At 65.4% G+C, this 57519-nt stretch carries 49 protein-coding genes and 1 other RNA gene (2 of these 50 cut by a window edge); 34 read left to right on the plus strand and 16 right to left on the minus strand.

Annotation, left to right across the window (positions count from 1 at the left end; genetic code table 11):
• On the plus strand, positions 1–158 hold the 3' portion of the coding sequence (locus CEJ42_RS18965; RefSeq protein WP_088752143.1) for a hypothetical protein. 52 nt of this gene lie to the left of the window's left edge; the window shows 158 of its 210 coding nt (coding positions 53–210); its start codon lies beyond the left edge, outside the window; its stop codon occupies positions 156–158.
• 410 nt (positions 159–568) lie between these two features.
• Here CEJ42_RS18965 and ssrA read toward each other — a convergent pair.
• From ssrA to ompA, 5 genes are all read right to left on the minus strand, one after another.
• Positions 569–929: a transfer-messenger RNA gene (gene ssrA / locus CEJ42_RS18970) on the minus strand.
• Between the two features lie 90 nt (positions 930–1019).
• Positions 1020–4778, minus strand: coding sequence for a DUF748 domain-containing protein (locus CEJ42_RS18975; RefSeq protein ID WP_088752144.1), 3759 nt, complete (start codon positions 4776–4778; stop codon positions 1020–1022).
• 264 nt (positions 4779–5042) lie between these two features.
• A complete protein-coding gene (locus CEJ42_RS18980) occupies positions 5043–5699 on the minus strand; it encodes an HAD family hydrolase (protein WP_088752145.1) in 657 nt (218 codons plus the stop codon).
• Positions 5700–5766: 67 nt separating this feature from the next.
• Positions 5767–6471 carry a bifunctional 2-polyprenyl-6-hydroxyphenol methylase/3-demethylubiquinol 3-O-methyltransferase UbiG gene (gene ubiG, locus CEJ42_RS18985; protein ID WP_088752146.1) on the minus strand — a complete coding sequence of 235 codons (705 nt, stop codon included), beginning with the start codon at positions 6469–6471 and terminating at the stop codon, positions 5767–5769.
• A gap of 109 nt (positions 6472–6580) precedes the next feature.
• Positions 6581–7195 (minus strand): outer membrane protein OmpA, encoded by a 615-nt coding sequence (gene ompA / locus CEJ42_RS18990; protein WP_079218476.1) that lies wholly within the window; start codon positions 7193–7195, stop codon positions 6581–6583.
• Between the two features lie 63 nt (positions 7196–7258).
• Between ompA and CEJ42_RS24750 the strand changes: the two genes are divergently transcribed.
• The 24 genes from CEJ42_RS24750 to CEJ42_RS19105 all read left to right on the plus strand — a co-directional run bounded on the left by CEJ42_RS24750 (position 7259) and on the right by CEJ42_RS19105 (position 34170).
• Positions 7259–7684 carry a hypothetical protein gene (locus CEJ42_RS24750; protein ID WP_129587783.1) on the plus strand — a complete coding sequence of 142 codons (426 nt, stop codon included), beginning with the start codon at positions 7259–7261 and terminating at the stop codon, positions 7682–7684.
• Positions 7685–7906: 222 nt separating this feature from the next.
• Positions 7907–10558 carry a DNA gyrase subunit A gene (gyrA, locus tag CEJ42_RS18995; RefSeq protein ID WP_079218477.1) on the plus strand — a complete coding sequence of 884 codons (2652 nt, stop codon included), beginning with the start codon at positions 7907–7909 and terminating at the stop codon, positions 10556–10558.
• 63 nt (positions 10559–10621) lie between these two features.
• Positions 10622–11734, plus strand: coding sequence for a 3-phosphoserine/phosphohydroxythreonine transaminase (gene serC, locus CEJ42_RS19000; RefSeq protein ID WP_088752147.1), 1113 nt, complete (start codon positions 10622–10624; stop codon positions 11732–11734).
• A gap of 170 nt (positions 11735–11904) precedes the next feature.
• Positions 11905–12978 (plus strand): prephenate dehydratase, encoded by a 1074-nt coding sequence (gene pheA, locus CEJ42_RS19005; protein ID WP_079218479.1) that lies wholly within the window; start codon positions 11905–11907, stop codon positions 12976–12978.
• 73 nt (positions 12979–13051) lie between these two features.
• Complete coding sequence (gene hisC, locus CEJ42_RS19010) at positions 13052–14158, plus strand: histidinol-phosphate transaminase (RefSeq protein WP_088752148.1); 1107 nt, start codon at positions 13052–13054, stop codon at positions 14156–14158.
• Positions 14159–14165: 7 nt separating this feature from the next.
• Positions 14166–15053, plus strand: coding sequence for a prephenate dehydrogenase (locus tag CEJ42_RS19015; RefSeq protein WP_088752149.1), 888 nt, complete (start codon positions 14166–14168; stop codon positions 15051–15053).
• A gap of 72 nt (positions 15054–15125) precedes the next feature.
• Positions 15126–16457 carry a 3-phosphoshikimate 1-carboxyvinyltransferase gene (gene aroA, locus CEJ42_RS19020; RefSeq protein ID WP_079218482.1) on the plus strand — a complete coding sequence of 444 codons (1332 nt, stop codon included), beginning with the start codon at positions 15126–15128 and terminating at the stop codon, positions 16455–16457.
• 54 nt (positions 16458–16511) lie between these two features.
• Complete coding sequence (cmk, locus tag CEJ42_RS19025) at positions 16512–17180, plus strand: (d)CMP kinase (RefSeq protein WP_088752150.1); 669 nt, start codon at positions 16512–16514, stop codon at positions 17178–17180.
• A 321-nt stretch (positions 17181–17501) separates the two neighbouring features.
• A complete protein-coding gene (gene rpsA, locus CEJ42_RS19030; RefSeq protein WP_237772437.1) occupies positions 17502–19130 on the plus strand; it encodes a 30S ribosomal protein S1 in 1629 nt (542 codons plus the stop codon).
• Positions 19131–19144: 14 nt separating this feature from the next.
• Positions 19145–19450, plus strand: coding sequence for an integration host factor subunit beta (locus CEJ42_RS19035; RefSeq protein ID WP_006462119.1), 306 nt, complete (start codon positions 19145–19147; stop codon positions 19448–19450).
• A gap of 401 nt (positions 19451–19851) precedes the next feature.
• Positions 19852–20178 (plus strand): LapA family protein, encoded by a 327-nt coding sequence (locus CEJ42_RS19040; RefSeq protein ID WP_079218485.1) that lies wholly within the window; start codon positions 19852–19854, stop codon positions 20176–20178.
• 16 nt (positions 20179–20194) lie between these two features.
• Entirely contained in the window at positions 20195–21370 is a 1176-nt protein-coding gene (gene lapB, locus CEJ42_RS19045) for a lipopolysaccharide assembly protein LapB (protein WP_079218486.1), read from the plus strand.
• A gap of 36 nt (positions 21371–21406) precedes the next feature.
• A complete protein-coding gene (locus CEJ42_RS19050; protein WP_088752152.1) occupies positions 21407–22780 on the plus strand; it encodes a UDP-glucose dehydrogenase family protein in 1374 nt (457 codons plus the stop codon).
• A 4-nt stretch (positions 22781–22784) separates the two neighbouring features.
• Positions 22785–23720, plus strand: coding sequence for a D-glycero-beta-D-manno-heptose-7-phosphate kinase (gene rfaE1, locus CEJ42_RS19055; protein ID WP_088752153.1), 936 nt, complete (start codon positions 22785–22787; stop codon positions 23718–23720).
• A 138-nt stretch (positions 23721–23858) separates the two neighbouring features.
• Entirely contained in the window at positions 23859–24236 is a 378-nt protein-coding gene (locus CEJ42_RS19060; RefSeq protein ID WP_088752154.1) for a ComEA family DNA-binding protein, read from the plus strand.
• Between the two features lie 394 nt (positions 24237–24630).
• On the plus strand, positions 24631–25605 hold the full coding sequence (locus CEJ42_RS19065) for a sensor domain-containing diguanylate cyclase (RefSeq protein ID WP_088752155.1): 975 nt from the start codon (positions 24631–24633) through the stop codon (positions 25603–25605).
• 167 nt (positions 25606–25772) lie between these two features.
• The gene (locus tag CEJ42_RS19070; RefSeq protein ID WP_088752156.1) at positions 25773–27890 is read left to right on the plus strand and encodes a DNA polymerase III subunit gamma/tau; all 2118 of its coding nucleotides are present in this window, start codon (positions 25773–25775) and stop codon (positions 27888–27890) included.
• 109 nt (positions 27891–27999) lie between these two features.
• Positions 28000–28326 (plus strand): YbaB/EbfC family nucleoid-associated protein, encoded by a 327-nt coding sequence (locus CEJ42_RS19075; protein WP_079218492.1) that lies wholly within the window; start codon positions 28000–28002, stop codon positions 28324–28326.
• Positions 28327–28472: 146 nt separating this feature from the next.
• Positions 28473–28775 carry a YciI family protein gene (locus CEJ42_RS19080; protein WP_079218493.1) on the plus strand — a complete coding sequence of 101 codons (303 nt, stop codon included), beginning with the start codon at positions 28473–28475 and terminating at the stop codon, positions 28773–28775.
• Between the two features lie 146 nt (positions 28776–28921).
• Complete coding sequence (recR, locus tag CEJ42_RS19085; protein WP_079218494.1) at positions 28922–29518, plus strand: recombination mediator RecR; 597 nt, start codon at positions 28922–28924, stop codon at positions 29516–29518.
• 356 nt (positions 29519–29874) lie between these two features.
• A complete protein-coding gene (locus tag CEJ42_RS19090; RefSeq protein ID WP_088752157.1) occupies positions 29875–31122 on the plus strand; it encodes a CaiB/BaiF CoA transferase family protein in 1248 nt (415 codons plus the stop codon).
• 115 nt (positions 31123–31237) lie between these two features.
• Complete coding sequence (locus CEJ42_RS19095) at positions 31238–32275, plus strand: ABC transporter substrate-binding protein (protein ID WP_079218496.1); 1038 nt, start codon at positions 31238–31240, stop codon at positions 32273–32275.
• 210 nt (positions 32276–32485) lie between these two features.
• Positions 32486–33295, plus strand: a complete 810-nt coding sequence (locus CEJ42_RS19100; protein WP_079218497.1) for an ABC transporter ATP-binding protein — start codon at positions 32486–32488, stop codon at positions 33293–33295.
• A 23-nt stretch (positions 33296–33318) separates the two neighbouring features.
• Positions 33319–34170, plus strand: a complete 852-nt coding sequence (locus CEJ42_RS19105) for an ABC transporter permease (protein WP_079218498.1) — start codon at positions 33319–33321, stop codon at positions 34168–34170.
• 73 nt (positions 34171–34243) lie between these two features.
• Here CEJ42_RS19105 and CEJ42_RS19110 read toward each other — a convergent pair whose 3' ends face one another.
• Positions 34244–35371 (minus strand): mandelate racemase/muconate lactonizing enzyme family protein, encoded by a 1128-nt coding sequence (locus tag CEJ42_RS19110; protein WP_088752158.1) that lies wholly within the window; start codon positions 35369–35371, stop codon positions 34244–34246.
• Positions 35372–35531: 160 nt separating this feature from the next.
• On the opposite strand from CEJ42_RS19110, the gene CEJ42_RS19115 reads away from it, so the two are divergent.
• The 3 genes from CEJ42_RS19115 (at position 35532) to CEJ42_RS19125 (ending at position 38930) form a co-directional block, all read left to right on the plus strand.
• Positions 35532–36410 (plus strand): LysR family transcriptional regulator, encoded by an 879-nt coding sequence (locus tag CEJ42_RS19115; protein WP_088752159.1) that lies wholly within the window; start codon positions 35532–35534, stop codon positions 36408–36410.
• A 167-nt stretch (positions 36411–36577) separates the two neighbouring features.
• Positions 36578–37528, plus strand: a complete 951-nt coding sequence (locus CEJ42_RS19120) for a dihydrodipicolinate synthase family protein (protein WP_088752160.1) — start codon at positions 36578–36580, stop codon at positions 37526–37528.
• A 76-nt stretch (positions 37529–37604) separates the two neighbouring features.
• Positions 37605–38930, plus strand: coding sequence for an MFS transporter (locus CEJ42_RS19125; protein WP_079218502.1), 1326 nt, complete (start codon positions 37605–37607; stop codon positions 38928–38930).
• Positions 38931–39070: 140 nt separating this feature from the next.
• Here CEJ42_RS19125 and mctP read toward each other — a convergent pair whose 3' ends face one another.
• Both mctP and CEJ42_RS19135 read right to left on the minus strand, forming a co-directional pair.
• Entirely contained in the window at positions 39071–40564 is a 1494-nt protein-coding gene (gene mctP / locus CEJ42_RS19130) for a monocarboxylate uptake permease MctP (protein WP_079218503.1), read from the minus strand.
• On the minus strand, positions 40565–40744 hold the full coding sequence (locus tag CEJ42_RS19135; RefSeq protein WP_079218504.1) for a DUF3311 domain-containing protein: 180 nt from the start codon (positions 40742–40744) through the stop codon (positions 40565–40567).
• A gap of 446 nt (positions 40745–41190) precedes the next feature.
• Here CEJ42_RS19135 and CEJ42_RS19140 point away from each other — a divergent pair, with 446 nt between their 5' ends.
• Both CEJ42_RS19140 and CEJ42_RS19145 read left to right on the plus strand, forming a co-directional pair.
• Positions 41191–43287, plus strand: a complete 2097-nt coding sequence (locus CEJ42_RS19140) for a sensor domain-containing protein (RefSeq protein ID WP_088752161.1) — start codon at positions 41191–41193, stop codon at positions 43285–43287.
• A 109-nt stretch (positions 43288–43396) separates the two neighbouring features.
• On the plus strand, positions 43397–44281 hold the full coding sequence (locus CEJ42_RS19145; protein ID WP_079218506.1) for an NAD-dependent protein deacetylase: 885 nt from the start codon (positions 43397–43399) through the stop codon (positions 44279–44281).
• On the opposite strand, the gene CEJ42_RS19150 is transcribed toward CEJ42_RS19145, so the two are convergent.
• Entirely contained in the window at positions 44202–45773 is a 1572-nt protein-coding gene (locus CEJ42_RS19150; RefSeq protein WP_088752162.1) for an MFS transporter, read from the minus strand. The two genes, CEJ42_RS19145 and CEJ42_RS19150, sit on opposite strands and share 80 nt — an antisense overlap.
• Positions 45774–45807: 34 nt before the next feature.
• The gene (locus CEJ42_RS19155; protein ID WP_079218508.1) at positions 45808–46287 is read right to left on the minus strand and encodes a GlcG/HbpS family heme-binding protein; all 480 of its coding nucleotides are present in this window, start codon (positions 46285–46287) and stop codon (positions 45808–45810) included.
• A gap of 127 nt (positions 46288–46414) precedes the next feature.
• Here CEJ42_RS19155 and CEJ42_RS19160 point away from each other — a divergent pair, with 127 nt between their 5' ends.
• From CEJ42_RS19160 to CEJ42_RS19170, 3 genes are all read left to right on the plus strand, one after another.
• Complete coding sequence (locus tag CEJ42_RS19160; RefSeq protein ID WP_079218509.1) at positions 46415–47323, plus strand: LysR substrate-binding domain-containing protein; 909 nt, start codon at positions 46415–46417, stop codon at positions 47321–47323.
• Positions 47324–47337: 14 nt separating this feature from the next.
• The gene (locus CEJ42_RS19165; protein WP_420840784.1) at positions 47338–48621 is read left to right on the plus strand and encodes an acyl-CoA dehydrogenase family protein; all 1284 of its coding nucleotides are present in this window, start codon (positions 47338–47340) and stop codon (positions 48619–48621) included.
• 139 nt (positions 48622–48760) lie between these two features.
• Positions 48761–49588 carry a MetQ/NlpA family ABC transporter substrate-binding protein gene (locus CEJ42_RS19170; protein ID WP_088752164.1) on the plus strand — a complete coding sequence of 276 codons (828 nt, stop codon included), beginning with the start codon at positions 48761–48763 and terminating at the stop codon, positions 49586–49588.
• A 665-nt stretch (positions 49589–50253) separates the two neighbouring features.
• Here CEJ42_RS19170 and CEJ42_RS19175 read toward each other — a convergent pair.
• Together CEJ42_RS19175 and CEJ42_RS19180 are read right to left on the minus strand one after the other, a co-directional pair.
• On the minus strand, positions 50254–51600 hold the full coding sequence (locus tag CEJ42_RS19175; protein WP_088752165.1) for an LLM class flavin-dependent oxidoreductase: 1347 nt from the start codon (positions 51598–51600) through the stop codon (positions 50254–50256).
• A gap of 17 nt (positions 51601–51617) precedes the next feature.
• On the minus strand, positions 51618–51962 hold the full coding sequence (locus tag CEJ42_RS19180) for a DUF3088 domain-containing protein (protein ID WP_088752166.1): 345 nt from the start codon (positions 51960–51962) through the stop codon (positions 51618–51620).
• 172 nt (positions 51963–52134) lie between these two features.
• Between CEJ42_RS19180 and CEJ42_RS19185 the strand changes: the two genes are divergently transcribed.
• Positions 52135–53139 carry an Lnb N-terminal periplasmic domain-containing protein gene (locus CEJ42_RS19185; RefSeq protein WP_088752191.1) on the plus strand — a complete coding sequence of 335 codons (1005 nt, stop codon included), beginning with the start codon at positions 52135–52137 and terminating at the stop codon, positions 53137–53139.
• A 5-nt stretch (positions 53140–53144) separates the two neighbouring features.
• Here the strand turns inward: CEJ42_RS19185 and ypfH are convergent, their stop codons facing one another.
• The 4 genes from ypfH to CEJ42_RS19205 all read right to left on the minus strand — a co-directional run.
• Positions 53145–53765 (minus strand): esterase, encoded by a 621-nt coding sequence (gene ypfH / locus CEJ42_RS19190; RefSeq protein ID WP_088752167.1) that lies wholly within the window; start codon positions 53763–53765, stop codon positions 53145–53147.
• Between the two features lie 191 nt (positions 53766–53956).
• Positions 53957–55282 carry a gallate dioxygenase gene (locus CEJ42_RS19195; RefSeq protein ID WP_088752168.1) on the minus strand — a complete coding sequence of 442 codons (1326 nt, stop codon included), beginning with the start codon at positions 55280–55282 and terminating at the stop codon, positions 53957–53959.
• A 27-nt stretch (positions 55283–55309) separates the two neighbouring features.
• Positions 55310–56638, minus strand: coding sequence for an MFS transporter (locus CEJ42_RS19200; RefSeq protein ID WP_079218516.1), 1329 nt, complete (start codon positions 56636–56638; stop codon positions 55310–55312).
• A 234-nt stretch (positions 56639–56872) separates the two neighbouring features.
• On the minus strand, positions 56873–57519 hold the 3' portion of the coding sequence (locus CEJ42_RS19205; protein ID WP_088752169.1) for a LysR family transcriptional regulator. The gene runs 559 nt beyond the window's last position; 647 of the gene's 1206 nt are visible here — the last part of the coding sequence; the start codon falls outside the window, past its right edge; the stop codon is at positions 56873–56875.

Here is a 57519-nt window from a genome sequence, read left to right on the forward strand (position 1 = left end):
TCCGGCGTGTGGACAGCGGCTCGACGTATTATCGGCATCTTGAATCCTGGCGGATCTATTCCGAGGTCTATGCCGCCGAGCGGCGGGCCAGGGACAGGCGAGATTTGAAGGCTGGGTTGGGGTGGGTGTTGAGTTGGTGTGGAGATTTCAAAGAATGATTCTGGTTCGTTCCGCGCCTGGACCAGCGATGCAATTGAATCTGCAGCGGTAATAAAGCGGGAGGAAATGGCCCGATGGGGCCATGCGGCGGGAATCTCCCGGGATTGCGCTTGCAAGCGCAATCCGCTCGCCCGGCGCGACGCATGCGTCGCGAAACCCCGGACTCGCCCCGCGTCCGTGCCGGACGCGGGATCGATCTGCGGCGTCAAAAAACAAAAGGAAATGGCCCCGATGGGGCCATGCGGCGGGAATCTCCCGGGATTGCGCTTGCAAGCGCAATCCGCTCGTCCGGCGCGACGCATGCGTCGCGAAACCCCGGACTCGCCCCGCGTCCGTCCCGGACGCGGGATCGATCTGCGGCGTCAAAAAACAAAAGGAAATGGCCCCAACGGGGCCATTTCCTTTTGTTTGGTGGAGGCGGCGGGAATCGAACCCGCGTCCGCAAGCACTCTACAGACAGTTCTACATACTTAGTGCTGTCATTTGATTTAACCCGGCCGCCGCGGACGCACACGCTGCGGAAAGGCTAGTCACCTAAGATTTAACCCCGGTTCAAGTGACCCGTTCCGAGGCGATTCTCTGTAAATGACTCCACTGCTGTTGCCAGCCCACCCCAGAGACGAGATGGTGTGGAGCTAACCGCGATTAAGCGGCCAGTGCGTACGAGTTATCGTTAGCAGTTATTTACGTTCTGACTGTATTTACGAGGTAATCAGGCCTCGGTATGCCCTGCGCTGCTTTGCAACCCACGTCGAAACCAAGTCGCCCCCGCAGAAGAGGAATTATAACCTACTGTATGGGCATCCACGCCGTTATCAAGAGCCGGGCGCCATTTCCGTGCATTGCGGTGTTGCCGGGCGTCATTGGATGTTCAGGTCGACCCGCGCCCGCGGCTCCTTTTCGGGGATGCCGTCGCCGTTGAGCTTGGGGGCGATCAGGAAGATGCGTTCCGGCGGGATCACGCTTTGCTCCTGCAGATAGTTGCGGACCTGGTCGGCGCGCGCCTGGGCCAGCTTGCGCAGGTCGTCTTCGGTGACCTTGGTGTTGCCGACGATGAGCTTTTGCATCTCCTCCGGCGGCAGCGACTTGGCGAAGCCGATCACGTTGCGCGGCTTGTCGAACTTGCCATCCTTGTAGACGCGCTCCATGTACTTGGCGCGGTCGGCGTCGCTCAGCTGGACCGGGCCGGAGGGCTGGCCTTCCTTTTCGATCAGGTCGCGGCGCTTCAGGGCGCGCATCTGGCGGTTCAATGCTTCCTGGCGCAGGCCTTCGTCGTCGACCTGGGGATCGACGCGACCGGTGATGTCGAGCTTGATGCCGGGACGTTCATTGAGCACATAGCCCAGCGCATCGAGCTTCTTGCGGACCTCCGGCGTGATCTCCGAGGAGCCCGGCTGGAACTCGATATAGCGCAGTTCGCCGATGTTGTCGGAGCTGTGGAACATCGAGCCGATCAGCGCGAACGGCGAGGTCACGGCCTTGACGATCAGGTTCACGAACACGCGCACGATGATGCCGCCGACCGAGAATTCCGGGTCCGAGAGGGAGCCTGAAATCGGCAGGTTGAGGTTGATGTTGCCGTCGCGGTCCTTGAGCAGCGACACTGCCAGCATCACGGGCAGCTTGGTGGCGTCGGGGCTGTCGACGCGCTCGCCGAAGGTCAGCTGTTCGATGCGCACATCGTTTTGCGCCACCAGCTTGTCGTTCTCGATCTTGTATTGCACATCCATCGACAGCTTGCCCTTGGTGATCGGGTAGCCGGCGTACTTGGCCGAGTAGGGCGTCAGTCGCGGCAGCTGCACGCCGTTGGCGCTGGCCTTGATGTCCAGGAACATGGGCTTGAACAACGGATTGAGCGAGCCCGAGATCTGCAGCGGCGCGTCGTTGTCGATCTTGCCGCTGATGTTGACCGGCGCCGGCTGCGGTTTCTCCGAGGAGATTTCGCCGATGGTGCCGGCCAGGTTGGTCATGTTGGCGGTGTAGTTCGGCTTGACGAAGTTGTCGGTGTAATTGATGTTGCCGGCGGCCAGCACCACTTGCCCGACGCGGATCACCGGCGCATTGGCGTCGGCCGCGGGGGCGGTGACCGGGGCGGTCGAGGTGGTGGTCTTGCGCGAGGTGGAGGAGGGCTGGTCCTTGCCATCCTTGCCATCCTTGTCGCTCTTCTTGCTGTCGTCGGTGATCGAGCCCTGCGATTGCGCGTCCGAGACGACGATGTCGCGCAGGTTCAGGCGCCCCTGTTCGGACAGGATGGCGCGCGCATAGAAGTTGTTCAGCGAGACCTTGTCCAGCGACACCTGCGGGCGACCGCCCAGTTTGGCCTGGATGCCGGCGAGGTCGAGCGAGCGCCAGCGCAGGAAGTCGGTGGAGGTGACCTTGTCCTGCATGCGCAGGTTGTTGACCGCGGCGCTGCCGTTGTAGCTGAGCGCGAACTTCTGCTGCTCCAGCGGCGGCGTCACCGCCAGCTTGCCCTTGGCGCTCAGCAGGCCGCTGGTCAGCGTCACGTTGAGCACATTGGAGAAGTAGCCTTGGAACGGCGCGACCGGCAGCGAGCGGGCGTCGAGTTCGAGCTCCACGTTTTTGAACTGCGGCGCGGCCTGGCCCCTGATGTCCAGCTTGCCGCTCTTGTCGAATTGCGCCTGCAGGCTGATCTTGGTGTTCTGGTCCAGTTTGCTGGAGAGGTTTTGCACCTGCAGGTTGATGCCGCTGATCTGCAGCCTGGATTTGGCGGTGGCGGCGTCCTCGAAGTTGATGGTGCTGTCGGCCAGGCTGAAGGTGTTCAGGCGCGCCACCCACGGCGATTGCGCGGCGGACTTGCCCGATGGCTTGGCGGCGGCGGGCGCCGGCGCGGCTGGCGGGTGGTCGGCCCCTTGGGCGGTGCCGGCCTGCAGTTTCTGCACGCTGAAGACGCCGTCGTTTTCACGGCGGATGTCGCCCACCAGGCCGCTGATGCGGATGGCGTCGGCCTGCGCCTGGTGCGCGGCGAGATCCAGCGTCGCCTTTTGCAGCGCTATCGATTTCACGGTGATGGCGCTGGCGGTCTTGGCCTTGGGCGAGAGCTTGAGCGTGGCCAGCTCGAGGCCGGCGTCGTCCAGCTTCAGCTGGCCGTCCTGGAAGCGAACCGTGGCGGCGCCCGAAAGCTTGCCCGAGACGCTGGCGGCCAGCGAGCGGTTCAGGTAATTCTGGTAGCCGGCGATGTCGATGCCTTCCAGCGTCGCACGGCCGCCGAGCTGTGCCTTGAGCGGCGCGATGTCGCCGTCGAAGCCGATCTTGCCGTGGCCGTTTTCCACCGCCGAGATTTTCAGCGTGGCGGGCTTGGCGTCGGCGGCGGTGGAGATCTGGGCGGCGTCGATGGTGAGCTGGCTCAGCTGGATGGCCTGCGCCGGCGAGGCATTAGCCTCGTCGCGCCAGTTGATCTCGCCGTCGCGCACGTTCAGTTGCTGCACCAGGATGGCGGCGGCTTTCTTTTCTTCCGCGGATGCCGGGGCCGGAGCGGTCGCCGTAGCGGCAGCGGCAGCGGCGTTCTTCTCCGGCTTGTTCTTGCCTGCGGCGGCCGGTTTGCCGCCGGCCAGCGCGCGTACCCAGTTGATCTCGCCGCGCGCGTTCATGGCGGCCCAGACCTGGGGCGCATCGAGCGTGACCTGGCGGATGTCTCCAGCGGCTGCCAGCACGTCGAACTGATTCAGGGTCGCGGCCAGTTGTTTGGCCTTGAACAGCTGGGCCTGGCTCTTGTCCTGCAGCGAGACGTCGTCAAGCGCGATGTCGCCGGAGAGCGCCACTTTCGGTTTGCCGTCGGTGCGCACGAAGCCCAGGTCCAGTTTGGTCGTCAGTTTGGCGCTTTGCAGGATCACCGGCAGCTGGGCCGGCACGAAGGGCAGGTAGCTGACCACGTCCAGCTTGTCGATGTCGATCGCGAACGTCGATTCCTGGGTGCCGGAGAAGGGTTTGCTGCGGCCCTTGAGCAGGAAGGGCGTGCCGTTGACGGTGGCCGAGAGCTGCGGCTGCACGAAGCTGTCGATGCTGCCGGGCAGATTGGAGATGAAGGGCAGGCCGACCTGCAGCGCGGCGATGTCGATGTTCTTGCCGCTGACCTTGTCTTCGAAGCGCAGCTTGCCGTCCTGCAGTTGCACATTGGCCAGCGAGAACAGCGTCTTGGAATCGCTCTTGGGCATCGCGTCGATGCGCTCGAGGATGTCGGAGAAGTTGTAGTGGCCGATACCGTCGGCATCCAGGCGCACCACATGGACGTCGGGCGCGGTCAGCTTGATTTCGTCGAGCACCGGCGCCAGGCGCAGCAGCGAGAAGGAAGAGGCGTTGACCAGCAGCGACTTGGCGGCAAAGAAGGGCGTCTTGCCATCCTGCTCATAGAGCGTGACGTCGGAGACCGTCAGCGCCAGGCGCAAGGGATTGAAGGCGACCTCGCCGATGTCGAGCTTGCGGCCTATCTTTTGCTGCGTCTGCTCGATCGCGGTCTTCTTGACGAAGGAGGGCAGGGCCAGCCAGGCGACGGCGGCCAGCACCAGCAGGACGGCGACGATCCAGGCCAGCCACTTGAGCGGGCGGCGCAGGCGCTCACGATTCCAGTTCTTGAAGTTTGCCGCAATGCGCGCATTGGCCATGGCCGGTGTTCCTTGTCGATGCTCCGGCGGACGGCTGCGTCAATCAGAACAGGCGGCGCCATTGCGTATTGTGATTTTGTTCGAGTTGCCGAGGCCCCGGATTGCACGGGCTCCTGAGCGTCATTCTAATGCGCCGGGAGAAAACTGTAAGCGTTGCGGCGCACCCGGCCCGCGCGTGTGCGCGGACTGGTTCTCAGAGGCGAAAGGAAGGGCGAAGTTTCAGCGCGCCGCGGCGGTCTCCGGCACGCCGCGCCGCGGGGCCGTTCAGGCCAGCAGTTGCAGCAGCTGCAGCGGCTCGTGGGCCAGGGCATCGGCCTCCCAGGAGGCAGGCGCGCTGTGGCCGCAGTAGCCCCAGGCGGCGGCCACCGTGGGCATGCCGGCGGCGCGGCCGGCCTGGATGTCGCGCAGGTCGTCGCCGACATACCAGCAATCCTCGGGCGCCAGCTGCAGGCGTTTGGCGGCTTCCAGCAGCGGGGCCGGATGCGGTTTGGGATGCGGGGTGGTGTCGCCGGAGACGGTGCAGCCGGCATGGCCCAGGCCGATCTGCGGCGTCAGCTTGTCGGTGAAGCGCGAGGCCTTGTTGGTGACGATGCCCCAGGCGATGCCGCGCGCTTCAAGCTGCGCCAGCAGCTCGGGCACGCTGTCGAAGAGCTTGCTGTGCGCGGTCATGTTGGCTTCGTAGCGGTCCAGGAAGCGCGCCTTGAGTGCTTCGTAGCGCTCGTCGCCGGGATGGATGTCCAGCGCGGCGCCGATCAGTCCGCGCGCGCCGGCCGATGCGACCGGACGCAAGGTCTCGTAGGGCGCCGGGTCCATGCCGTGTTCCTGGCGCAGGAAATTGGCGGCGGCGGCCAGGTCGGGAGCGGTGTCGGCAAGCGTGCCGTCGAGGTCGAACAGGATCGCGCGCGGCGGGCGTAATGGCATGGCGGGAGCGGAAAAATCAGTGGGGTTGAAGATGCGCCGCGGCAGGAGCGCCGCGGCGTACGCGGAATCAGGCAGCCTTGGTGCAGGCCACCAGGTAGTTGACGTCGGTATCCTGGTTCAGCGAGTAGATCCGGGTGAGCGGGTTGTAGCTCATGCCCTTGAAGGCGTCGATCTCCAGGCCCGCTTCGCGCGTGTAATGCGCCAGTTCGGCCGGGGTGATGAACTTGGCGTAGTCGTGCGTGCCCTTGGGTAGCATGCGCAGGAGGTATTCGGCGCCCACGATGGCCAGCAGGTAGGCCTTGGGATTGCGGTTGAGCGTGGAGAAGAACACCTTGCCGCCGGGTTTGGCCAGCGTCGCCGCGGCGCGCACGATGGAGGCGGGATCGGGCACGTGCTCCAGCATCTCCATGCAGGTCACCACGTCGTACTGGCCGGGCTCGCGCGCGGCCAGGTCTTCGGCGGCGATCTTCTCGTAGCGCACCTGCACGCCGGACTCCATGCTGTGCAGGTCGGCCACTTTCAGCGCCTTGTCGGAGAGGTCGATGCCGGTGACGACGGCGCCTTTGACGGCCATCGATTCAGCCAGGATGCCGCCGCCGCAGCCGATGTCGACGACTTTCTTGCCGGCCAGCGGGGCGCGTGCGTTGATCCACTCCAGGCGCAGCGGGTTGATTTCGTGCAGGGGGCGGAACTCTGAACCCGGGTCCCACCAGCGGTGGGCCAGTTCACTGAATTTCTGGATCTCTTGGGGATCGGCGTTGGTAGCATTCATAGACAGAATGATAGCCGAAAGAGCGTCGGGCGTCGGGAAGGGCTAAATCAAACAGGCATAAAAAAACCCCGCCGAAGCGGGGTTCATTGATGCTTGTAGCGTCAATCGATTACTTGCGGGTGCCCACAACTTCGATTTCCACGCGGCGGTTCTTGGCGCGGCCAGCTGCAGTCTTGTTGTCTGCGACCGGTTGCGACTTGCCCTTGCCTTCGGTGTAGACGCGGTTGGCTTCAACACCCTTCGACACCAGGTAGCCCTTGACGGCTTCAGCGCGGCGAACCGACAGCTTCTGGTTGTAGGCGACGGAACCAACGGAGTCGGTGTGGCCGACGGCGATGATGACTTCCAGGTTGATGGCCTTCAGGTTACCGACCAGCTCGTCCAGCTTAGCCTTGCCGGCCGGCTTCAGGACAGCCTTGTCGAAGTCGAAGAAGGCGTCAGCAGCGTAGGTCACTTTTTCCGAGGTCGGAGCAGCAGCAGCAGCAGGAGCCGCGGCCGGTGCAGGAGCAGCAGCAACTGCCGGAGCAGGCGGTTCTTCGCAGGGGCCGTTCACGAAGGCGGTGTTCCAGCACAGACCGTAACCGCTGCGGGTCACGACGTCACGGCCATCTTGCAGGTACAGGCTGCCCGGGCGGACTTTGATGTCCTTGGTTTCCTGAGCAGTGGCAGACAGAGCGATGGCTGCGGACGCAGCAGCGAAGACGAGTTTTGCTAATTTGTTCATGTTTCTCCTCTCGGGTGAGATATCCGCAGATAAACTGCGCTACAAGATTACGACATCAAAAAAATGAATAATATCATGTGTTCAGGTCGTCACAGGCCCTTGTTCCGTGGGGCTTGCGATGAACTTAGCCGCCATTCTGCCACACGGATTGTCCTTGAGCGATGCTTGCTATTTGGTCCAGACAACGTTTTTGGGACTGTGTTGTTTCCACGCAACGCGATTTTTTGGGCTCGTTTTTGTTCCTCTGTGGCTAAAAAAACGTCAGTTTTTGCAAGAATATCCTTATTTTTCATGCAGTTCGCCAATTTCCGCACGGGCATGAATTTGCATTTTGCGGGAATCCAATCATACGAGCAAATCATCAGATATGCCCTGATAGTCGTCGCTCAAAAATGCGGTTCTATAAAAATAGTCCGCCGCCATATTTCCGGCAGTGATTTGATGAGTCGTGAAAATGTCCGCGGGGAAACTTGCTGCGGCGCCTCCTAATATATATAGGCGCTCGCCGCCGGTACGCAGCCTGACCGGCGGCCGTCCCCGCCAGCGGGAGTCGGGCAGGTGGGCGGGGCAGGTGGGCCGGGCAGCGCGGCCAGGGCCCGCAACCCGGCGTTTGGGGCTCCCGGCATGCTAGAATGCACTGTTCAGATCAAGTCTTAGGGCCTCGCCCGCTCGGTGTGCTTTTTTAGCCGAGAAACATCTTTCGACTCTCCAATGGATCAATTCGCTAAAGAAACCATCCCCATTTCCCTCGAAGAAGAGATGCGCAAGAGTTACCTCGATTACGCCATGAGCGTGATCGTGGGGCGGGCACTGCCTGATGTGCGCGATGGCTTGAAGCCCGTCCATCGTCGCGTGCTGTTTGCGATGCATGAGATGAACAACGTCTGGAACCGTCCGTTCGTCAAATGCGCCCGCGTGGTCGGCGAAGTCATGGGTAAATACCACCCGCACGGCGACGCGTCGATCTACGACACCCTGGTGCGCATGGCGCAGGACTTTTCGCTGCGCTACACGCTGGTGGACGGTCAGGGCAACTTCGGCTCGATCGACGGCGACGGCGCCGCGGCGATGCGTTACACCGAGTGCCGCCTGGACAAGATTTCCAACGACCTGTTGGCCGATATCGAGAAGGAAACCGTCGATTTCGTGCCCAACTACGACGGCAAGGAAAAGGAACCGTCGGTACTGCCGACTCGTATTCCCAACCTGCTGGTCAACGGCTCCTCCGGCATCGCCGTGGGCATGGCCACCAACATCCCGCCGCACAACATCACCGAAGTCGTCAACGGCGCGCTGCACCTGCTGGCCAACGAGCATTGCACCATCGATGAGCTCATCGAGCTGGTGCCCGCGCCCGACTTCCCGACTGGCGGCATCATCTACGGCGTCTCCGGCGTGCGCGACGGTTACCGCACCGGCCGCGGCCGCGTGGTGATGCGCGCCAAGACCCACTTCGAAGAGTACGGTCGCGAAGGCCGCATCGCCATCATCGTCGACGAGCTGCCCTACCAGGTCAACAAGAAGGCGCTGCTGGAACGCATCGCCGAGCTGGTGCGCGAGAAGAAGCTCGAAGGCATCTCCGACCTGCGCGACGAGTCCGACAAGTCGGGCATGCGCGTGGTCATCGAATTGAAGCGCGGCGAAGTGCCCGAGGTCGTGCTCAACAACCTGTACAAGCAGACCCAGCTGCAGGACACCTTCGGCATGAACATGGTGGCGCTGGTCGACGGCCAGCCGCGCCTGCTGAACCTGAAGCAGCTGCTGGAATGCTTCCTGTCGCACCGTCGCGAAGTGGTCACCCGCCGCACCGTGTTCGAGCTGCGCAAGGCGCGCGAGCGCGGCCACGTGCTCGAAGGCCTGGCCGTCGCGCTGGCCAACATCGATGACTTCATCGCCATCATCCGCGCCGCGCCGACGCCGCCGATCGCCAAGTCCGAACTGATGGCGCGTTCCTGGGATTCGTCGACCGTGCGCGAAATGCTGGTGCGCGCCGGCGAAGCCAACGAAGGCGGCATCGAGGCCTTCCGTCCGGAAAGCCTGCCGAGCCATTACGGCATCCAGTCCGACGGCCTGTACAAGCTGTCCGACGACCAGGCCCAGGAAATCCTGCAGATGCGTCTGCAGCGCCTGACCGGCCTGGAGCAGGACAAGATCGTCAATGAATACAAGGAAGTCATGGCGCAGATCGCCGATCTGCTCGACATCCTGTCCAAGCCGGCACGCGTGACGGCCATCATCACCGACGAGCTCAACGCCGCCAAGAACGACTACGGCATCGGCGCCAAGGACGAGCGCCGTTCGACCATCGAGTTGAACGCCACCGACCTGGGCACCGAAGACCTGATCACGCCGCAAGACCTGGTGGTGACCCTGTCGCACACCGGTTACATGAAGTCGCAGCCGGTTTCCGAATACCGCGCGCAAAAGCGCGGCGGACGCGGCAAGCAGGCCATGGCGACCAAGGACGACGACTGGATCGACCAGCTCTTCATCGCCAACACGCACGACTACATCCTGTGCTTCTCCAACCGCGGCCGCCTGTACTGGCTGAAGGTGTGGGAAGTGCCGCAGGGTTCGCGCAACTCGCGCGGCAAGCCCATCGTCAACATGTTCCCGCTGCAGGACGGCGAGAAGATCACGGTGATCCTGCCGCTGTCCGGCGAGAACCGCAGCTTCCCCGAAGACCGCTACGTGTTCATGGCAACCAGCCTGGGCACCGTGAAGAAGACCCCGCTGTCGGACTTCTCCAACCCGCGCAAGGCCGGCATCATCGCGGTCGACCTCGATGAGGGCGACTTCCTGATCGGCGCTGCGCTGACCGACGGCGCGCATGACGTGATGCTGTTCTCGGATTCCGGCAAGGCGGTGCGCTTCGACGAAAACGACGTGCGTCCGATGGGCCGCACCGCGCGCGGCGTGCGCGGCATGAACCTGGAAGAAACCCAGCAGGTCATCGCGCTGCTGGTGGCCGAGAACGAGCAGCAGTCAGTGCTGACCGCGACCGAGAACGGCTTCGGCAAGCGCACCCCGATCACCGAGTACACCCGCCACGGCCGCGGCACCAAGGGCATGATCGCGATCCAGACCAGCGAGCGCAACGGCAAGGTCGTCGCCGCGACCCTGGTCGAGCCGACCGATGAGATCATGCTGATCACCACCGGCGGCGTGCTGATCCGCACCCGCGTGTCGGAGATCCGCGAGATGGGCCGCGCGACCCAGGGCGTGACCCTGATCGCGGTGGAAGACGGCACCAAGCTGTCGGGCCTGCAACGCGTGGTGGAGTCGGACGTAGAGGAAGCGGTGGAAACCGATGCCGAGGGCGGTGAAGCCGCAGCAGGCGAGGCACCCGCAGCCGGCGAGTAAGAAGCTTCATGGACAAGGCGGCTCGCATCAAGTGAGCCGCCTTTTTTGATTGTGACGGCAGATATGGTTTACAACTTTTCCGCAGGACCGGCGGTATTGCCCCGGGAAGTGCTGCAGCAGGCAGCTGACGAAATGCTGGACTGGCATGGCAGCGGCATGTCCGTGATGGAGATGAGCCATCGCGGCAAAGAATACATGTCCATCATCGAGGCGGCATTGCGCGACGTGCGTGAGCTGTTTGCGATTCCCTCGAATTACAAGGTGCTGTTCCTGCAGGGCGGCGCCATTGCCGAAAACGCCATCATCCCGATGAACCTGGCGGCGCTGCGCTCGCCCGCGGGCAAGCGCGAGCCCGGCGTGGCCGACTACATCAACACCGGTTCCTGGTCGACCAAGTCGATCAAGGAAGCCGCTCGCTATTGCACCGTCAACGTCGCCGCGTCGTCGGCCGAGCACAAGTTCTCCAGCATCCCGGCGCGCGCCGACTGGAAGCTGTCCAAGGATGCGGCCTACGTCCACATCTGCAGCAACGAGACCATCGACGGCGTCGAGTACCAGTACACCCCGGACGTCGCCGCCGACACCAACGGCGCGCCGCTGGTGGCCGACATGTCCTCGCACATCCTGTCGCGCGAGGTGGACATCTCCAGATACGGCGTCATCTACGGCGGCGCCCAGAAGAACATCGGCCCGGCCGGCGTGACCCTCGTCATCGTGCACGAGGACCTGTTGGGCCACGCGCTGCCGTTCTGCCCCTCGGCCTTCGACTGGAAGATCGTGGCCGACAACGACTCCATGTACAACACCCCGCCGACCTACGCGATCTACATCGCCGGCCTGGTGTTCCAGTGGTTGAAGCGCCAGGGCGGCGTGGCGGCGATGGAGAAGCGCAACATCGCCAAGGCCGAGCTGCTGTACGGCTATCTCGACAGCACCGATTTCTACAGCAACCGCATCGCCAGGGACTGCCGTTCCCGTATGAACGTGCCTTTCTTCCTGAGCGACGAGTCGCTGAACGACACATTCCTCGCCGGCGCCAAAGAGCGCGGGCTGCTGCAGCTGAAAGGCCACAAGTCGGTCGGCGGCATGCGCGCATCGATCTACAACGCGATGCCGATCGAGGGCGTACAGGCCCTGGTCGATTACCTTAAAGAATTCGAAAAGCAGCACGGCTGACATGGGCCGGGGCGGGCGTCGCAAGGTGCCCGCACGGTTCGTGACGGCGCGGTTTCCTCCCGCAGCTTGGGCGGACGCCTTGCGCCGTGCCGCTCCGACGCCAAAGACGCACAGCGCCACGCATCCGCGGGAAGACCGGACGCGCGGCGGATTGAACATGAAAGAGCAAGATGAGTGACGACAAGTTGCTGCCCCTGCGCCAGAAGATCGATGCCATCGATGCGCAGATCCTCGACCTGCTGAACCAGCGCGCCCGCGTCGCGCAGGAAGTGGGCCACGTCAAGGCCGAGACCAACGCCCCGGTGTTTCGCCCCGAGCGCGAAGCCCAGGTGCTGCGCAAGGCCGCCGAACGCAATCCCGGCCCCTTGCTGGGCACCGATATCCAGACCATCTTCCGCGAAGTGATGTCGGCCTGCCGCGCGCTGGAAAAGCGCGTGGTGGTCGCCTATCTCGGCCCGGAAGGCACCTTCAGCGAGCAGGCCGTGTACCAGCAGTTCGGCCATTCCATCGAAGGCTTGCCCTGCGTCTCCATCGACGAGGTGTTCCGCGACGCCGAAGCCGGCACCGCGGATTTCGGTGTGGTGCCGATCGAGAATTCCTCGGAAGGCGTGATCAACCGCACGCTGGACTTGCTATTGCAGACCACGCTGACCATCAGCGGCGAAGTGGCCATTCCCGTGCACCACAGCCTGATGACCAAGAGCGGCACGATGGACGGCATCGGCCGCATCTGCGCGCACTCGCAGGCGCTGGCGCAGTGCAACGCCTGGCTCAACCAGAACTATCCCGGCATCGAGCGCCAGGCGGTGGCTTCCAATGCCGAAGCCGCCCGCATGGCCAGCGAGGATTCCTCGGTGGCGGCCATCGCCGGCGAGATCGCCGGACAGAAGTACAACCTGCAGACCGTCAACGCCCACATCCAGGACGATCCGCACAACCGCACCCGCTTCGCCGTGATCGGTCGCCTGCGCACCGCGCCGTCGGGACGCGACCAGACCTCCATCGTGCTGTCGGTGCCCAACAAGGCCGGCGCGGTGTACAGCCTGCTGGCGCCGCTGGCCAGGCACGGCGTGTCGATGACGCGCTTCGAGTCGCGCCCGGCGCGCATGGGCGCGTGGGAGTACTACTTCTACGTCGACCTCGAAGGTCATGAGCAGGACGAGAAGGTCGCCCAGGCCTTGGCCGAGCTGAAGCAGAACGCCGCCTTCTTCAAGCTGCTGGGGTCGTATCCGCTGGGGCTGTAAGGCCGCGCCGAGCATTCGACCAGATCATCGCGCCGGTGAGCCGGCGCCGTCATCAATTTCCGGAAAGACCACGATGTCCAAACAACTTGCACCCGATTACGTCCGCGCCATCGCTCCCTACCAGGCCGGCAAGCCGATTTCGGAAGTGGCGCGCGAATTCGGCCTGGACGAGGCCGGCATCGTCAAGCTGGCCTCCAACGAAAACCCGCTGGGCATGCCGGAGTCGGCCAAGCTGGCGATGCAGCAGGCGATGGCCGAGCTGGGCCGCTACCCGGACGCCAACGGTTTCGCACTGAAGGCCGCCATCAGCGTCAAGTACGACGTGCCGCAGAGCTGGATCACGCTGGGCAACGGCAGCAACGACATTCTCGAGATCGCCGCGCACGCCTTCGTGCAACCGGGGCAGTCGGTGGTGTACGCGCAGTACGGCTTCCTGGTCTATGCGCTGGCCACGCAGGCGGTCGGCGCGCGCGCCATCGAAGTGCCGGCCAAGGAGTTCGGCCATGACCTGCAGGCCATGGCGCAGGCGATCACCGCCGACACCCGCCTGGTGTATCTCGCCAATCCGAACAACCCGACCGGCACCTTCGTGTCCGCCGCCGAGCTGGAAGCCTTCCTGAAGGCGGTGCCGGCGGACGTGGTGGTGGTGCTGGACGAGGCCTACAACGAATACCTGGCCGCCGAGCACCAGTACGAATCGACCGCCTGGGTGCGCCAGTATCCCAACCTGGTGGTTTCGCGCACCATGTCCAAGGCCTATGGCCTGGCCGGCCTGCGCGTCGGTTTCGCCATTGCGCAGCCCGAGGTGACGGACCTGATGAATCGCATCCGCCAGCCGTTCAACGTCAATTCGCTGGCGCAGGCGGCCGCTATTGCCGCCTTGAACGACAAGGCCTTCCTGCAGAAGAGCGCGGAGGTCAACAGCGCCGGCTATCGCCAGCTGACCGCGGCCTTCGACGAGCTGAAGCTCTCCTATGTGCCGTCCTTCGGCAATTTCGTGCTGGTCAAGGTGGGCGAGGACGACGGCGCCGGGGCGCGGGTCAACCTGGCGCTGCTTCAGCGCGGCATCATCGTGCGCCCGGTCGGCAACTACGGGCTGCCGCAATGGCTGCGCATCTCCATCGGCCTGCCGGAAGAGAACGCGGCCTTCATCGCCGCCCTGAAAACCGTCCTTGCCTGAGTCTGCCGTGTTCAAGAAAGTTGTCATCTTCGGCGTCGGCCTGATCGGCGGTTCATTCGCGCTGGCCTTGCGTCACGCCGACCAGGCCGCCCACATCGTCGGCGTCGGCCGCTCCGCCGAGAGCCTGGCGCGCGCGCGCGAGCTGGGCATCATCGACAGCGTCGCCACCGATGCGGCGGCAGCCGTCGACGGCGCCGACCTGATCATGCTGGCCGCGCCGGTGGCGCAGACCGAAGCCATCCTGGCCTCCATCGCCACGCACCTGGCGCCGGGCGCCATCGTCACCGATGCCGGCAGCACCAAGAGCGACGTGGTCGCGGCGGCCCGCCGCACGCTGGGCGACAAGATCGCGCAGTTCGTGCCGGGCCATCCCATCGCCGGGCGCGAGAAGCACGGGCCCGAGGCTGCGCTGGCCGACCTGTATGCGGGCAAGAAGGTGGTCATCACCGCCTTGCCCGAGAACGGCGCCGGCGACGTCGAGCGCGTGGCCGCCGCCTGGCAGGCTTGCGGGGCGATCATCCATCGCCTGTCGCCGCAGGAGCACGACGCGGTGTTCGCCTCGGTCAGCCACCTGCCGCATGTGCTGGCGTTCGCGCTGGTCGACGACATCGCTGGCAAGCCGCATGCGGCGACGCTGTTCCAGTACGCCGCCAGCGGATTTCGCGATTTCACCCGCATCGCCGGTTCTTCGCCGGAGATGTGGCGCGACATCACGCTGGCCAACCGCGACGCGCTGCTGACCGAGGTCGACGCCTACCTGGCGCAGCTGGGCGCGATGCGGCAGATGATCGCCGCCGGCGACGGCGCCGCGCTGGAGAAGATCTACGCCAGCGCCCAGCATGCCCGGCTGCAATGGGCCGCCGCCATCGAGGCCGCCGAACGCAAGGAAACCTGAGCCGGCGGCGTCTACAATGCAATGGACGGGGCGCGATTGCCGCCCCCACATCAACCCTCATTCCGAACCACGATGAAACAGCCTTCCTACCCCCGACATATCGACCTGGCGCCGGTGCCGCATGTGCAAGGCACGGTCAAGCTGCCGGGCTCGAAAAGCATCTCCAACCGCATCCTGCTGCTGGCCGCCCTGTCCGGCGGCACCACCCGCATCTTCGACCTGCTGGCGTCCGACGACACCCTGGTCATGCTGATGGCGCTGCAGACGCTGGGCGTGAAGTGGGAGCAGATCGAGGGCACCCAGGATTACATCGTGCATGGCGTCAACGGTGTGCTGCCGGTGCACCAGGCCGATCTCTTCATGGGCAATGCCGGCACGGCGATCCGTCCGCTGACCGCGGCCCTGGCTGTGCTGGGCGGCGACTACACGCTGCACGGCGTGCCGCGCATGCACGAGCGGCCCATCGGCGACCTGGTCGATGCGCTGAACGCGGTCGGCATGCATATCGAATACACCGGCAATCCCGGCTATCCGCCGCTGCACATCCGTCGCGGCACGCTCAATTCGCACCGCATGAAGGTGCGCGGCAACGTCTCCAGCCAGTTCCTGACGGCGCTCTTGATGGCCGCGCCGCTGATGGCGCGCGAAGAGGCGATGCAGATCGACGTGGTCGGCGAGCTGATCTCCAAGCCTTATATCGAGATCACGCTGAACCTGATGCGCCGCTTCGGCGTCGAGGTCGAGCGCGACGGCTGGCAACAGTTCACCATCCGCGCCGGCCAGCACTATCGCAGCCCCGGCAGCATCCACGTCGAAGGCGACGCCTCGTCGGCGTCCTACTTCCTGGCCGCAGGCGCGATCGCCGGCGGCCCGATCCGCGTCGAGGGCGTGGGCCGCGACAGCATCCAGGGCGACGTGCGCTTCGTCGAGGCGCTGCAGCAGATGGGCGCCACCATCACCATGGGCGAGAACTGGATCGAGGCGTCCTCCAACGGTCCGCTCAAAGCCATCGATACCGACTTCAATCACATTCCCGATGCCGCCATGACCATCGCCGTGGCCGCGCTGTATGCCGACGGCCCCAGCACCCTGCGCAACATCGCCAGCTGGCGCGTCAAGGAAACCGACCGCCTGGCCGCCATGGCCACCGAGCTGCGCAAGCTCGGCGCCGAGGTGGAGGAGGGCGAGGATTACCTCAAGGTCACCCCGCCGGCCGAGATCGGCAGCGCCGCCATCGACACCTATGACGACCACCGCATGGCCATGTGTTTCTCGCTGGCATCGCTGGACGGCGCCTTGCGCCGCGGCAACCGCGTCCGCATCAACGACCCGAAGTGCGTGGCCAAGACCTTCCCCGATTATTTCGAGGTCTTCAAAAAGATTGCCGAGCAAACCTTGATCTGATAAACCCTCTGTAAAGGGTTTTATCGCATAAATTATTTACTCGAACTGGTTTGCATGGAAAAAGCAAAGATCCCGGTCATCGCCATCGATGGCCCCACCGCATCGGGCAAGGGCACGGTTGCGCAGAAGGTGGCCCAGCAGCTGGGCTTCCATTATCTCGACTCGGGCGCGCTGTACCGCCTGACCGCCTTGTCGGTGCTGCGCCGGGGCGTGGCCCTCAATGACGAGCACGCGCTGGCCAAGGCGGCCGAACACCTGCACTGCCACTTCGACGGCGCCCATATCTTCCTGGCCAACGAGGATGTGACCCAGGCCATCCGCGCCGAAGAGGTCGGCAATACGGCCTCCAAGATTGCTGCTTTGATAACGGTTCGCCAAGCCCTGTACGGCCTGCAGCTGGGCTTTCGCAAGCCGCCCGGCCTGATTGCCGACGGCCGCGACATGGGCACCGTGATCTTCCCGAACGCGCGCCTGAAGGTGTTTTTGACCGCGAGTGTGGAAGCGCGCGCCGAAAGACGCTATAAGCAATTGATTGACAAGGGTTTTTCTGCTAATATCGCAGACCTTTCCCGTGATTTGAGGGAACGCGACGAACGCGACATGAATCGTTCGTCCGCTCCCCTGAAGCCCGCGGAAGACGCATATCACCTGGATACTTCGAACATGACCGCTGACGAGGCGGTGCAGCAGGTGCTCAGTTGGTACGCCGCCCTGGGACATTGACCGGCTTGAATTAAAGCCGGCCCGGCCCCATAAAGGCAGAGGCGAGCGGCAAGGCGGCTCGTGAAGTTGTTGTGCCCGTAGTGTCATTGGTGCCCGGCAGATGCAAAGTCTGACGGGTGTTGATAAACCTAACCCGATATTCAATGCAGCCGGCGCAATGTTGTATGCGAGGGCGGCAGTGCAAGTCAGCGCGATTGCATCGAACGGATACCGGCCAATCTTTCTTTTTCAATTATGTCTACCACTACCGTTATCGCTGCAGGTGTTGATACCTCCGGCGAATTTGCTGCTCTGTTTGAAGAATCGCTGTCGCGTCAGGACATGCGTTCGGGTGAAGTCATTTCGGCAGAAGTCGTGCGTCTGGATCACAACTTCGTGATCGTGAACGCCGGCCTGAAGTCCGAAGCTTTCATCCCTGTTGAAGAATTCAAGAACGACAACGGCGAAGTCGAAGTCAACGTCGGCGACTTCATCTCCGTTGCGATCGAATCGCTGGAAAACGGCTTCGGCGACACCATCCTGTCGCGCGACAAGGCTAAGCGTCTGGCATCGTGGCTCTCGCTGGAAAAGGCGATGGAGTCCGGCGAGATCGTCACCGGCACCGTCAACGGCAAGGTCAAGGGCGGCCTGACCGTTCTGACCAACGGCATCCGCGCCTTCCTGCCGGGTTCGCTGGTCGACACCCGTCCGGTCAAGGACACCACCCCGTTCGAAGGCAAGACCCTGGAATTCAAGGTCATCAAGCTGGACCGCAAGCGCAACAACGTGGTTCTGTCGCGCCGTGCCGTGATCGAAGCCTCGATGGGCGAAGAGCGCGCCAAGCTGATGGAAACCCTGAAGGAAGGCACCGTCGTCACCGGTATCGTCAAGAACATCACCGACTACGGTGCGTTCGTCGACCTGGGCGGCATCGACGGCCTGCTGCACATCACCGACCTGGCATGGCGTCGTGTGCGTCACCCGTCGGAAGTGCTGTCGGTTGGCCAAGAGATCACCGCCAAGGTCCTCAAGTACGATCAAGAGAAGAACCGCGTTTCGCTGGGCGTCAAGCAACTGGGCGACGATCCGTGGACCGGTCTGTCGCGTCGTTACCCGCAAGGCACCCGCCTGTTCGGCAAGGTCACCAACCTGACCGACTACGGTGCGTTCGTTGAAGTCGAACAAGGCATCGAAGGCCTGGTTCACGTCTCCGAAATGGACTGGACCAACAAGAACGTGGCCCCGAACAAGGTTGTCCAGCTGGGCGACGAAGTCGAAGTCATGGTTCTGGAAATCGACGAAGAGCGTCGTCGTATCTCCCTGGGCATGAAGCAGTGCAAGCCGAACCCGTGGGACGACTTCGCCATGAGCCACAAGAAGGGCGACAAGGTCAAGGGTTCGATCAAGTCGATCACCGACTTCGGCGTGTTCATCGGCCTGACCGGCAACATCGACGGCCTGGTGCACCTGTCCGACCTGTCCTGGACCGAAGCCGGCGAAGAAGCCGTGCGCAAGTTCAAGAAGGGCGACGAGCTGGAAGCCGTGGTTCTGGCCATCGACGTCGAGCGCGAGCGCGTTTCCCTGGGCGTGAAGCAACTGGAAGGCGACCCGTTCAACAACTTCGCTGCACTGAACGACAAGGGCGCTATCGTCACCGGTACCGTCAAGTCGGTCGAGCCGAAGGGCGCCGTGATCCAGCTGAACGACGAAGTCGAAGGCTACCTGCGTGCATCCGAAATCTCCCGCGACCGCGTGGAAGATGCCGGTACCCACCTGAAGGTTGGCGATTCCGTCGAAGCCCTGGTCATCAACATCGACCGCAAGGCTCGCAGCATCCAGCTGTCGATCAAGGCCAAGGACAACGCCGAGACCCAGGAAGCCATGCAGAAGATGTCGGCCGACTCCAACGCAGCTTCGGGCACCACCAGCCTGGGCGCGCTGCTGAAGGCTAAGCTCGACAACAAGAACTGATCCTTCGGGCCACGATGACAAAGTCGGAGCTGATTGCCCGCTTGGCTGAGCGTTATCCGCAGCTGGTCGCTAAAGATGCGGATTACGCGGTCAAAACCATCCTCGATGCCATGGTCGACGCGCTTGCGACCGGCCAGCGCATCGAGATCCGGGGTTTTGGCAGCTTTGCGCTGAATCGCCGCCCGCCGCGTATCGGACGCAATCCCAAGTCCGGCGACAAGGTGATGGTTCCCGAAAAACGGGTGCCGCACTTCAAGCCGGGCAAGGAATTGCGCGAACGCGTCGACGCGATGGTCGGCCAGCCTATCCGCGAGGATTGAACCGGCGGCGTCATCGTCCCAGGCAGCACTTGAGCAGCATCCGTTGGCAAGCCGCAGCACCCGGAGCCGCATGGCGAAAGGGTGTAAAGGCTTATCAACAAAATGAACGGCATCTTTGGATGCCGTTTTTTTTCACGTACAATTCCGCTTTGACCTCAGAAGCGAGAGATTCCGGGCCGATTTTCCGGGATGGCGCAACAATATTGCGCGCGTCGATGAGCGGGCGCAAAGCGAGCCGCTCGATTTTTCCGTTCAATGCTCACGTTCGCTTTTGGCGTTCGGGGTTCACGTTCGGTTGTCACGCGCGGTTGTCTCGCTCGTTTTTTAAGCTCGTTTTTAAGCTCGTTTTTAAGCTCGCTTCTCAGGCCATCATATCGACCAGCCCAAAAGAGGATTACGCCATGAAAATAATTTCCCGATTGATCGCGGCCATCCTGTTCGTCTTCTTCTTTTTCTTCGCGCTGCGCAATACCCAGGAAGTGACCATGCATTTCTTCCTCGGCTATGAGCGCACCGACCCGCTGGTGCTGGTGCTGCTGGCGTTCTTCGTGATCGGCGCCGTACTGGGCGTGCTGGCGATGACGCCGATGGTGTTCCGCCATCGCCGTGAAGCGGCGCGCTACAAGAAGGCGCTGGCGCAGATCCAGAAGCAGCAGGACGAGATCGCCCAGGCCCAGGCGCAGCCGCCGCAGCCGGACAGCGTGATCACCGCTCAGCACATCCTCTAATCTTTTCTCCCACTTTATGGAATTTGAATTCTGGTGGTTGCTCGGCATCCCCGTCTTTTTCGGACTGGGCTGGATCGCCGCGCGGGTTGACATCAACCAGCTGTTGTCCGAGTCGCGCAGCCTGCCGCGCGGCTACTTCAAGGGCCTGAATTTCCTGCTCAACGAGCAACCCGACAAGGCCATCGACGCCTTCATCGAAATCGTCAAGCTCGATCCCGAAACGGTGGATCTGCATTTCGCGCTGGGCAACCTGTTCCGCCGCCGCGGAGAGACCGAGCGCGCCATCCGCGTGCACCAGAACCTGCTGGCGCGTCCCGACCTGCCGGCCGAGCATCATGGGCATGCCCTTTACGAGCTGGGCCAGGATTACCTGAAAGCCGGCCTGCTGGACCGCGCCGAAGAGACCTTCAACAAGCTGATCGACACCCAGTACAGCGCCCAGGCCGGCCGCGCATTGCTGGAAATCTACCAGCGCGAAAAGGAATGGGCGCGCGCCATCTCCGCCGCCGAGATCCTGCAGGCCACCGGCGCCGGCGGACGCCAGCGCGAGATCGCCCAGTTCTATTGCGAACTGGCCGCCGACGAGCTGGTGCGCACCAACGCCGACGCCGCCATCGAACTGCTGGACAAGGCGCTGGCCGCCGACCGCAAGAGTGTGCGCGCCACCATGCTGCTGGGCGACGCGCTGCGCGCCAAGGGCGACATCGAAGGCGCGCTGGAAACCTGGCGCCGCGTCGAGCACCAGAGCGTGCCGCATACGGCCCTGGTGGCGCGCCGCCTGATGGATGGCTACCTCGCCGTCGGCCGCCCGCAGGAGGGTATCAACCTGCTGCGCGCCTACCTGGCTGAAGCGCCGTCGATCGACCTGCTGGAAGTGGTGTTCCAGGCGGTGCTGGACGCCGACGGCGTGGAAGCCGCCAACAGCCTGGTCAGCGAGGAGCTGCGCCGCACCCCTACGCTGCTGGGCCTGGACAAATTCCTCGAAGCGCGCATGATGACCGCGCCGCTCAACGTGCGCCCCGAGCTGTCGGTGGTCAAGACCCTGGTGCACGGTTACACCCAGAAGCTGGCGCGTTATCAGTGCAGCCACTGCGGCTTCAAGGCGCGCCAGTTCTACTGGCAGTGCCCGGGCTGCAGCCACTGGGAAACCTATCCGCCGCGTCGTACTGAAGAACTGAATGTAATGAACTGAGGCCGCAGCGCCGTTTTTTGAGAATCTGGACCAATCATGAAAATCACCATTATCGGCACCGGCTACGTTGGCCTGGTCACCGGTGCCTGCCTGGCGGAGCTGGGCAACGACGTTTTCTGCCTGGACGTTGACCAATCCAAGGTCGACATCCTCAACAGCGGCGGCATTCCGATCCATGAGCCGGGCCTGGACGACGTGGTGGCGCGCAACCGCGCCGCCGGCCGCCTGCAGTTCTCCACCGACGTCGCCGCCAGCGTGGCCCACGGCGACGTGCAGTTCATTGCCGTGGGCACGCCGCCCGACGAAGACGGGTCGGCTGACCTGCAGTACGTGCTCGCCGCCGCGCGCAACATCGGTCGTCACATGGACGGCTTCAAGGTCGTGGTCGACAAATCGACCGTGCCGGTAGGGACCGCCGACAAGGTCACGGCGGCCATTGCCGATGAACTGGCCAAACGCGGCAAGAACGAGGGTTTCTCGGTCGTCTCCAATCCCGAGTTCCTGAAAGAGGGCGCGGCGGTGGAGGACTTCATGCGTCCCGACCGCATCGTCATCGGCCACGACCAGACCACCGAAGGCCTGCGCGCCCACGCGCTGATGAAGAAGCTGTACGCGCCCTTCAACCGCAACCATGAGCGCACCTACTGGATGGACGTGCGTTCGGCCGAATTCACCAAGTACGCCGCCAACGCCATGCTGGCCACCCGCATCTCGTTCATGAACGAGCTGGCCAACCTGGCCGACAAGGTCGGCGCCGACATCGAGGCCGTGCGCCACGGCATCGGCTCGGACCCGCGCATCGGCCACAGCTTCCTGTATGCCGGTTGCGGCTACGGCGGCTCCTGCTTCCCCAAGGATGTGCAGGCGCTGGAGCGCACTGCGCGCGACTACGATCAGGATCTGCTGATCCTGCGCGCGGTCGAGCAGGTGAACGATTTCCAGAAGCACGTGCTGGGCAAGAAGGTGGTCAAGCGCTTCGGCGACGACCTGAGCGGCAAGCACTTCGCGGTCTGGGGCCTGGCGTTCAAGCCCAACACCGACGACATGCGCGAAGCCTCGTCGCGCGTGCTGATCGGCGAGCTGGTGCGCCGCGGCGCCACCGTCGCCGTCTACGATCCGGTGGCGATGAAGGAAGCCGGGCGCGTGCTGAAGCTGGATTTTGCCGACGATGCCAAGCTGTTCGATCGCATCAGCTTCGCCGCCAATCCGATGGCCGCCCTGGGCGACGCCGATGCGCTGGCGATCGTAACCGAGTGGAAGGCCTTCCGCAGCCCGGACTTCGATCGCGTCAAGGCGGCATTGAAGAATCCGGTGATCTTCGACGGCCGCAACCTGTTCGAGCCGCAAGTGATGGCCGACATCGGCATTGAATACCACGGCATCGGCCGTTCTATCTTGACTCGTGGATAAGACGATGGAAAACACTATCACCGCCGCCTGGAATACCGCCCGCATCCTGATCGTGGGCGACGTGATGCTGGACCGCTACTGGTTCGGCGAAGTCAACCGCATTTCGCCCGAGGCGCCGGTGCCGGTGGTGCGCGTCGAGAAGCGCGAAGAGCGCTTGGGCGGCGCAGCCAACGTCGCACGCAATACCGCCAGCCTAGGCGCCAGGACGGCGCTCCTGGGCGTGACCGGGGACGATGAACCGGCGCGCGTGGTGGATGCCATGCTGGGCGAGATGGGCATCGCCAGCCATCTCAACCGCGACGCTTCGATCTCCACCATCGTCAAGCTGCGCGTGATCGGTCGCCAGCAGCAGCTGGTGCGCATCGACTTCGAGGAAGCGCCGACCGACACCGTGCTGCGCGACAAGCTCACGCAGTTCAATTCGCTGGTGGCCAACTACGACGTCATCATCTTCTCCGACTACGCCAAGGGCAGCCTGGTCAACGTCGCCGAGATGATCGCCACCGCCCGCCAGCAGGGCAAGCGTATCCTGGTCGACCCCAAGGGCGACGATTTCGCGCGCTACGCCGGCGCTTCGATCCTGACGCCGAACAAGTCCGAGCTGGTGCGCATCGTCGGTCAGTGGAAAGGCGAAGAAGACCTCACCGCGCGCGCGCAGAACCTGCGCGCCTCGCTGAACCTGGAAGCGCTGCTGTTGACGCGCTCCGAGGAAGGGATGAGCCTGTACCGCGAAGGCGACGTGCAGCATTTCCCGACCATGGCGCGCGAGGTGTTCGACGTTTCCGGCGCCGGCGACACCGTCATCGCCACGCTGGCGGTGATGCTGGGCGCGGGCGCATCGCTGGTGGATGCGGTCACCATGGCCAACCGCGCCGGTGGCATCGTGGTCGGCAAGCTGGGTACGGCGACCGTCACGCGCGAGGAGCTGCTCGGCGCCTGACAGGGCCGGCGCAATCGCGGCGCGTTTCTAGTTGAATTTCTGTCAACACCCCTTTGCGGGCGTCGTTGAACAAAGGCAGCGGCATCTCCGGATGCGCTGCCTTTTGTTTTTCTGACCACTATCCAGAAAGGATCGAGCATGTTGAAGAAATTCCTGTTGTTCATCGCAAGCTTCGCCCTGGCCGCCGGCATGGCATTCGCCCAGGTCGACGTCAACAAGGCCGACCAGGCTTCCCTCGACGGCGTGCGCGGCATCGGCCCCGCGATGTCCAAGCGTATCCTCGAGGAGCGCCAGAAGGGCGGCAGCTTCAAGGATTGGGACGACCTGCAGAAGCGGGTCAAGGGCATCAAGGAGAAAAGCGCCGCCAAGCTCTCCGCCAATGGCCTGACGGTCAACGGCCAGGCCAAGCCGGGCGCGGCGGCGCAGGCCGGCAAGACCGGCGGAAAACCGATGAAAGGCGACAAGCCGGCAGCCGTCGCCCAGGCCGGCGACAAGCCCGACACCGCCCGGAAGTAATCCTCCCCGGAACACGGCAACCGTGCACCACGGTTGCCGTTTTCGTTCATCAGGCCGATGGATGGCCGTCCATGATCGATGCGGCGATCCGGGCCGGGCCGACAGAGCCGTGCCGAATGCTGACACATCGATAAGTAATCGCTTGTTTCTCGAAAAATTTGAGGTTAAAGTTGGTCGAAACACAGGCTGGCGAACGGCATGGATCGTGCGTCGCCCGCGTCAGCCGACCAATGCCCCCGGAATGGCGGCCAGAGGGCGCCGTGCCGGGAAGTGCCTTGCTTGATGCAGAGCGCAGAACGCAGGATGCAAGGCGCAGGACAGGAAGGACGGGCCGGACAGGGACGATGCCTTGCCGGTCCGGAGCATGTTTCTCGTCAACCACTGCAGATGAATCATGAAAATCGCCGAGCTCCCACCCAATGAAGCAGCCCGCATCGAGGCCCTGCATTCGCTGCATATCCTGGACACTCCGCCCGAAGAGCGCTTCGACCGCCTGACGCGGCTGGCGCGGCGGCTGTTCGACGTGCCCATCGCCGTGGTGACGCTGATCGACGTCAACCGCCAGTGGTTCAAGTCCTGCGTCGGCCTGGGCGACGCCACCGAAACCGAGCGCGAAGTCTCCTTCTGCTCGCATGCCATCCTGACCGACGACATCACCGTGGTGCCGGACGCTACCCAGGATGACCGTTTTTCCGGCAATCCCCAGGTCACCGGCGAGCCGTATATCCGCTTCTATGCCGGCTGCCCGATCAAGAGCGAGAGCGGCTACAACCTGGGCACTCTGTGCCTGGTCGACATGAAGCCGCGGCCCTTCGATGCGGACGACCGCGCGTTGCTGAGAGACCTTGCCGCCATGGTCGAGCAGGAGCTGACGGCGGTGAAGCTGGCCACCATCGACGACCTCACCAAGCTGTCCAACCGCCGCGGCTTCGAGTCGCTGGCGCAGCATGCGCTGGGCCTGTGCAAGCGGGTATCGCGCCCGGCCAGCCTGCTGTATTTCGACCTGGACATGTTCAAGCAGATCAACGACCGCTTCGGCCACGCCGAAGGCGATACCGCGCTGATGAATTTCTCCTCGCTGCTGGCCGGCAACTTCCGCGAGTCCGACGTCATCGGCCGCCTGGGCGGCGACGAGTTCGCCGTCTTCCTCACCAACACCTCGATGGCCGAGGCGCAGCCGGTGCTCCAGCATTTCGAGCGCGCGGTGCAGCAGTTCAACCAGCACGCGATGCGCGAATACGACCTGCGCTACAGCGTCGGCGTGGTCGAATTCAGCCCGGCCGTGCACCAGTCGGTGGCCGAGCTGATGCAGAACGCCGATGCCCTGATGTACGAGCAGAAGGCCAGGCGCAAGGCCGCGGCGGTCTGAGTTTCCCCTTTCGCAAGAGCCGGGGCGGTGGAATGCATTCCATCGCCCCGGCTTGCGGCCGTGCCGGGATTTGTTGGAGGGAGGGGCGGGCCATATCAAAGGGGATGCCGGCGGCGAAATAGCTTAAAATGCCCCCCTGAGCCAAAAAGCCGATTGCAGCCAACCCCATGTCTTATCAAGTTCTCGCACGCAAGTACCGTCCCCGCAGCTTCGACACCCTGGTAGGCCAGGAACACGTCGTGCGTGCGCTGACGCACGCGCTGGAACAGCAGCGGCTGCACCATGCTTACCTGTTCACCGGCACCCGCGGCGTGGGCAAGACCACGCTCTCGCGCATCCTGGCCAAGTCGCTCAACTGCGTCGGCCCCGACGGCACCGGCGGCATCACCGCCGCGCCTTGCGGCGTGTGCGAAGCCTGCACCGCGATCGACGCCGGCCGCTTCGTCGACTACATCGAGATGGACGCCGCCTCCAACCGCGGCGTCGACGAAATGGCGCAGTTGCTGGAACAGGCCATCTACGCTCCCTCGAACGCCCGCTTCAAGGTCTACATGATCGACGAAGTGCACATGCTGACCAACCACGCCTTCAACGCCATGCTGAAGACGCTGGAAGAGCCGCCCGAGCACATCAAGTTCATCCTGGCGACCACCGATCCGCAAAAGATCCCGGTGACCGTGCTGTCGCGCTGCCTGCAGTTCAACCTCAAGCAGATGCCGCCCGGCCACATCATCAGCCACCTCGACAACATCCTGAACCAGGAAGGCATCGAATTCGATGCGCCGGCCTTGCGCCTGCTGGCGCAAGGCGCCTCGGGCTCGATGCGTGACGCCTTGTCGCTGACCGACCAGGCGATCGCCTATGCCGCCGGCCGCGTATCGCTGGAAGCGGTGCAGGGCATGCTGGGCGCGCTCGACCAGTCCTACCTGATCCGCATCCTCGACGCGCTGGCCGCGCAGGACGGCGCCGCCATGCTCGGCGTGGCCGACGACATGGCCACGCGCAGCCTTTCGTACAACGCCGCGCTGCAAGACCTGGGCACCCTGCTGCACCAGATCGCGCTGGCGCAGAGCGTGCCTGCCGCGCTGGCCGACGATTTGCCCAACCGCGAAGACGTGGTGCGCCTGGCGTCGCAGTTCAGCCCGGAACACGTGCAGCTGTTCTACCAGATCGTGGTGCACGGCCGTAACGAACTGGGCCTGGCGCCCGACGAGTACGCCGGTTTCTCCATGACGCTTTTGCGCATGCTGGCCTTCCGCCCGGTGAGCGCGAGCGCTTCGGCCCCGGTGCCCGCCGCCGGCAATGCGCCGGCCGCGCGCCCGTCCGCCCCAGCCGCTTCCGCACCCTCCACGCCGCGCCAGGCAGCCCCGCTGATGGCGCCGCAGGCCGCCGTGACCAGTGCGCCGGTGAACCGTCCGGTGCCGGCCGCGCCGGCAGCAACCCCTGCGGCCGCAGCGCCTCAAATGGCTGCAGCACCCCAGCCGGCCGCGGCAGCCAATCCCGCCGCATCGGCGCGCGACGCCGCCATGATGGCCGTGCGCGCTTCCCTCAAGGGCGGCAAGGCCCCTGCGCCGGCCGCCCGGCCCGCCCCGGCGGCTGCGCCTGTTGCCGCGCCGGCAGCACCCGTGCAGATGGCGCCGGCAGCGCCTGCGCCGTCCGAGCCGATGGCGTCTTCCATGCCGCCGGACATGCCCGAGCCGCCGTCGTTCGACTCCATCCCGCCCTGGGAAGAAGACGCGATACCGGCCGGCATCGACGCTCAAAAAAAAACTGATTCGTTCATCCCGCCGGACATGGAGCCCGCCGCGGTTGCGGCCGCGCCGCGCGTCTCCGCGCCGCAACGTCCTCCGGCCACGCCGGCGCAGCAGCAGGAGACCGCCCGCATCGCCGCCGAACTCGGCTGGGACGGCCATTGGCCGACGCTGGCCGCCAGCCTGTCGCTGCGCGGCGTGGCGCACCAGATGGCCTTCCAGAGCGAGCTGGTGCGCTGCGAGGGACTGGCGGGCGGCAACGTCTGCTTCCACCTGCGCATCCCGCTGGAGACCTTGCGCTCCTCGGGCAGCATCGAGAAGCTGATCGCCGCCTTGTCGGAGCGCTTCGGCAAGGAGGTGCGGGTGGAGACCGAGATCGGCGCCGTGGCCGACACCGCCAACGCCGTGGCCGAGGCCGACCGCGCCGACCGCCAGCGCAAGGCCGAACACAAGATGCAGAACGATCCCTTCGTGCTGTCGATGATGCGCGAGTTCGGCGCATCCATCGTGCCGGGATCGATACATCCTCTTTAAACGTCGACGATGCCCGCCCGTTGTAAATGCGGGCAGGCGGCGCGTCGGATTTGCAGGCGCCGCCGCCAAACGCGATAAAATTCGCTGAATTGAAACAAGGAGCAATGCCATGATGAAAGGTCAACTCGCAGGTCTGATGAAGCAAGCCCAGGCCATGCAGGACAACATGAAGAAGGCCCAGGAGCAGCTGGCCCTGATCGAAGTCGAAGGCCAGTCCGGCGCCGGCCTGGTCAAGGTCGTGATGACCTGCAAGAACGACGTCAAGCGCGTCTCCATCGATCCCTCGCTGCTGGCCGACGACAAGGACATGCTGGAAGACCTGGTCGCCGCCGCCTTCAACGACGCCGTGCGCAAGGCCGAAGCCACCTCGCAGGAAAAGATGGCGGGCGTCACCGCCGGCATGCCGATGCCGCCGGGCTTCAAGATGCCGTTCTGAACGGCGCGCCGGGAAAAGATATCTGGTAGCGGGGCACACGTATGACACGCCCCGTCGATCCGGCCGATGCCGGCCGGAGGTTGTGGCAGTTCAGGTAGCGCGGTTTGCAGGTCCGTTGAAGTGCAGCATTGCTTTGTGGAGGCAACATGTTCGTCATCTCGATCACGTACACCAAGCCGGCGAGCGAAATCGATTCCTTGCTGACCGCGCACAAGAAATTCCTCAACCAGCAGTACGCGGATGGCGTGTTCCTGATGTCGGGCCGCAAGGTCCCGCGCAGCGGCGGCATCATTCTGGCCGACTGCAGCGACCGCGCCGAGATGGAGGCGATCGTCGAATCCGATCCCTTCTATATTGCCGGCGTGGCCGAGTACGAGATCATCGAATTTGTCCCATCAATGACGGCGGAAGCGCTTGAAGCCTTCCGCTACACCGTCGACCGCAACTGAACCCGGAGCGGGCAGCCCAGCGCTTGCCGCCATGAAGAAAATCGCATGAACCCGGGCCTTTGCGCGTTCGATCAAGTCAGCCCCGCCGGTAGCCGCGCCAAGCGCCGGGCCGGCGCCGGCCGACGCATTCATCTACCGGATCCAGGTTGAAAACTCCATCCAGCCTCACCATCCTGACCGAGTCGTTGCGCCGCCTGCCGGGCATCGGCCCCAAGACCGCGCAGCGCATGGCCTATCATCTGCTGCAGCATGACCGCGACGCCGCCGCCGAGCTGAGCAAGTCGCTCGCGCGGGCGCTCGAGACCATCCGCCACTGCGCGCTGTGCAACACCTTCACCGAGCAGGTCATCTGCGAGACCTGCCAGGATCCGCAGCGCGACCACACGCTGCTGTGCGTGGTCGAGAATCCGGCCGACCAGATCATGATCGAGCAGACCCTGACCTTCAAGGGCCTGTATTTCGTGCTGATGGGACGCCTGTCGCCGCTGGACGGCATCGGCCCGCGCGACATCCATCTCGAAAAGCTGATCACCCGCGCCACCGACGGCAAGGTGGCCGAAGTGGTGCTGGCCACCAACTTCACCAACGAGGGCGAAGCCACCGCCCACTACATCAGCGAAACGCTCAAGGCGCGCGGCCTCAAGGTCAGCCGCCTGGCGCGCGGCGTGCCGGTGGGCGGCGAGCTGGAATACGTGGACGCCGGCACCATCGCGCGCGCCATGCTGGACCGGCGCGTGACCTGAGGCTTCGCCTGACTGTGGCGCCGGACTGAGCAAAATCTCCCGGATTCCATTCATCGGCGCATTTTCTGCGGTTGCTTTCTCACAAGGCAGCAGAAAATTGCGCCGGGATCGTTTTATTCCATCAAATTTCTCCAATTGGCGCGACATCCTGCGCCTGCTGCAATAAAATGTCGGCTTTTCCACATGCACGTACGACGTCATGCATGTGGCAGTGCAGCAGCGCTTACCGGGCGCCGCGCGCGTCGACCGTCGCGTTACCGCGCAAGACGGCCGGCCGCAGCGACAAGAATCGATAATCGGCAACAGGAGAAGCAGCGGAGGAGGCGAAGACGCCTGCGACGACCGCTGCGTGCAATATGACGACAACCGCATCCAAGCCCGGCCCGCTGGCCGGCATCAAGGTGCTCGAACTGGGCACGCTGATCGCAGGCCCGTTCTGCTCGCGCATGCTGGCCGAGTTTGGCGCCGACGTCATCAAGGTCGAAGCGCCCGGCAATGGCGACCCGCTGCGGCAGTGGCGCGTGCTCAAGGACGGCACCTCGCTGTGGTGGTCGGTCCAGGCGCGCAACAAGAAAAGCCTCACCCTGAACATGAAGGACGAACGGGCCCAGGAAATCGCCAGGAAGCTGGCGCTGGAAGCCGACGTCATCATCGAGAACTACCGCCCCGGCGTGCTGGAAAAGTGGAACCTCGGCTACGAGGACCTGAAAAAGCTGAACCCCGCCGCCATCATGGTGCGCCTCTCGGGCTACGGCCAGACCGGCCCGCTGCGCGACCTGCCGGGTTTCGGCGCGATCGGCGAATCGATGGGCGGCATCCGCTACGTGTCCGGCCATCCGGATCGTCCGCCGGTGCGCATCGGCATTTCCATCGGCGACTCCATCGCCGCGCTGCACGGCGTGATCGGCGCCATGATGGCGCTGCGCCACCGCGATGCCACGGGCGGGCGCTGGAACGGCAAGGACGGCGCCGACTGCGTGGCCGGGCAGGGGCAGATGGTGGATGTGGCCTTGTACGAAGCCGTGTTCAACATGATGGAATCGATGGTGCCCGAGTTCGACCACGCCGGCGTGATCCGCGAGCGCACCGGCGGCGCGCTGCCCGGCATCGTGCCCTCCAACACCTACACCACCGGCGACGGCAAGAACATCGTCATCGCCGGCAACGGCGACGCCATCTTCAAGCGCCTGATGACAGCCATCGGCCGCGACGACATGGCCAACGACCCGGGCCTGGCGCGCAACGACGGCCGCGTGCCGCGTACCGAGGAAATCGACATCGCCATCCAGCAATGGTGCGACACCCAGACCATCGACGCCGCGCTGGCCACGCTGCAGGGCGCCGACGTCCCGGTGGGCAAGATCTACTCGGTCAAGGACATGATGAGCGACGCGCAGTTTCTGGCGCGCGGCATGTTCGAGCAGCATCACTTCGCCGACGGCACGCCGGTCAAGATGCCGGGCATCACGCCCAAGCTGTCCGAGACGCCCGGCCAGACCAAGTGGCTCGGCCCGGAGCTGGGCGCCCACAGCGATGAAATCCTGCAGTCGCTGGGGTATGATGAAGCCCAAATTAAACGGCTGCGCGACGAAGGCGTGGTCTGAGAAGAAACTGAATACAGGTAAAAAAACAGGGAGGAGCCGGCGAGGGTCGTGCCTTCCTTGTGCCTGATGAAGCCGCAAGATGTTGCACCCATCCACGACTCACGGAGGAGACATAATGAAATTCAGCTGGAAGCAGTTGGCAATCGCCGGTGGCCTGTTCCTGGCCGGCTACTTTTCGTTCAACGGCAGCGCGGGCGCGCAGGCCCTGGAAAAACCCAAGGTCTCGATCGCCGTCGGCGGCAAGAACCTGTTCTACTACCTGCCCCTGACCGTCGCCGAGCAGCTCGGCTACTTCAAGGACGAAGGCCTGCAGGTCGAGATCTCCGACTTCGCCGGCGGCGCCAAGGCGCTGCAGGCCATGGTGGGCGGCAGCGCCGACGTGGTCTCGGGCGCCTATGAGCACACCATCCTGATGCAGGTGAAGAACCAGCCCATCACGGCCTTCGTGCTGCAGGGCCGCGCGCCGCAGATCGTGCTGGCCGCCAACAACAAGACCATGCCCAACTACAAGAGCATCGCCGACCTGAAGGGCAAGAAGATCGGCGTCACCGCGCCGGGCTCCTCGACCAGCATCATGGCCAGCTACGTGCTGGCCAAGGCCGGCCTGAAGCCGACCGATGTCTCCTTCATCGGCGTGGGCGCCGCCGCCGGCGCGATCTCCGCGATCCGTTCCGGCCAGATCGACGCCATCGCCAACCTGGACCCGGTGATCTCCATGCTGGAACAGCACAACGAGATCAAGACCATCGCCGACACCCGCACCCTGAAGGACACCAACGACGTCTTCGGCGGCCCGATGCCGGCGGCCACGCTGTATGCGCCGGCGGCCTTCGTGCAGAAGTACCCGAACACCACCCAGGCCCTGACCAACGCCATGGTGCGCGCGCTGAAGTGGATCCAGAAGGCCGGCCCCGGCGACATCATCAAGGCCGTGCCGGAAAGCTACCTGCTGGGCGACCGCTCGCTGTACATCGACGCCTTCATGAAGGTGCGCCAGGCCATGTCGCCGGACGGCTACTTCCCGCCGGGCGGCCCGGATACCGCACTGCGTACCCTGAAGGCCTTCGACGCGTCGGTGGCCGACAAGCAGGTGGACCTGTCCAAGACCTTCACCAACTCGTTCGCGCAGAAGGCCAACGCGAAGTACAAGTAATCCGCAGCCGCATTCCCGTGCGACGCGAATGAAACACAAATGCCCGGCAACGGGCATTTGTGCATCTGAAGCGGCCACAAGAAGCACCCGCGGCGGATGCCGCAAATGCAGCAGATGCCGCACATGCCGTACATGCAGCAACAAGCAACCCGCAGCAGCAAGCCGTACCCAACGCAACAACAACCGGGCGCGCCATCGGCCCAGACAGTCATGACTCCAGCACTCCTCTTCGACGACATCACCTGCACCTTCGTATCGAAGGATGACCGCTCGCAGCGCTACACCGCGGTCGCCAACACCACCCTGGCGATCGCGCCCGGCGAATTCGTTTCCGTGGTCGGCCCCACCGGCTGCGGCAAGTCCACGCTCCTGAACGTCGGCGCCGGCCTGCTGCAACCGTCCTCGGGCAGCGTCAAGGTGTTCGGCGAGCCGCTCACCGCCATCAACAAGCGCGCTGGCTACATGTTCCAGGCCGAGGCGCTGATGCCCTGGCGCAGCGCGCTGCAAAACGTCATCGCCGGCCTGCAATACCGCGGCCACAGCGAAAAGGAAGCCGAGGAACTGGGCGAGCAATGGCTGGCGCGCGTCGGCCTGCAAGGCTTCGGCGACCGCTACCCGCACCAGCTCTCGGGCGGCATGCGCAAGCGCGTGGCGCTGGCGCAGACGCTGATCCTCGACCCCGACATCATCCTGATGGACGAGCCGTTCTCCGCGCTCGACATCCAGACCCGCCAGCTGATGGAAAACGAAGTGCTGGACCTGTGGAACGCCAAGAAGAAGGCCGTGCTCTTCATCACCCACGACCTGGACGAAGCCATCGCCATGTCCGACCGCGTGATCGTGCTGGCCGCCGGACCCGGCACCCATCCGATCGGCGAATTCAAGATCGACCTGCCGCGCCCGCGCGACGTGGCCGAGATCCGCATGCATCCGCGCTTCGTGGAACTGCACCAGCAGATCTGGGACGTCCTGCGCGATGAAGTGCTCAAGGGCTATCAACAACAGAAGCGCGCAGCGTAAGAAGAATCGAGAGAGTCGGCAACATGTGGAAATTACTGAAACCCAATCACAAGAACATCCGCTTCTGGCAGCTGCTGGTGCTGCTGGTGGTGCTCGTCGTCTGGCACGTCGCCACCCGCAACCCGCAGACCGCGTTCTTCTTCGGCGAGCCGATCAAGGTCGCGCAGCGCATCTGGGACTGGTTTACCGTCGGCAGCGGCTCGCTGGAAGTCGGCATCGGCGACACCACCTTCTTCACGCTGAACTTCCCGGCCGAGATCTATTCGCACCTGCTGATCACGCTGAGCGAGACGGTGCTGGCCTTCATCATCGGCACCGTGTCCGGCCTGGGCGTGGGCCTGTGGCTGGCGCTCTCGCCGACCGCCTCGGCCATCCTCGATCCATACGTCAAGGCGGCCAACTCCATGCCGCGCGTGATCCTGGCGCCGATCTTCGCCATGTGGTTCGGCCTGGGCATCTGGTCCAAGGTGGCGCTGGCCGTCACGCTGGTGTTCTTCATCGTCTTCTTCAACGTCTACCAGGGCGTCAAGGAAGTCAGCCCGGTGGTGCTGGCCAACGCCCGCATGCTGGGCGCCAATGCGCGCCAGCTGCTGCGTACCGTCTACCTGCCGTCGGCCACGTCGTGGGTGTTCTCCAGCCTGCACACCTCGATCGGCCTGGCCTTCGTCGGCGCCGTGGTGGGTGAATACCTGGGTTCGGCGCGCGGCGTCGGCTACCTGATCCTGCAGGCGGAAGGCACCTTCGACATCAACACCGTCTTTGCCGGCATCGTGGTGCTGACCGTGTTCGCGCTGGTGCTGGACCTGGCCGTGGGCGTGATCGAAAAGCGCCTGATGAAGTGGCAGCCCAAGAGCGGCGAGACCGAGAAGCTCTGAGCGACAAGGTGGGACAAAAAAGAGGCGGACAGGTGTCCGCCTCTTTTTTTTTTGCGCTGCCGGTTTCAGAGGCTTATTTCGAGATGCGCGTCCACTTGCCGTAGCGCGTGACCTGCGACTCGTCGAAGTCGAATCCCAGGCCCGGCGTCTGGTGCAGCACCACGTTGCCGTTGCGATGCGCCAGCTGGCGGTCGATCAGGCGGCGGAAGTTGAGCACCTGGTCGTCCCAGAAGAACTCCACGTAACGCGCGTTCGGCGTGGCCGCCACCAGCGGCGCATGCACGTCGTGGAACCAGTGCGGACACATCACTTTGCCATAGCTGGCCGCGGTGGCGGCGATGCGGCGCCATTCGGTGATGCCGCCGCAAACGACAGCGTCGGTCTGCAGGATGGCCGCAGCGTCCTTGTCCAGCAGCTCCTTGTGGTACCAGCGGCCGTAGCCGATCTCGCCGGTGGCCACCGGCACGCGGGTCAGTTTCGCCAGGCGCGCGTGGCTGTCGATGTCGTCGGGCGAGAAGGGTTCCTCGATGAAGTAGGGATCGTATTGCTCGAAGCGGCGCACGTGCTGCAGCGCCTGGGTGACGTCGCTCCAGCCGTTGTTGATGTCCAGCATCAGCTCCACGTCCGGGCCGACGGCTTCGCGCGCGGCGCGCACGCGGGCCTCTTCCTCCCGGGGCGAGAGCCGGCCCGATTTCATCTTGACCGCCTTGAATCCCATGGCCACGTAGCTGGCCATTTCATCGCCCAGCGCCTGCGGCGTCTTGCCATCCAGGTAGTAGCCGCCGCTGGCGTAGGCCGGCACTTCTTCCAGGTGCACCGCGCCAAGGTATTTGTGCAGCGGCAGGTTTGCGCTGCGCGCATTGAGGTCCCACAGTGCGGTGTCGAGGATGCTCAGCGCGCGCATCACCGTGCCGGCGCGGCCGTGCAGCAGCGCCTCCTGGTACATCGCCTGCCACAGGCCTTCGACGGCAAGCGAGTCGCGGCCCAGCAGCACCGGCGCCAGCAACTGTTCGACCGCCGCGGTCAGGATGCCGCCGCCGGCGCTGCCGACGTAGCAAAAGCCGATGCCTTCGACGCCGTCGGTCGAGCGAACCTTGACCAGGCCGTAATGGCGCGCCGAGACCGTGCGGGTGGCAAATGAGGTGACCCGGTCCAGCGGCACTTCTGCGGCGCAGACCGAGATTGATTCGATGATGGGCATGTCCTGTTTCCTCCTGTTGATGGATGCGTAGTGAATGTGGGCACCGGCGGCGGGGCTTGGCCCGCTGCGATGTCCGGCACATTCTGATTGACGCCAATCGATGGAAACAGTACGTTCCGGTATCTTGAAAAGATAATTATTCTATTGATTGGGAGACCGCATGGATACGCGCTACCTGCAGAGTTTCATCCATGTCGCGGAGCTGGGATCGATCGCCGAAGCCGCGCGGCGCCTGGACCTGACGCCGGCCGCCGTGGCCCAGCGGGTGCGCCTGCTGGAAGAGGAAATGGGCATGAGCCTGATCCGCCGTTCCGGGCGCACCGTGGCGCCGACCGAGGCCGGCGCGCGCGTCCTCGAGCGCGGACGCAAGGTGCTGCGCGATATCCGCGACCTGCGCGACGACCTCAGCGACAGCAGCGACCTGGCCGGCCAGCTGCGCGTGGGCGGCACGCCGACCATGGTGCTGGCGGTGCTGCCGGGCCTGGTGTCGCGTTTCCTGGGCGGCCATCCGCAGGTGGACATCTACCTGGAACCCGGCACCTCGTCGACGCTGTTTCGCAAGGTGGTGGACGGCGACCTCGACGCCGCGCTGCTGATCCAGCCGCTGTTCGAACTGCCCAAGAGCTGCGGCTGGCACACCATGCGCGAAGAACCGCTGGTGCTGCTCACGCCCGCCGGCATGCAGGTCGACGACGTGCACGCCACGCTGGAGCGCGAGCCTTTCCTGCGCTACGACCGCGGCACCGTGGGCGGCCAGCTGGCCGACGCCTATCTGCGCCAGCACGGCATCCGCACCCGCCAGCGTTGCGAGATGGACGGGCTGGATGCCATCGCCGCCCTGGTCGAGCGCGGCATCGGCGTGTCGCTGGTGCCGGCCTGGGTCGCCGCGCGCGGCAGCCAATTGGCGGTGCGGCGCTGGCCCCTGCCGCATCGCAGTACCAAGCGCGTGGTCGGCATGATCTGGACCCGTACCTCGGCGCGAACCCGCCTGGTGCATTCCTTCCTGGAACTGGTCAAGGACTGGCAGCCCGAAGAGTGAGGTGAGCAGGGCAAGCCGGAAGATAAAAATTCTATTGATTGACGCAATCGAAGCATAACTATTCTGCCTCCTGAAAGGCGCAATACTGGCCGCCATCCGCTAGCGCACATGTTCGCCAGCACGTTGACCGCCGCGCCAAGCCGCCGGCCCATTCCAGGAGACCTGCCATGCCCGTTCCATCTTCCCCGCCGCCGCGGCCAGGAGGAGTGCTCTCACCGGTGCTTACGCCTTTCGAGGCCGACCGCACGCCCTCGGTGCCGCGTTTCATCGAACACTGCCGCACGCTGCTGAACCACGACGTCGGCCTGGCCGTGTTCGGCACCAATTCCGAGGCCGCCTCGCTGAGCGTGGCCGAGAAGCGCGGCCTGCTCGACGTGCTGCTGGACGCCGGCATGCCGCCCTCGCGCATGATGCCCGGCGTCGGCGCCTGCGCGCTGGGCGATGCGGTCGAACTGGCGCGCCACGCCGTGGCTGCCGGTTGCAGCGGCGTGCTGATGCTGCCGCCGTTCTACTACAAGGGCGTGAGCGACGAAGGCCTGTTTCGCGCCTTTTCCGAGGTGGTCGAGGCGGTCGGCGATGCGCGCTTGCGCATCTACCTGTATCACATCCCGCCGGTGGCGCAGGTGGGCATCAGCCTGGGCCTGATCGGGCGCCTGCTCAAACGCTATCCGGGCGTCATCGCCGGCATCAAGGACAGTTCGGGCGACTGGCGCAATACCGCCGCCATGCTCAGCGAATTCCGCGGCGCCGGCTTCGATGTCTTCGCCGGCAGCGAGACCAGCCTGGTGGAGACCATGCGCCATGGCGGCGCCGGCGTGATCTCGGCCACCGCCAACGTCAACCCGGCCGGCATCGCCGCGCTGTGCCGCGAGTGGGATGCGCCCGACGCGCAGGCCCGGCAGGAAGAGCTCAACCAGGTGCGCGCGGCGTTCGCCGGCTTCCCGATGATCGCAGCGATGAAGGCGGCCATGTCATCAGGCCTGGACGACGCCGCCTGGAACAACCTGCGTGCGCCGCTGGTGGAGTTGGACCGGATCCAGCGCGAGTCGCTGCTGCGCAGCCTGGAGGCTCTCGGCTTCGAACTGTACCGAGGCCGGGTGCGCGAGAGCACCGACTAAAAGACTGCAATACAAAAAAGAAGCGGCGCCCATCCGGCAGCCGCTTCACCAACAACACAGAAACACAGGAGACCCTATGCAACCCCAGACCACCTTCCAGGCAGCCGGGACGGCGCCGGCCGCCGCGGCCGACGGCTTCGCCGACAGCGTGTTCCGCCGCGCCGCCTGGCGCTTCATTCCGCTGCTGTTCGTCAGCTATGTCGTGGCCTATCTGGACCGCGTCAACATCGGCTTCGCCAAGCTGCAGATGCTGAGTGACCTGCAGTTCAGCGATGCCGTCTACGGGCTCGGCGCGGGCTTGTTCTTCCTCGGCTATTTCATCTTCGAAGTGCCCAGCAATCTGCTGCTGCACAAGCTCGGCGCGCGGCGCTGGATCGCGCGCATCATGATCAGCTGGGGTTTGCTGTCGGCGCTGACGGCCTGGGTCGACACCCCGGCGGCGTTCTACGTCATCCGCTTCCTGCTGGGCGTGGCCGAGGCCGGTTTCTTTCCCGGCGTGATCCTCTATCTCACCTACTGGTTTCCGGCGCACCGGCGCGGCCGCATGACGGCCATGTTCATGGCCGGCAATCCGGTGTCGGGCATCGTCGGCGCGCCGCTGTCGGGCTACATCATGCATGCCTTCGGCGGCACGATGGGCATGTCGGGCTGGCAGTGGCTGTTCGTGCTGGAGGCGATCCCGGCGGTGCTGCTGAGCGTGGTGATCTATTTCTACCTGGACGACCGCGTGGCCGATGCCGCCTGGCTTAGCGCCGAAGAGAAGAAGGTGATCGAAGGCGAGGTCGCGCAGGACGCCAGGGCGCGCACGCACAACTCCGCCGCCAGCGCGATGCTGTCGGGCCGCGTCTGGCTGATGTGCCTGATCCTGTTCGGCGTGATCATGGGCTCGTATGCGATCGGTTTCTGGCTGCCCAGCATCATCCGCGGCGCCGGCATCGCCGATCCGCTGTCCATCGGGCTGCTGGCGATGATTCCCTACACCGCGGCGCTGATCGCCATGCTGCTGACCGGGCGCAGCGCCGACCATTTCCGTGAACGCCGCTGGCACGTCGCGGTGCCGGCCCTGGTCGCGGCCTGCGGTTTCTGCCTGTGCGCCATGAGCGAAAACCAGATCGTGCCGGCCCTCGCCGGGCTGAGCCTGGGCGCGATGGGCGTGGTTACCGCCGTCTCGATGTTCTGGGCGCTGCCGACATCCTTCCTTGGCGGCGCCGCTGCCGCCGCCGGTATCGCGCTGATCAACTGCACCGGCAACCTGGCCGGCTTCGTCAGTCCCTCGGTGATCGGCTGGCTCAAGATGCAGACCGGCTCGGTGTCTTCCGGCCTGTTCCTGGTGGCGGCCATGCTCTCGTTGTCGGCGCTGCTGGTGCTGCTGTGCGTACCGGCGCGCCTGGTCAACCGTTAGGCGCCGGATCGGTCGCGCGGATAAAAAAAGAGGCGGACAAATGTCCGCCTCTTTTCATGGGTGCCGCAGGATGTGCCGATGTCTGCTGCGCGGCCGTTGCAACTTTCGGATAACGCCGCGCCGCAGAACCGGTGTTCCGTTTATTGCTTCAGCGCAGGCTGCGAACCCTTGCCCAGCACCAGGTTGGCGATGACCGCCACCACGATGTTCAGCGCCAGCGCGATCAGGCCGGTGTACATCGTGTAGGAGTCGCCGCCCACCACGAAGGTGTGCACCGGCTTGATGCCGTCGGCGAACGCCATCCAGCTGCCGCCGACGATGCCCACCGCCCAGCCGCACAGCAGCGCGCGCGCACCGAACCAGCCGACGAACAGGCCAAACACCAGCGCCGGGAAGGTCTGCAGGATCCACACGCCGCCCAGCAGCTGCAGGTCCAGCGCGAACTTGGTCGGCAGGAACAGGATGAAGATCAGCGCGCCGAACTTGACCACCAGCGAAACGATCTTGGCGACCTTGGCTTCCCCTTCAGGATTGATGTTGGGGTTGACGTAAGGCTTCCAGAAGTTGCGGGTGAACAGGTTCGAGGCGCCGATCGACATCACCGCCGCCGGCACCAGCGCGCCGATGGCGATCGCAGCAAACGCGAAGCCGGCGAACCAGCCCGGGAACAGGCCGTTGAACAGCGCCGGCACCACGTCGTTGTTGGTCTGCACCTTGATGCCCGCGGCATAGGCCATGAAGCCCAGCAGCGCGATCAGGCCCAGCAGCACAGTGTAGGCCGGCAGGAACACGGCGTTCTTGCGGATCGTGTTGGCATCCTTGGCGGCGAAGATGCCGGTCAGGGTGTGCGGGTACATGAAGGCCGCCATCGCCGAGCCCAGCGCCAGCGTCGCGAACGGCAGGAACTGCGTCGGCTTCAGGGTCAGGCCGGTGGCGCCGCCCTTGGCCGCGAAGGCATCGCGCGCCGAGCTGAACACCGCGCCGTAGCCGCCCAGCTTGGCCGGCACGATGATCACCGCTGCCAGCACCACGATGTAGATCATCAGGTCCTTGACGAAAGCGATCAGCGCGGGCGCGCGCAGGCCGGCGGAGTAGGTGTACAGCGCCAGGATCACGAACGCCGCCAGCAAAGGCAGCTCACCGGTCAGGCCCAGCGCCTTGATCACCACTTCCATGCCGATCAGCTGCAGGGCGATGTAGGGCATGGTGGCGACCACGCCGGTCAGCGCGATGGCGAACTCCAGCGGACGCGACTTGTAGCGGCCCCAGACGACGTCGGCCGCGGTCACGTGGCCGGCCTTGTGCGCGGCATGCCACAGCTTGGGCATGATCACGAACACGATGGGGTAGACCAGGATCGTGTACGGCAGCGCGAAGAAGCCGTAGGCGCCGACCGCATAGACCAGCGCCGGCACCGCGATCACGGTGTAGGCGGTATAGAAGTCGCCGCCGACCAGGAACCAGGTGATCCAGGTGCCGAAGTTGCGGCCGCCCAGGCCCCATTCATCGAGGTGGGCGCCCTTGTGCTTGGGACCGGCCTGCCACTTGGAGGCCCAGAAGCCCATCACGGTGACCAGCACGAAGAAGAAGATGAAGACCCAGAGGGCCGACCAGTGGATGTTGTTGGTGTCCATTTACTCGACTCCCTTCTTCAGGCCGTCGCGGTAGACGAGCCAGATGATCAGGGAAGTCAGCGGTACCCATGCGAACTGGTACCAGTAGAAGAAGGGGAAACCGAACAGCGTGGGCAGTTCTTCGTTGTAGAACGGAACCCACAATAGACCGATGAACGGCAATAGGAGTAGTAGCCGCATTTTTTTGCTCCTCGAACTTTTGGCGGAAGGATTGTTATTAAAAGTTGCCTCGAAATTATATTGAGAATCAGACAAATGCGTTTGCAGCGCGCAATTTTTGCCCGCCGGGGAGCGCTGCCATGTCGTGAATGCGCGTGATTTCGGTGCTATCGCGGGCATATTTTGCAGTGCCGTCAAATTGTTTCATCCTGTGGGAAAAAATCGACCGGGGACGAGAGCGGCTCCCGGTGACTGATAAATGAAAGTTTTTCGTTGTTTATTTGATATTTGACGATTTTTTAATGTTTTTCCTGAATGAGCGAGCCGGCGGCCACGGTTAAAATACTCATCACATCAGGCTACAAGATGTCCCGGCCGACGCTGCGAGCGACGCCGGACAAGCACAGGCACAGGCACGATCAGGCGGTTCCCAGAGACGAACCAGCCTCGACCGGGGGATAGGCGCGATGGCGCAGCAAGACGACTTAACCGAATTTTCTTCAGAAGACACCTATCGGCTGCTGGTGGAAGGCGTAACCGACTACGCCATCTACATGCTCAATCCGGACGGCCGCGTGGCCAACTGGAACAGGGGCGCGCAACGCGCCAAGGGCTATGTCGAACGGGAAGTGATCGGCAAGCATTTCTCGATGTTCTACACCGAACGCGACCGCATCGAAGGGCTGCCGCAGCGCGGGCTCGACACCGCCCTGCGCGAAGGCCGCTTCGAAGCTCAGGGCTGGCGCGTGCGCAAGGACGGCAGCCTGTTCTGGGCGCACGTCGTGATCGATCCCATCTACCGCAAGGACGGCAAGCTGCTGGGCTACGCCAAGATCACGCGCGACTGCACCGAGCAGCGCCGCATCGAAGAAGCGCGCCGCGACACCGAGAACCGCTTCCGCCTGCTGGTCGAAGGCATCACCGACTACGCCATCTACATGCTCACCCCCGACGGCACCGTCGCCAACTGGAACGCCGGCGCCCAGCGCGCCAAGGGCTATGTCGAGAGCGAGATCGTGGGCAAGCATTTCTCGCTGTTCTACGCCGACGAAGACCGCGCCGCCGGCCTGCCGCGCAAGAACCTCGACATCGCCCTGCGCGAGGGCAAGTTCGAGGCCGAGGGCTGGCGCTTCCGCAAGGACGGCTCCCGTTTCTGGGCGCACGTGGTGATCGACCCGATCTACCGCGCCAGCGGCGAGTTGCTGGGTTTCGCCAAGATCACGCGCGACCGCACCGAACAGCTGGAAAGCCGCGAGAAGATCATCTACCTGGCCCGGCATGACGCCATGACCGGGCTGCCCAACCGCTTGCAGTTCCTGGAGCGGCTCGATGAGGCCATGGCCACGCTGCGTCACGGCGAGCAGGAAATCGCCGTGATCAGCATCGACCTCGACGGCTTCAAGGAAATCAACGACGCCTTCGGCCATGCCGTCGGCGACCAGGTGCTGTGCGAACTGGCGCGGCGCATGAAGGCGCTGTCCGGCGAGGGCGAACTGGTGGCGCGCCTGGGCGGCGACGAGTTCGTGGCCTTCAAGGTGTTCCGCCAGGAGCGCGCGCTGGCCGATTTCATCACGCGCCTGTACCACGCGCTGACCACCGTGCTGCGGCTGACCGGGACCGACATCGCGCCCGGCGCCAGCCTCGGCGTGGCCATGTTCCCCGGCGACGCGGAAGACCGCGCGCAGCTGCTCAACAACGCCGACCTGGCGATGTACCGCGCCAAGAAAAACCTGGGCGAAAAGATCTGCTTCTACGAGGCCAACATGGACGAGGCCTCGCGCGCGCGGCGCACCATGGCGCGCGACATCTGGGCCGCACTGGAGCACGGCCAGTTCTTCCTCAACTACCAGATCCAGCGCGCGGTCGACAGCGCCGAGATCACCGGCTACGAAGTGCTGCTGCGCTGGAAGCATCCGGTGCACGGCATGGTGTCGCCGGCGGTGTTCATTCCCATCGCCGAAGAATGCGGCGCCATCGGCGCCATCGGCGACTGGGTGCTGGAGCACGCCTGTCGCGAGGCGGCGCGATGGGGCCTGCAGCCGCGCGTGGCCGTCAACCTGTCGGCGATGCAGCTGTCCAACGCCGCGCTGGTTGAGAAGGTGCGTTCGGTGCTGGCCTCCAGCGGCCTGCCGGCGTCGCGCCTGGAGCTCGAAGTCACCGAGACTGCCATCATCGCCGACCGCGACCGCGCGCTGCACCTGCTGCAGCAATTGAAGGCGATGGGCGTGACCATCGCCATGGACGATTTCGGCAGCGGCTACTCCTCGCTGGAAACGCTGCGCTCCTTCCCCTTCGACAAGATCAAGCTGGACCGCAGCTTCATCAGCGAGCTGGAAACCAGCAAGCAGGCCAAGGCCTTCGTGCGCGCCATCCTGGCGCTGGGCCACAGCCTGAACGTGTCGGTGCTGGCCGAAGGCGTGGAGACCGAAGCCCAGCGCGCCATCCTGCAGCAGGAGGGCTGCCAGGAAGGGCAGGGCTTCCTATTCGGCCGCCCGGCCACGCTGGAGAGCCTGGCCGGACAGGGCGTGATCGAAGCCCCGGATCTGGCCGCGCGCAGCGCCTGAGTACGTAAACGTTTGCATGGGGGCGGGAGGCCGGCGCTTCGGCGCTCCCGGCAAGCCCGGCCAAAATCGCTTACGCTGCACGCTGTTCCTTTCCATCGGCACGGCTTTCATGAACGACATCCCGCAAGCAGGCACGCCAGCAGAGGCATCCGAGGACCAGCTGGATGCGCTTGCGCACCTGCTGCTTACCCACCGCAAGGTGCTGGTCTTGAGCGGCGCCGGCATCAGCACCGCCTCCGGCATTCCCGATTATCGCGACGACGACGGCGTGCGCCGCGGCCGCCTGCCGATCCAGGGCGAGGAGTTCCGCCATTCGGAAGCCGCCCGCAAGCGCTACTGGGCGCGCAGCATGCTCGGCTGGCCGCGCCTGGCCCAGGCCAAACCGAACGCGGCGCACCGCGCCATCGCGCAGCTGCAGGCCTCGGGCCATGTCGCCGCGGTGCTGACCCAGAACGTCGACGGCCTGCACCAGCAGGCCGGCACGCGCCGGGTGATCGAGCTGCACGGCAGCATCCACGCGGTGCGTTGCCTGTCCTGCGGCACGCTCTACGAGCGCGCGCAGATCCAGAACGAACTGGAGCAGTTCAACCCGGCGCTGGCGCAGGCCGAAGCCGTCATCCTGCCCGACGGCGATGCCCAGCTGGAGCCCGATGCCGACGCCGCCTTCCATGTGCCGTCCTGCAGCCGCTGCGGCGGCATGCTGCAGCCCGACGTGGTGTTCTTCGGCGACGGCGTGCCGGTGGCGCGCGGCGCCGAGGCCGAGCAGGCCGCGCGCGACTGCGACGCCATGCTGGTGGTCGGTTCTTCGCTGATGGTGCTGTCGGGCTTTCGTTTCGCGCGCATGGTCGCCGAGGCAGGCAAGCCGGTGGCGGCGATCAACCGCGGCGTGACCCGGGCCGATCCGCTGCTGGCGTTCAAGATTGCGGCGTCCGCCGAATCGGTGCTTCCGCGCCTGGCGACGCTGGTGGCAGGTCGTAGCGGGCCGAGCGCCTGACCGACCAGGCGACCACGGCCGCCGCGCACAGCGCCAGCAACGCGGCCGCCGTGAAGACATGCGAGAAGCCCGCGCCGTAGGCGTGGCGCGCCGCGCTGATGGCGGCTTCCCGTTGCTGCGGATAGAGCTGCGCCGCGTCGGCGAAGTCGCCCGCCATGGCGCGCGCGACGAACTCCCTCAGCTGCGCGCCGGACGCGTCCAGCGGCGCCAGCGCCTTCTCCATCGCCGAGCGCGCGCCTTCGGCCAGCACCGCCCCCAGCCCCGCAAAGCCCGCCAGCACGCCGGTGAAGCGCGAGGTGGTGCTGATGCCCGACGCCATGCCCGCGCGTTCGCGCGGCACGTTGCCCATGATGCCCTTTTGCGTTTCGCCGTTGAGCAGGCCGCCGCCGCTGCCCAGCACCGCCATGCCGGCCACGGTGAGCGCAGCGCCGTCGGCGCGTGCGGCCAGCATCATGATGAGGTTGCCCAGCGCGGTGATGCACAGGCCCAGCGCCAGGATATGTGGCGAAGGAAGATGCCGCGCCAGCCGCCGTCCCAGCTGCGGCAACAGCAGCATGGCCAGCGCGAAGGGCAGCATCGCCAGTCCCGCCGCCACCGCGCTCAGGCCGCGCGCGTTCTGCAGGTAGAGCGGCAGCAGCGAGGCCATCACCTGCGCCGAGGCGGCATAGGCGAACATCGCCGCCACCGCGCCGACGAAACCGGGCGAACGGAACAGCGACAGGTCCAGCATGGGATGCGCGCGCCGGCGCTCGACGGCGATGAACAGCGCGAATAAAAAAGCGCCGCCCAGGGCGCGAACGACGCAAGCAACGCTGCTCCAGCCGCGCTCGGGTCCGGTGATCAGGGCCCAGGTCAGCAGGAAGACGGCGCTGGAGAAAGACAGGATGCCCGGCACGTCCAGCGGACGCGGGGCGGGATTCTTCGATTCCGGAATATTGCGCAGCACCGCCGCGGCCAGCACCAGGCAGATCGGCAGGTTGACCGCGAAGGCCCAGCGCCAGCCGAGCGCGGCGTTGATGGCGCCGCCGATCAGCGGCGAGAGCACCATGGTCAGTCCCATGATGCCGCCCCAGACCGCCCAGGCGCGCGCGCGTTCGCCCTCGTCGTGGAAGGCGTGGCCGATCACCGCCAGCGCCGGCGCGAGCAGGAAGGCCGCGCCCACGCCTTGCGCCGCGCGCGCCGCGTACAGCGCCTGTGCGCTGGGCGCCCAGGCGCAGGCCAGCGAAGCCAGCGCGAACAGGCCGATGCCGCACAGGAACACGCGCTTGCGCCCATAGCGGTCGGCCACCGAGCCGGCCGGCAGCAGCAGCGCCGCAAAGCACAGCACGTAGCTGCTCACCACCCACTCGATGTCGGCGAAGGAAGCGCCCAGCTCGCGCGCGATGGTGGGCAGCACGATGCCGACCACGTTGGTGTCCAGCACCGTCATGGCGCAGCCCAGCGAGCCGGTCAGCAAAACCCGCCCGGCGGCGGTTGAAAACAGGGTGCGCATGGCGTCTCCTCCTCGCTCCTGATGGACTTGTCGCTTACTTCAGCGCGGCCGCGCCGGCCTTGGCGATCTCTTCGTCATGCTGCGGCGTGTCGGCGGATACGCCGATGGCGCCCACGATCTGGCCGTCGGCCACCAGCGGCACGCCGCCGCGCATCAGCACGAAGCCGCGCGCCGTGGCGGCGGCCGGACGGCTGCCGTTGATCGCGTCTTCCAGCGCGCCGCTGGGACGGCGGAAGAGCGCCGCCGTGCGCGCCTTGCCCGGCGCGATCTCGACGCCGGCCGGCACGGCCGCGTTGTCCATGCGCACCAGCGCCAGCGGCAGGCCGGCGGCGTCGACCACGGAGATCACGCACGGCCAGTTCTCGGCCTGGGCCTTGGCCTGCGCGGCCTGGATCACTTGCTGGGCGGCAGCCAGCGTGAGCACCGGCTGGGTCGGCAGGTTGGCCGCCGATGCCAGCTGCGCGGCGCACAGCAGGGCGGAACCCAGGGTGAGGGAGAGGGCGTTCTTGAACATGTTCGGCTCCTTGAAAAAAGCGGATTGGGAGGAGGCACCATTCAACCAGCGCCTATAATTCGCTTCAATACCTATATTTTTCAATTTAATTAGCCTGTAACTAATTAAAAAAAAGGAGCGATGCACCATGGAACTGCGTCACCTGCGGTACTTCCTGACCGTGGCCGAACAGCTGCACTTCGCCCGCGCCGCCGAGATCCTCGACATCGCGCCGCCCACGCTGTCGGTGCAGATCCAAGAGATCGAGCGCAAGCTGCAGGTGCAGCTGTTCGTGCGCACCAAGCGCTCGGTGGCGCTGACCTCGGCCGGCGAGGCCTTCGCCGAAGAGGCGCGCGCGGTGCTGGCGCAGTTCGACCAGGCGCTCAACGTCGGCCGGCGCGCCGGGCGCGGCGAACTGGGCAAGGTGGAGATCGGCTATGTCGGCTCGGCCGTCTTCGGCGGCATCCTGCAGCAGCAGATCAGCGCGTTTCGCAGCGACTGGCCGCAGGCCACGGTGCAGGCGCGCGAATGGCCGATGGACCAGCTCTCCGACGCGCTGGAAGAGGGCAAGATCGACATCGCCTTCGTGCGCATGCCCATCGCGCTGGCGGCGTCGTTGCAGGCGCATGTGCTGCTGCGCGACCGCTTCTGCCTGGCGCTGCCGGCCGAGCATGCGCTGGCCGGCGGCGCCGGCGCAATCAGGGCGCGCGCGCTGGCCGGCGAAGCCTTCATCCTGCCCGAGCAGGAGCTGGGCGCGCGCGAGGTGTATCGCCGCGGCGGCTTCTCGCCGCGCAGCGAGAGCCGGCCCGGCAGCCTGCTGGCGGTGCTGGCCGAAGTGTCGGTCGGCGCCGGCGTGGCGGTGGTGCCGGGCGTGCTGACCGAGGTGGTGAAGCTGCCCAACGTGGTGTACCGGCCACTGGCCGGCGCGCCCATCGCCTCGGAGGTGGCCGCCGTGTTCCGTCGTTTCGAGCGCTCGCCGGCCGTTCGCAACATGGTGGCGGCCGTGCGCAAGAGCGCGCCGCTGCAGGTGGCAACGGTGGCGGTGGCGGCGGGCTAGGTCGCCGCATATCGATATCTGTTTTCCTTCCTTCAGCAACACCGCATCGCTGCCAGATAATCCTTGCACGCTTCCCGCTTGCAAAGGACATCATGAGCACTTCTCTTCACGCCTCGTCCGAGGCGCTGCATCAACGCTTTTCCGACCTGTTCGCCCGCATCGCCGAAGGCGCGGTGGCGCGCGAGAACGACCGCCGCCTGCCCTACGAGGAAGTGCGCCAGCTCAAGGAAGCCGGTTTCTCGGCGCTGCGCGTGCCCAAGGAGCTGGGCGGCTCCGGCGTCAGCCTGGAGGATTTCTTCTACGTGCTGATCAGGCTGGGCGAGGCCGAGTCCAACCTGCCGCAGATCCTGCGCGTGAACGCCGGCTTCACCGAACTGCTGCATGAGCGCAAGGACGACGCCGACACCCGCCGCTGGCTGGGCGTGATCGGCAGCGGCAAGACCTTCGGCGCCTCGACCTCGGAGCGCAACGCCGCCACCGGCAACTCCGCATTGCTGGAGAAGGACGCCGACGGCCGGCTGCGCCTGAACGGCGAGAAGTACTATTCCACCGGCACGCTCTACGCCGACTGGGTGCTGGTGCGCGCGCACGACAGCGAGTCCGACTTCAACGTGCTGGTGCAGGCCGACGCCAAGGGCGTGGAGCGCATCGACGACTGGGACGGCTTCGGCCAGCGCCTGACCGGCAGCGGCACCACGCGCTTCCACAACGTGCCGGTGCCGCAGGACCAGGTGCTGGACCGCTACCAGGTCTCGCAGCCGCGCCGCAACAGCATCATCACCTCCTTCTACCAGACCTTCCACCTGGCCACGCTGTCGGGCATCGCGCGCGCCGCGCTGCGCGACGCGGTGGCTTTCACGCAGCCGCGCACCCGTACTTTCGGCGTGCCGGGCAACTCCAGCCCGCGCGAAAACCCGCTGGTGCATCGCGTGGTCGGGCGCCTGGCCAGCCTGGCCTGGTCGGCCGAGCAGCTGACTCTGTCGATCGCGCGCGAGCAGGATGCCCTGAACGCCGCGCGCCGCGCCGGCACCGTCACCACCGAGGACTACAACGCGCTCGACATCCACACCTTCCAGGCGCAGCAGGTCGTCATCGGCCAGGTGCTGGAAGCGACCACGCTGCTGTTCGAAGTCGGCGGCGCCTCGGCCACCAGCGAAACCCGCCGGCTCGACCGCCACTGGCGCAACGCCCGCACGCTGGCCTCGCACAACCCGGCGATCCAGCGCGAGGCAGCGGTCGGCAACTACCACCTCAACGGCGAGCCGCACAACGAGCGTTTCGGCAGCGGCTATGCGTGAGCCCGCGCAGTGTCGATGTCCGCTCATCGCCGAACGGATATCGACATGCGGATAACTTCGTTCTGCTGAGCCGGGCGGGTCAATACACTTTCTGCAGTCTTCATTTCCATGACCCGACAGAAAAGAAAGTGACCCGCCCATGTTCCAGCGTCTCCTGTTTGCGGTGCTGTTGTCCGCCGCCATTCTTCCCGTTCTCCCCAGTGCCCAGGCCGCCCCGCAAGACCGCGAGCTGAAGGTCGGCTTCGTGCCCGGTCCCTATATCGACGAATTCAAGCTGGGCGTGCAGCCCGAGCTGGAGAAGAAGGGCTACAAGATCCGTTTCTATGAATTCTCCACCGGGCTGGAAGCCAACAGTGCCGTCTTCAAGGGCGACATCGACGCCAACGTGATGCAGCACACGGTCTTCCTCGATTCATACAACGAGCGCAACAAGACCGACCTGGTCGGCATCGTCCAGGTGCCCACGCCGCCGATGGGGCTCTATTCCAAAAAACATAAGGATCTGAAGAGCCTGAAGAAGGGCTTCACCGTCGCCGTGCCCAATGACCCGGTCAACCTGCAGCGCGCGCTGTGGATCCTGCAACGCCTGGGCTGGATCAGGATCCGCGAGAACAAGCCGGTCGACGTCACCGAGCTGGACGTGGTGGAGAACAAGGTCGGCCTGAAGCTGGTGCTGCTGGAAAACGCCCAGGGCCCGCGCGCGCTGGACGACGCCGACTTCGCCGCGATCCAGGGCAACTTCGCCATCTTCGCCAAGCTCAAGCTGTCCGAAGCCTTCATCCTGGAAGACATGAAGTCGCCCTACATCAACGTGCTGGCGGTGAAGAAGACGCGGCAGTCCGATGCCTATGCACGCGATCTGGTGGAGGCGTATCGCTCCGAGAATTTCCAGAAGGCGATTCGCGGGGAGCGGTTCTACGACGGGTTTGCGTTGCCGGATTACTTTGGCGCTGCGAAGAGCAACTGATGCGGGCTGGTTTGCTGGCACGTGATCCGTTGTTCCGGTGAGGGGCTGTGCCTGTGACGTTCGTTGCGCCCGACCGGCGTCGGAGCGGCGCGGCAAACGTCGCTGGGTCCTGACTGTCGTCAGGACGACAGGGTGTTGGGAGCGGGGACGCTATGCGGTCGATTTGGCTTCGACCTCTCCGGCCTAACGTTTCGGCGATCGATAAGGTTCGGAAGCTTATATGGTTCGGGCAACCGATAACCCATAATCCGTCGTCCCAGCGAAAGCTGGGACCCAGTGACGTTCGTTGTGCCTGACCGGCGTCGGAGCGGCGCGAGTAACGCCACTGGGTCCTGACTTTCGTCAGGACGACAGGGTAACTGATAACCCATAATCCGTCGTCCCAGCGAAAGCTGGGACCCAGTGACGTTCGTTGTGCCTGACCGGCGTCGGAGCGGCGCGAGTAACGTCACTGGGTCCTGACTTTCGTCAGGACGACAGCGCGTTGGCAGCGGGGACGCTATGCGGTCGATTTGGCTTCGACCTCTCCGACCTAACGTTTCGGTGATCGATAAGGTTCGGGAAGCTTGTATGGTTCGGGCAACCGATAACCCATAATCCGTCGTCCCGGCGAAAGCTGGGACCCAGTGACGTTCGTGGTGAAGAAAGAAAAGGGAAAAGGCCGCTCAAGCCGCCCGCACCTGCGCGCCGCCGACATTGACCGGCCGCGCCAAACCGAAATGCTCCCGCAAGGTGCGGCCTTCATACTCCCGCCGGAACAGGCCGCGCCGCTGCAGGATGGGCACCACGCCCTCGGTGAAGTCCTGCAATCCGCCCGGCAAGGCGTCCGGCATCAGGTTGAATCCATCCGCCGCGCCCGCCCTGAACCAGCGCTCGATCTCGTCGGCCACCTGTTCGGGCGTGCCCACCAGCACACGGTGCCCGCCGCCGCCGCACAGCGCGCGGATGACGTCGCGTACCGTGTGCTCGCGTCCCTTCACCAGCGACAGCGTGGCGTGGAAGAAAGTGTGGTTGCCGTTGCCGCCGTTGGGCAGCGCCAGGTCGGCCGGCAGCGGCTGGTCCAGCTGCAGGCGCTCGACCGGGATGCCCAGCGTGCCGGCCAAGCGCTTCAGGCTGTAGCTCCAGGGAATCAGGTCGACCAGCTCGTCGCGCCGGCGCAGCGCCTGGGCTTCGGTGGCGCCGATGATGGTGGCCAGGCCGGGCAGGATCTTCACCGCATGCGGGCCGCGGCCGAGCGCGGCGGCGCGCTCGTTGATGGCGCGGCTATAGGCCAGCGACTCTTCTATCGTGTGCGCCGCCGAGAACACCGCTTCGGCATGGCGCGCCGCCAGTTCGCGGCCGTCGCCGGAGCCGCCGGCCTGCACCAACACCGGTTGTCCCTGCGGCGTGCGCGGCAGGTTCAGCGGGCCTTGCACGCTGAAGTGCGCGCCGCGATGGGCGATCGGCCTGACCCTGGATTCGTCGATGAAGCGGCCGCTCGCCTTGTCGCCGATCACGGCGTCGTCGTCCCAGCTGTTCCACAGCGCCTTGACGACCTGCGTGAACTCGTCGGCGCGCGCGTAGCGCCCGGCGTGGTCGGGCACGGTGTCCAGGCCGAAGTTGCGCGCCGAACCGGGATCGGCGGTGGTGACGATGTTCCAGCCCGCGCGCCCGCCGCTGACGTGGTCCAGCGTGGCGAAGCGGCGCGCGATGTTGTAAGGCTCGTTATAGCTGGTGGACGCGGTGCCGATGATGCCGATGCGGGTGGTGGCCGCGGCCACTGCCGCCAGCAGCACGGTCGGCTCCAGCGCCGTGATTGGGCGGAAGTCGATCTGCTCGATGATGGAGGCGTTGTCGGCGAGGAACACGGCGTCCAGCTTGGCCGCCTCGGCGAGCTGCGCCACCTTCACGTAATGCCCGACGTCGGTGAAAGCCAGCGGGTCGGCCTCGGGCAGGCGCCAGGCCGAAGGGATGAAGCCGGAATGCAGGATGTTGACGTTCAGGTGCAACTGGCGCGGGGCGGTCTGGCTCATGCTGATGACTCCCGCGCTCAGTGTACGCGCGCGAAACCGTGGCGCTGCGCCAGCAGGTCGAGGATGCGGCGCGTGTCGGTGACGAAGCGCCGGCCGTTGGCCGATTGGGCGTCGTCCGGCGCCGCCTGCGCGTCGCCGAGTATCAGCACCGGCAGGCCCTGGTGCGCCTCGCCCAGCAGCGCCGCCACCTCGGCGCGCGGACGCGGGAACGGCAGGCGCTTGACGTCCAGCCGCGCCGCGCGCTCCGGCTCGCCGGCCAGCAGGCCTTCGATGGGCGCGCCGTCGGGACAGATGAAACGCTCGCCGGGGTGGGCGGGATCGGTGAATCCGTGTTCAAGCAACAGCAGCAGGTCGCGGCTCATGGGCGGGTGTCCTATGGAGATGAATCCGCCGATTCTGTGCCGCAGCCGATACGCCAGCCACGAATTTATCCGCATAAACATATGCGGCGAGGCGCGGCTACAATGCGCAAGGGCTCCGAGGGGAAGCCAACCACTACTCTTTTTGCCGATGGGCTTTCTTGCATTCTTGATCATGTTCCCGCTGGCCTGCGTGGTCGCGGGCCTGGGGATTTGGGGCGCGTTCGCGCTGTGGTTCCAGTTGCCGGGGCCGGCCTGGGTGCGCGGCGTCGCCATCGCCGCGTGGTGCCTGCCGGCGCTGGCGTCGTTGGCGGTGCTGGCCGGCTGGGGCGGCTGGAACAGCGGCTGGCGCTGGGCGCCCGCGGTGTTCGTGCTGTGCGCGGTGCTGCTGCTGTCGTGGTGGCATACGATCCGGCCCACGCATGTGCGGGTCTGGGCTGACGACGTGGCGCGCATGCTGGAGTCGCGCGTGCAGGGCGACGAGGTGGTGCTGGACAACGTGCGCAATTTCACCTGGCGCAGCGAGACCGACTACGACGTGCGCTGGGAGGCGCGCCGTTACGACCTGAGCCAGCTGGTGTCGGCCGACCTGATGCTGTCGTACTGGATGGGACCGGCGATTGCGCATACGCTGGTGTCCTTCGGCTTTGCCGACGGCCGGCGCCTGGTGTTTTCGCTGGAGATCCGCAAGGAGAAGGGCGAGAGTTTCTCGGCGCTGGGCGGTTTCTTCCGCCGCTTCGAGACGGTCATCGTGGCCGCCGACGAGAGCGATATCGTGCGCACCCGCACCAACGCGCGCGGCGAGGACGTCTATCTCTACCGCCTGCGACTGCGGCCCGAGCAGTTGCGCAAGGTCTTCCTGGGCTACCTGGAGCGCGCCGCGCAGGTACGCGCGCAGCCCAAGTTCTACAACACGTTGACCAGCAACTGCACCACCATCGTCTTCGAGCTGGCGCGGCGACTGTCGCCGACGCTGCCGCTGGATTACCGGCTGCTGCTGTCGGGTTATTTCGCCGATTACACCTATGACCATGGCGCGCTGGTGTCGGGTTACAGTTTCGAGGCGCTGAAGGCGGCCGGGCGCATCACCCCGCGCGCACAGGCGATTGGCCCCGACGACGACTATGCGAAAACCATCCGCCGGGGCGTGCCCGGCGTGGAAGAGGCCGAACTACGCTGAGTCCTTCAGGCCGGCAGGCGCTGCGCCAGCAAGGCCAGCATCCTGGCGTCGGGCTGATGGCCCACGCCCGGCGCCACATCCAGCGTCGCCTTCGCGCCCAGCGCCTGCAACCGTTCAAAGGCGGCATGCGCCAGCGCCACCGGCATCACGCCGTCGGCGTCGCCGTGCAGCAGGTGCACCGTCGCCCCGGGCCTGGCCGTCGGCGCTGCGGCATAGCGCCCGGCGATGGCAACTACGGTCGCCGCCGGCGCGTCGGCCGGCTTGCCGGCCTCCAGCGCCATGATGGCGCCTTGCGAGAAGCCGGCGATCAGCGTGTCCCGCGCTTCTACTCCCGCCTGCGCCTGCCAGTGCCGCACCGTCTGCAGGAACAGCGGCATGGCCGCTTCAACGCGTTGCGGGCGATTGTCTTGCGTCACGCCGCGCACCGAGAACCATTGCAGCCCCGAAGGAGACACGTCCGAGGGATACGGCGAGGCCACGCTCACCACCAGCGCCTGCGCGTCGCGCTGCGCGAACCACGCGCCCACGCCCAGCATGGATTGGGGAACCGAGCCCACGCCGTGCATCAGCAGCACCAGGCGCTGCGTTTGGGACGGTTGCTGGATGACGAGGGAAGCTGGATGCATGGCGCGCGCGAATAAAGAAAAGGGGCCTTCAGTCTAGGGCCTGCGCCGGCGCCGATAAAGCCGCCGTGCCGCAACAGAGTGTCCCGCGGAAGTTGACGATGCCGCGCCGGCAGACAAAAAAGCCCGGGGACGCTGCCGTCCCCGGGCGATCTCCGCCGGCCCTTGCGGGCCACAGGAGCTGCTCACCGTGATTATTTGGTGCCGGTCTTGTTCCAGTCGGCCGCGCGGTCGGAGGCCGAGCCGGCCACCGAGTACAGCGCGCCCGGCGCGTTGCGCGTCTGCTGGAAATCCGCCAGCGACTGGCCGCGCATGGCGGCGTAGATGTGCAGGTTGGACACGCCCACCACCGCGCCCAGCTTTTCCAGCAGGAAGAAGATCACGCCGTAGCGGATCATCGCCTGCCAGTCGCGGCGGCTGATCATGTCGCGCTCCTCCCCGGTCAGGCCGGCTTCTTCATAGGTCGCCTCGGCGTCGGCCAGGAAGCGTTCGCGGAAGGCCGGCTGGATCAGCTGGTACAGATAGCGATTGATGCGGTAACGCTCGTTGCTGGTCTGCAGCGTGAACGGATAGGTGCCTTGCAGTTTCTCGATGCCGTCCAGCTGGCGCGCCACGTGGGCGCGATGCTCTTCGGCGCGTCGCGCCTGCAGGGCGGCGTCGACGCCATTGACGCCATCGACGGCCACCGCGGGCTCGTAGACGGCCACGGCGATGCCGGTCATCGAGGGCAGGTAGTACTCGCGGTGCCGGCAGTGGATGCCGGCCGGCATGGCGCCGCGCATCACCAGCCACATGATGACCTCGGCGCTTTCCAGTCCGCCCAGCGTGGCCAGCTCGGCGTGGGTGAGGCGGGCCAGCGCCTCGGGATCGTTTTCCAGGAGGTCGAGGAAGCGGTGGTCCCAGGGCGTGTTGTTGAAGCCGGCGCGCTCGCCGTGCACCTGGTGCGACAGGCCGCCGGTGGCCACCAGCACCACGTCGAGGTCTTCCGGATAGCTTTCGATGGCGCGGCGCAGTCCCTGGCCCAGCTTGTAGCAGCGGCGCGCGGTCGGGATCGGGAACTGCAGCACGCCGACCTGCAGCGGGATGATCTTGCCGGGCCAGCCGTTCTCGTGCTCCCACAGCATCGACAGCGGCGAGAAGCAGCCGTGGTCCAGCGCCTTCTCCTGGAAGAAGGACATGTCGAACTCGTCGGCCATCAACGAGCTGCCGATGTGGCGCGCCAGCGCCGCGTGGCCGCCCACCGGCGGCAGCTTGCGCGCGCCGCCGCCTTCGTCGGCGACCTTGTACTCGCTGCCCACGCCCAGCGCGAAGGCCGAGTAGTGGTCGAAGAAGAACGAGGTCACGTGGTCGTTGTAGACCACCAGCATGACGTCGGGCTTCTTCTCCTTCAGCCACTTCTGCACCGGCTCGTAGGCCTTGAAGATCGGCGCCCAGACATCGTCGTGCTGTTTGCCGGCGTCGAGCGCGAAGCCGATGGTGGGGGTGTGCGACGTTGCGATCGCGCCTACGATATTTGCCATGAAACGATTTCCTCTATGCGATGAAGCTTATGCCGCCGCCGGGCGCTGGCCCAGCTGGATGAAGACGATGATCAGCGCGGCCAGGGTGGCGGGCACGGCCAGCACCGCGATCACCGAACCGAAGCTCCAGCCCAGCGACAGCAGCACGCCGCCGGCGAAGGAGCCCAGGATGCTGCCGAAGCGGCCCACGCCCAGCATCCACGACACGCCGGTGGCGCGCACCGCGGTCGGGTAGCAGGACGGCGCGAAGGCGTTCAGGCCGGTCTGCGCGCCGCTCATGCAGAAGCCCGCCAGCAGCACGTAGGCCGCGAACATGCCCGACTGCACGCTGCCCGAGGCCAGCAGCAGGATGAATACCGCGCCCGACACATAGGCCGCGGCGATCGCCCGGCTCGGGGACCAGCGGTCCATCAGGTAGCCTACCACCAGCGCGCCCACGGTGCCGCCCAGCTGGAACAGCGCGGTGATGCTGGCCGCCTTCTCGATGGGCAGGCCGGCATCCTTGATCAGGGTCGGCAGCCAGCCGGAGAGCAGATAGATGACCAGCAGGCCCATGAAATAGGTGCCCCACAGCGACAGCGTGGTCTTGCGGTAGGTGTCCGAGAGCAGCACCTTGGCCGGCTGGCCGCTCTTGACGGCGGGTTCGCTGACGGTGAAGGTCTGGCCGGCGGCGAAGCTGCCGCCGCAGACGCGTTCCAGCGTGCGCGCCACGCGCTCGGCGGCGAAGTTCTTCACCACCATGAAGCGCGCCGACTCGGGAATCAGCCACAGGTAGAACGGCAGGCAGGCCAGCGGGATCGCCCCGCCCACCAGCAGCACCGTGCGCCAGCCGTATTGCGGCAGCAGCGCGGCGGCGCCGAAGCCGACCAGTGCAGAGCCCAGGTTGAAGCCAGTGAACATGATCGCCAGCAGCGTGCTGCGCGAGCGCTCGGGCACGTATTCAGACAGCAGCGTGGTGGCGTTGGGCATGGCCGCGCCCAGGCCGATGCCGGTCAGAAAGCGCAGCGCCGACAGCGTGACCACGTCCTGCGCGCTGGCGCACAGCACGCTGAACAGACCGAACCACGCCACCGCCGTCATCAGCAGTTTCTTGCGGCCGTAGCGGTCCGACAGCGGGCCCACCACCAGCGCGCCGATGGCCAGGCCGATCGGCGCGGCGCTCATCACCACGCCGAAGGCGGCGCGCGAAATGCCCCATTCCTTGGTGATGTCGGGCGCGAGGAAGCCCATGATGGCCACGTCCATGCCGTCGGTCGCCACGATCAGGAAGCAGAGCACCAGCAGCAGCCATTGATATCCGGACATCTTGCGCCCGTTGATATGGGCCCGCACGTCCAGCGATTGTGCTGTATTCATTAAGTCTCCAGTATGTATAGGAATTTATATGGAAGCGCCGCGCCTGTGTGCGGGCGGCGTCAAAAATGCTTGCCGAAGTGCAAACGGCCTGCCTCGACAATGGAAGAAGTGTAAGTCCGCGCTCCGCGCCGAGTATTGCTTTCGGCTGCGTGAGCGTTGCCATTTCCTAATTGGGATGGATTTTTACAAGTGCCGGGAAAGGCGCCCGACGAGGCCGTGAAACACCGGTGAGGGTTATTCCCAGGAGGCCGCCGCCGCCTCGATCTCCAGCTGCAGCGCGCGGGCGCCGGGGGACAGGTGTGCGCCTTTTCTTTGCATGATGCCGATCGTGCGTTCCATGCCGCGCATGGCGAAGGGCAGGGCGGTCAGCTGACCGGTGCTGATCTCGTGGTGCAGCTGGTGCGCCGAGATCACGGTAAGCATGTCGCTGGAGACCAGCAGTCCGCGCAGCAGCGCCAGGTCTCCGGTCTCCACCGCCGCGCGCGGCACGTCCAGGCCGCTGTCGCGGAAGAACTGCTCTATCGATTCGCGCAGCGGCGTGCCGGCGCGCGAGAGCACCCAGGGATAGCCCTCGAGGTCGGCCGCCGACAGTTTCTTGCGCTGCGCCAGGGGATGGCCGGTGCGCGCGATCAGGGCCGCGCTGTCGGCGAACAGCGAGCGCATGTCGAAGGTGTCGCCGGAGAAGGCGCGCAGCGCGCCGACGATGAAATCGATGCGCCCGCTCATCAGGCCGGCGGCCAGCTCTTCATAAGGGCTTTCCAGCGAGCGGATCTGCAGTCGAGGGTGCTTCTCCAGCACGCGCGCCAGCGCCGCCGGCAGCAGCTGCGAGCGCGCCAGCGGCAGCGCGCCCACCGTCACCGTGCCCTGCACGATGCCGGCCA

The sequence above is a fragment of the Herbaspirillum robiniae genome (assembly GCF_002213415.1).
Classification (GTDB): domain Bacteria; phylum Pseudomonadota; class Gammaproteobacteria; order Burkholderiales; family Burkholderiaceae_D; genus Herbaspirillum; species Herbaspirillum robiniae.

Bases quoted from the DNA above. Each gene is read 5' to 3' on its own strand.
- CEJ42_RS18975 (WP_088752144.1), bottom strand. From the start codon at position 4,778: ATGGCCAATGCGCGCATTGCGGCAAACTTCAAGAACTGGAATCGTGAG.
- CEJ42_RS18980 (WP_088752145.1), bottom strand. From the start codon at position 5,699: ATGCCATTACGCCCGCCGCGCGCGATCCTGTTCGACCTCGACGGCACG.
- ubiG (WP_088752146.1), bottom strand. From the start codon at position 6,471: ATGAATGCTACCAACGCCGATCCCCAAGAGATCCAGAAATTCAGTGAA.
- ompA (WP_079218476.1), bottom strand. From the start codon at position 7,195: ATGAACAAATTAGCAAAACTCGTCTTCGCTGCTGCGTCCGCAGCCATC.
- CEJ42_RS24750 (WP_129587783.1), top strand. From the start codon at position 7,259: ATGAATAATATCATGTGTTCAGGTCGTCACAGGCCCTTGTTCCGTGGG.
- gyrA (WP_079218477.1), top strand. From the start codon at position 7,907: ATGGATCAATTCGCTAAAGAAACCATCCCCATTTCCCTCGAAGAAGAG.
- serC (WP_088752147.1), top strand. From the start codon at position 10,622: ATGGTTTACAACTTTTCCGCAGGACCGGCGGTATTGCCCCGGGAAGTG.
- pheA (WP_079218479.1), top strand. From the start codon at position 11,905: ATGAGTGACGACAAGTTGCTGCCCCTGCGCCAGAAGATCGATGCCATC.
- hisC (WP_088752148.1), top strand. From the start codon at position 13,052: ATGTCCAAACAACTTGCACCCGATTACGTCCGCGCCATCGCTCCCTAC.
- aroA (WP_079218482.1), top strand. From the start codon at position 15,126: ATGAAACAGCCTTCCTACCCCCGACATATCGACCTGGCGCCGGTGCCG.
- cmk (WP_088752150.1), top strand. From the start codon at position 16,512: ATGGAAAAAGCAAAGATCCCGGTCATCGCCATCGATGGCCCCACCGCA.
- rpsA (WP_237772437.1), top strand. From the start codon at position 17,502: ATGCGTTCGGGTGAAGTCATTTCGGCAGAAGTCGTGCGTCTGGATCAC.
- CEJ42_RS19035 (WP_006462119.1), top strand. From the start codon at position 19,145: ATGACAAAGTCGGAGCTGATTGCCCGCTTGGCTGAGCGTTATCCGCAG.
- CEJ42_RS19040 (WP_079218485.1), top strand. From the start codon at position 19,852: ATGAAAATAATTTCCCGATTGATCGCGGCCATCCTGTTCGTCTTCTTC.
- lapB (WP_079218486.1), top strand. From the start codon at position 20,195: ATGGAATTTGAATTCTGGTGGTTGCTCGGCATCCCCGTCTTTTTCGGA.
- CEJ42_RS19050 (WP_088752152.1), top strand. From the start codon at position 21,407: ATGAAAATCACCATTATCGGCACCGGCTACGTTGGCCTGGTCACCGGT.
- rfaE1 (WP_088752153.1), top strand. From the start codon at position 22,785: ATGGAAAACACTATCACCGCCGCCTGGAATACCGCCCGCATCCTGATC.
- CEJ42_RS19060 (WP_088752154.1), top strand. From the start codon at position 23,859: ATGTTGAAGAAATTCCTGTTGTTCATCGCAAGCTTCGCCCTGGCCGCC.
- CEJ42_RS19065 (WP_088752155.1), top strand. From the start codon at position 24,631: ATGAAAATCGCCGAGCTCCCACCCAATGAAGCAGCCCGCATCGAGGCC.
- CEJ42_RS19070 (WP_088752156.1), top strand. From the start codon at position 25,773: ATGTCTTATCAAGTTCTCGCACGCAAGTACCGTCCCCGCAGCTTCGAC.
- CEJ42_RS19075 (WP_079218492.1), top strand. From the start codon at position 28,000: ATGATGAAAGGTCAACTCGCAGGTCTGATGAAGCAAGCCCAGGCCATG.
- CEJ42_RS19080 (WP_079218493.1), top strand. From the start codon at position 28,473: ATGTTCGTCATCTCGATCACGTACACCAAGCCGGCGAGCGAAATCGAT.
- CEJ42_RS19090 (WP_088752157.1), top strand. From the start codon at position 29,875: ATGACGACAACCGCATCCAAGCCCGGCCCGCTGGCCGGCATCAAGGTG.
- CEJ42_RS19095 (WP_079218496.1), top strand. From the start codon at position 31,238: ATGAAATTCAGCTGGAAGCAGTTGGCAATCGCCGGTGGCCTGTTCCTG.
- CEJ42_RS19100 (WP_079218497.1), top strand. From the start codon at position 32,486: ATGACTCCAGCACTCCTCTTCGACGACATCACCTGCACCTTCGTATCG.
- CEJ42_RS19105 (WP_079218498.1), top strand. From the start codon at position 33,319: ATGTGGAAATTACTGAAACCCAATCACAAGAACATCCGCTTCTGGCAG.
- CEJ42_RS19110 (WP_088752158.1), bottom strand. From the start codon at position 35,371: ATGCCCATCATCGAATCAATCTCGGTCTGCGCCGCAGAAGTGCCGCTG.
- CEJ42_RS19115 (WP_088752159.1), top strand. From the start codon at position 35,532: ATGGATACGCGCTACCTGCAGAGTTTCATCCATGTCGCGGAGCTGGGA.
- CEJ42_RS19120 (WP_088752160.1), top strand. From the start codon at position 36,578: ATGCCCGTTCCATCTTCCCCGCCGCCGCGGCCAGGAGGAGTGCTCTCA.
- CEJ42_RS19125 (WP_079218502.1), top strand. From the start codon at position 37,605: ATGCAACCCCAGACCACCTTCCAGGCAGCCGGGACGGCGCCGGCCGCC.
- mctP (WP_079218503.1), bottom strand. From the start codon at position 40,564: ATGGACACCAACAACATCCACTGGTCGGCCCTCTGGGTCTTCATCTTC.
- CEJ42_RS19135 (WP_079218504.1), bottom strand. From the start codon at position 40,744: ATGCGGCTACTACTCCTATTGCCGTTCATCGGTCTATTGTGGGTTCCG.
- CEJ42_RS19140 (WP_088752161.1), top strand. From the start codon at position 41,191: ATGGCGCAGCAAGACGACTTAACCGAATTTTCTTCAGAAGACACCTAT.
- CEJ42_RS19145 (WP_079218506.1), top strand. From the start codon at position 43,397: ATGAACGACATCCCGCAAGCAGGCACGCCAGCAGAGGCATCCGAGGAC.
- CEJ42_RS19150 (WP_088752162.1), bottom strand. From the start codon at position 45,773: ATGCGCACCCTGTTTTCAACCGCCGCCGGGCGGGTTTTGCTGACCGGC.
- CEJ42_RS19155 (WP_079218508.1), bottom strand. From the start codon at position 46,287: ATGTTCAAGAACGCCCTCTCCCTCACCCTGGGTTCCGCCCTGCTGTGC.
- CEJ42_RS19160 (WP_079218509.1), top strand. From the start codon at position 46,415: ATGGAACTGCGTCACCTGCGGTACTTCCTGACCGTGGCCGAACAGCTG.
- CEJ42_RS19170 (WP_088752164.1), top strand. From the start codon at position 48,761: ATGTTCCAGCGTCTCCTGTTTGCGGTGCTGTTGTCCGCCGCCATTCTT.
- CEJ42_RS19175 (WP_088752165.1), bottom strand. From the start codon at position 51,600: ATGAGCCAGACCGCCCCGCGCCAGTTGCACCTGAACGTCAACATCCTG.
- CEJ42_RS19180 (WP_088752166.1), bottom strand. From the start codon at position 51,962: ATGAGCCGCGACCTGCTGCTGTTGCTTGAACACGGATTCACCGATCCC.
- CEJ42_RS19185 (WP_088752191.1), top strand. From the start codon at position 52,135: ATGTTCCCGCTGGCCTGCGTGGTCGCGGGCCTGGGGATTTGGGGCGCG.
- ypfH (WP_088752167.1), bottom strand. From the start codon at position 53,765: ATGCATCCAGCTTCCCTCGTCATCCAGCAACCGTCCCAAACGCAGCGC.
- CEJ42_RS19195 (WP_088752168.1), bottom strand. From the start codon at position 55,282: ATGGCAAATATCGTAGGCGCGATCGCAACGTCGCACACCCCCACCATC.
- CEJ42_RS19200 (WP_079218516.1), bottom strand. From the start codon at position 56,638: ATGAATACAGCACAATCGCTGGACGTGCGGGCCCATATCAACGGGCGC.